55 protein-coding genes and 1 pseudogene (2 of these 56 only partly in view) are annotated in these 55,243 nt (G+C 69.4%); 21 read left to right on the forward strand and 35 right to left on the reverse strand.

Going from position 1 to position 55,243, the window contains the following annotated elements; translation table 11 throughout:
- From AWB89_RS07770 to AWB89_RS07785, 4 genes are all read right to left on the reverse strand, one after another.
- On the reverse strand, positions 1-1,049 hold the 5' portion of the coding sequence (locus AWB89_RS07770) for a lipase maturation factor family protein (protein WP_085172668.1). 400 nt of this gene lie to the left of the window's left edge; the window shows 1,049 of its 1,449 coding nt (coding positions 1-1,049); the start codon lies at positions 1,047-1,049; the stop codon falls past the left edge of the window.
- A 57-nt stretch (positions 1,050-1,106) separates the two neighbouring features.
- Entirely contained in the window at positions 1,107-5,303 is a 4,197-nt protein-coding gene (locus AWB89_RS07775) for an alpha-(1->3)-arabinofuranosyltransferase (protein ID WP_085172671.1), read from the reverse strand.
- Positions 5,304-5,358: 55 nt separating this feature from the next.
- Positions 5,359-5,532: a DUF2613 domain-containing protein gene (locus tag AWB89_RS07780; protein WP_065443914.1), complete on the reverse strand. Its 174-nt coding sequence runs from the start codon at positions 5,530-5,532 to the stop codon at positions 5,359-5,361.
- A 74-nt stretch (positions 5,533-5,606) separates the two neighbouring features.
- A complete protein-coding gene (locus tag AWB89_RS07785; RefSeq protein ID WP_085102382.1) occupies positions 5,607-5,810 on the reverse strand; it encodes a DUF2613 family protein in 204 nt (67 codons plus the stop codon).
- Between the two features lie 98 nt (positions 5,811-5,908).
- On the opposite strand from AWB89_RS07785, the gene AWB89_RS07790 reads away from it, so the two are divergent.
- The 3 genes from AWB89_RS07790 to AWB89_RS07800 all read left to right on the forward strand — a co-directional run bounded on the left by AWB89_RS07790 (position 5,909) and on the right by AWB89_RS07800 (position 9,087).
- Complete coding sequence (locus AWB89_RS07790) at positions 5,909-7,060, forward strand: glycoside hydrolase family 3 N-terminal domain-containing protein (protein WP_085102381.1); 1,152 nt, start codon at positions 5,909-5,911, stop codon at positions 7,058-7,060.
- A 66-nt stretch (positions 7,061-7,126) separates the two neighbouring features.
- Positions 7,127-7,744 carry a TetR/AcrR family transcriptional regulator gene (locus tag AWB89_RS07795; RefSeq protein WP_085102380.1) on the forward strand — a complete coding sequence of 206 codons (618 nt, stop codon included), beginning with the start codon at positions 7,127-7,129 and terminating at the stop codon, positions 7,742-7,744.
- An 83-nt stretch (positions 7,745-7,827) separates the two neighbouring features.
- On the forward strand, positions 7,828-9,087 hold the full coding sequence (locus tag AWB89_RS07800) for a chloride channel protein (protein WP_085172673.1): 1,260 nt from the start codon (positions 7,828-7,830) through the stop codon (positions 9,085-9,087).
- On the opposite strand, the gene AWB89_RS07805 is transcribed toward AWB89_RS07800, so the two are convergent.
- Both AWB89_RS07805 and AWB89_RS07810 read right to left on the reverse strand, forming a co-directional pair.
- Positions 9,084-9,929 carry a MaoC/PaaZ C-terminal domain-containing protein gene (locus AWB89_RS07805; RefSeq protein ID WP_085102377.1) on the reverse strand — a complete coding sequence of 282 codons (846 nt, stop codon included), beginning with the start codon at positions 9,927-9,929 and terminating at the stop codon, positions 9,084-9,086. The two genes, AWB89_RS07800 and AWB89_RS07805, sit on opposite strands and share 4 nt — an antisense overlap.
- The gene (locus tag AWB89_RS07810; RefSeq protein ID WP_085172675.1) at positions 9,929-11,293 is read right to left on the reverse strand and encodes a 3-oxoacyl-ACP reductase; all 1,365 of its coding nucleotides are present in this window, start codon (positions 11,291-11,293) and stop codon (positions 9,929-9,931) included. The genes AWB89_RS07805 and AWB89_RS07810 overlap by 1 nt, the downstream gene beginning before the upstream one ends.
- A gap of 161 nt (positions 11,294-11,454) precedes the next feature.
- On the opposite strand from AWB89_RS07810, the gene AWB89_RS07815 reads away from it, so the two are divergent.
- Complete coding sequence (locus tag AWB89_RS07815; RefSeq protein ID WP_085102375.1) at positions 11,455-12,765, forward strand: acetyl-CoA C-acetyltransferase; 1,311 nt, start codon at positions 11,455-11,457, stop codon at positions 12,763-12,765.
- Between the two features lie 265 nt (positions 12,766-13,030).
- On the opposite strand, the gene AWB89_RS07820 is transcribed toward AWB89_RS07815, so the two are convergent.
- Positions 13,031-14,866, reverse strand: coding sequence for an acyl-CoA dehydrogenase (locus tag AWB89_RS07820; protein WP_085102373.1), 1,836 nt, complete (start codon positions 14,864-14,866; stop codon positions 13,031-13,033).
- Positions 14,867-15,064: 198 nt separating this feature from the next.
- Here AWB89_RS07820 and AWB89_RS07825 point away from each other — a divergent pair, with 198 nt between their 5' ends.
- A complete protein-coding gene (locus tag AWB89_RS07825) occupies positions 15,065-16,096 on the forward strand; it encodes an isopenicillin N synthase family dioxygenase (RefSeq protein WP_142282481.1) in 1,032 nt (343 codons plus the stop codon).
- A 6-nt stretch (positions 16,097-16,102) separates the two neighbouring features.
- Positions 16,103-16,591: a flavin reductase family protein gene (locus tag AWB89_RS07830; RefSeq protein WP_085102371.1), complete on the forward strand. Its 489-nt coding sequence runs from the start codon at positions 16,103-16,105 to the stop codon at positions 16,589-16,591.
- 21 nt (positions 16,592-16,612) lie between these two features.
- Here the strand turns inward: AWB89_RS07830 and AWB89_RS27485 are convergent, their stop codons facing one another.
- The 5 genes from AWB89_RS27485 to AWB89_RS07850 form a co-directional block, all read right to left on the reverse strand.
- On the reverse strand, positions 16,613-16,768 hold the full coding sequence (locus tag AWB89_RS27485; RefSeq protein WP_169716583.1) for a hypothetical protein: 156 nt from the start codon (positions 16,766-16,768) through the stop codon (positions 16,613-16,615).
- 30 nt (positions 16,769-16,798) lie between these two features.
- Positions 16,799-17,545, reverse strand: coding sequence for a succinate dehydrogenase/fumarate reductase iron-sulfur subunit (locus AWB89_RS07835; RefSeq protein WP_085102369.1), 747 nt, complete (start codon positions 17,543-17,545; stop codon positions 16,799-16,801).
- Positions 17,545-19,458 (reverse strand): fumarate reductase/succinate dehydrogenase flavoprotein subunit, encoded by a 1,914-nt coding sequence (locus AWB89_RS07840; protein WP_085102367.1) that lies wholly within the window; start codon positions 19,456-19,458, stop codon positions 17,545-17,547. The genes AWB89_RS07835 and AWB89_RS07840 overlap by 1 nt, the downstream gene beginning before the upstream one ends.
- A gap of 40 nt (positions 19,459-19,498) precedes the next feature.
- The gene (locus AWB89_RS07845) at positions 19,499-20,326 is read right to left on the reverse strand and encodes a hypothetical protein (protein ID WP_085172677.1); all 828 of its coding nucleotides are present in this window, start codon (positions 20,324-20,326) and stop codon (positions 19,499-19,501) included.
- A gap of 78 nt (positions 20,327-20,404) precedes the next feature.
- Complete coding sequence (locus AWB89_RS07850; protein WP_085103078.1) at positions 20,405-20,710, reverse strand: hypothetical protein; 306 nt, start codon at positions 20,708-20,710, stop codon at positions 20,405-20,407.
- Between the two features lie 92 nt (positions 20,711-20,802).
- Here AWB89_RS07850 and AWB89_RS07855 point away from each other — a divergent pair, with 92 nt between their 5' ends.
- On the forward strand, positions 20,803-21,561 hold the full coding sequence (locus tag AWB89_RS07855) for an isocitrate lyase/PEP mutase family protein (protein WP_085172754.1): 759 nt from the start codon (positions 20,803-20,805) through the stop codon (positions 21,559-21,561).
- A 13-nt stretch (positions 21,562-21,574) separates the two neighbouring features.
- Here the strand turns inward: AWB89_RS07855 and AWB89_RS07860 are convergent, their stop codons facing one another.
- Positions 21,575-22,072 (reverse strand): winged helix-turn-helix transcriptional regulator, encoded by a 498-nt coding sequence (locus AWB89_RS07860; protein ID WP_085172679.1) that lies wholly within the window; start codon positions 22,070-22,072, stop codon positions 21,575-21,577.
- A 106-nt stretch (positions 22,073-22,178) separates the two neighbouring features.
- Between AWB89_RS07860 and AWB89_RS07865 the strand changes: the two genes are divergently transcribed.
- Positions 22,179-22,718 (forward strand): DUF302 domain-containing protein, encoded by a 540-nt coding sequence (locus AWB89_RS07865; RefSeq protein ID WP_085172681.1) that lies wholly within the window; start codon positions 22,179-22,181, stop codon positions 22,716-22,718.
- Between the two features lie 58 nt (positions 22,719-22,776).
- On the opposite strand, the gene AWB89_RS07870 is transcribed toward AWB89_RS07865, so the two are convergent.
- Entirely contained in the window at positions 22,777-23,217 is a 441-nt protein-coding gene (locus tag AWB89_RS07870) for an Hsp20/alpha crystallin family protein (protein WP_085102359.1), read from the reverse strand.
- A 224-nt stretch (positions 23,218-23,441) separates the two neighbouring features.
- Between AWB89_RS07870 and nirB the strand changes: the two genes are divergently transcribed.
- The gene (nirB, locus tag AWB89_RS07875; RefSeq protein WP_085172682.1) at positions 23,442-26,015 is read left to right on the forward strand and encodes a nitrite reductase large subunit NirB; all 2,574 of its coding nucleotides are present in this window, start codon (positions 23,442-23,444) and stop codon (positions 26,013-26,015) included.
- Complete coding sequence (gene nirD / locus AWB89_RS07880) at positions 26,012-26,359, forward strand: nitrite reductase small subunit NirD (protein ID WP_085102355.1); 348 nt, start codon at positions 26,012-26,014, stop codon at positions 26,357-26,359. Before nirB ends, nirD begins: the two co-directional genes overlap by 4 nt.
- A gap of 4 nt (positions 26,360-26,363) precedes the next feature.
- Here the strand turns inward: nirD and AWB89_RS07885 are convergent, their stop codons facing one another.
- The 8 genes from AWB89_RS07885 to AWB89_RS07920 all read right to left on the reverse strand — a co-directional run bounded on the left by AWB89_RS07885 (position 26,364) and on the right by AWB89_RS07920 (position 33,931).
- Positions 26,364-26,816, reverse strand: coding sequence for a TetR/AcrR family transcriptional regulator (locus AWB89_RS07885; RefSeq protein WP_085102353.1), 453 nt, complete (start codon positions 26,814-26,816; stop codon positions 26,364-26,366).
- A 31-nt stretch (positions 26,817-26,847) separates the two neighbouring features.
- Positions 26,848-27,624 carry a sirohydrochlorin chelatase gene (locus AWB89_RS07890; RefSeq protein WP_085172683.1) on the reverse strand — a complete coding sequence of 259 codons (777 nt, stop codon included), beginning with the start codon at positions 27,622-27,624 and terminating at the stop codon, positions 26,848-26,850.
- Positions 27,615-28,766 carry a uroporphyrinogen-III synthase gene (locus tag AWB89_RS07895; RefSeq protein ID WP_085172684.1) on the reverse strand — a complete coding sequence of 384 codons (1,152 nt, stop codon included), beginning with the start codon at positions 28,764-28,766 and terminating at the stop codon, positions 27,615-27,617. The genes AWB89_RS07890 and AWB89_RS07895 overlap by 10 nt, the downstream gene beginning before the upstream one ends.
- A gap of 77 nt (positions 28,767-28,843) precedes the next feature.
- Positions 28,844-30,241, reverse strand: coding sequence for a nitrate/nitrite transporter (locus tag AWB89_RS07900; RefSeq protein ID WP_085102347.1), 1,398 nt, complete (start codon positions 30,239-30,241; stop codon positions 28,844-28,846).
- 414 nt (positions 30,242-30,655) lie between these two features.
- Complete coding sequence (locus tag AWB89_RS07905; RefSeq protein WP_085102345.1) at positions 30,656-31,201, reverse strand: GNAT family N-acetyltransferase; 546 nt, start codon at positions 31,199-31,201, stop codon at positions 30,656-30,658.
- Between the two features lie 35 nt (positions 31,202-31,236).
- Positions 31,237-32,148, reverse strand: a complete 912-nt coding sequence (locus AWB89_RS07910) for a 5-oxoprolinase/urea amidolyase family protein (protein WP_085172685.1) — start codon at positions 32,146-32,148, stop codon at positions 31,237-31,239.
- Positions 32,149-32,158: 10 nt separating this feature from the next.
- Complete coding sequence (locus tag AWB89_RS07915; protein WP_085172686.1) at positions 32,159-32,833, reverse strand: 5-oxoprolinase subunit B family protein; 675 nt, start codon at positions 32,831-32,833, stop codon at positions 32,159-32,161.
- 102 nt (positions 32,834-32,935) lie between these two features.
- On the reverse strand, positions 32,936-33,931 hold the full coding sequence (locus tag AWB89_RS07920) for an ABC transporter substrate-binding protein (RefSeq protein WP_085172687.1): 996 nt from the start codon (positions 33,929-33,931) through the stop codon (positions 32,936-32,938).
- Positions 33,932-34,294: 363 nt separating this feature from the next.
- On the opposite strand from AWB89_RS07920, the gene AWB89_RS07925 reads away from it, so the two are divergent.
- On the forward strand, positions 34,295-35,692 hold the full coding sequence (locus tag AWB89_RS07925) for an MFS transporter (protein ID WP_085172688.1): 1,398 nt from the start codon (positions 34,295-34,297) through the stop codon (positions 35,690-35,692).
- Here the strand turns inward: AWB89_RS07925 and AWB89_RS07930 are convergent.
- The gene (locus AWB89_RS07930) at positions 35,689-36,933 is read right to left on the reverse strand and encodes a DNA polymerase domain-containing protein (protein ID WP_085172689.1); all 1,245 of its coding nucleotides are present in this window, start codon (positions 36,931-36,933) and stop codon (positions 35,689-35,691) included. The two genes, AWB89_RS07925 and AWB89_RS07930, sit on opposite strands and share 4 nt — an antisense overlap.
- A gap of 59 nt (positions 36,934-36,992) precedes the next feature.
- Between AWB89_RS07930 and fadD2 the strand changes: the two genes are divergently transcribed.
- Entirely contained in the window at positions 36,993-38,672 is a 1,680-nt protein-coding gene (gene fadD2, locus AWB89_RS07935) for a long-chain-fatty-acid--CoA ligase FadD2 (protein ID WP_085172756.1), read from the forward strand.
- Between the two features lie 33 nt (positions 38,673-38,705).
- On the opposite strand, the gene AWB89_RS07940 is transcribed toward fadD2, so the two are convergent.
- Positions 38,706-39,026, reverse strand: coding sequence for a hypothetical protein (locus AWB89_RS07940; RefSeq protein ID WP_085102334.1), 321 nt, complete (start codon positions 39,024-39,026; stop codon positions 38,706-38,708).
- Positions 39,027-39,485: 459 nt separating this feature from the next.
- Here AWB89_RS07940 and AWB89_RS27625 point away from each other — a divergent pair, with 459 nt between their 5' ends.
- Entirely contained in the window at positions 39,486-39,956 is a 471-nt protein-coding gene (locus AWB89_RS27625; RefSeq protein ID WP_158089812.1) for a hypothetical protein, read from the forward strand.
- An 88-nt stretch (positions 39,957-40,044) separates the two neighbouring features.
- Here the strand turns inward: AWB89_RS27625 and AWB89_RS07945 are convergent, their stop codons facing one another.
- Genes AWB89_RS07945 through AWB89_RS07960 form a run of 4 tightly spaced genes read right to left on the reverse strand, consistent with a single transcriptional unit; the run spans position 40,045 to position 45,016 of the window.
- Positions 40,045-42,246 carry an acyl-CoA dehydrogenase family protein gene (locus AWB89_RS07945; RefSeq protein WP_085102332.1) on the reverse strand — a complete coding sequence of 734 codons (2,202 nt, stop codon included), beginning with the start codon at positions 42,244-42,246 and terminating at the stop codon, positions 40,045-40,047.
- Between the two features lie 45 nt (positions 42,247-42,291).
- A complete protein-coding gene (locus AWB89_RS07950) occupies positions 42,292-43,248 on the reverse strand; it encodes an NAD(P)-dependent oxidoreductase (protein WP_170929209.1) in 957 nt (318 codons plus the stop codon).
- On the reverse strand, positions 43,239-44,372 hold the full coding sequence (locus AWB89_RS07955) for an alpha/beta fold hydrolase domain-containing protein (RefSeq protein ID WP_139830821.1): 1,134 nt from the start codon (positions 44,370-44,372) through the stop codon (positions 43,239-43,241). The genes AWB89_RS07950 and AWB89_RS07955 overlap by 10 nt, the downstream gene beginning before the upstream one ends.
- A complete protein-coding gene (locus AWB89_RS07960; RefSeq protein WP_085102328.1) occupies positions 44,369-45,016 on the reverse strand; it encodes a TetR/AcrR family transcriptional regulator in 648 nt (215 codons plus the stop codon). The genes AWB89_RS07955 and AWB89_RS07960 overlap by 4 nt, the downstream gene beginning before the upstream one ends.
- 87 nt (positions 45,017-45,103) lie before the next feature.
- Here AWB89_RS07960 and AWB89_RS07965 point away from each other — a divergent pair, with 87 nt between their 5' ends.
- Both AWB89_RS07965 and AWB89_RS07970 read left to right on the forward strand, forming a co-directional pair.
- On the forward strand, positions 45,104-45,685 hold the full coding sequence (locus tag AWB89_RS07965) for a VOC family protein (protein ID WP_085172690.1): 582 nt from the start codon (positions 45,104-45,106) through the stop codon (positions 45,683-45,685).
- A 7-nt stretch (positions 45,686-45,692) separates the two neighbouring features.
- Positions 45,693-46,241 carry a hypothetical protein gene (locus tag AWB89_RS07970; RefSeq protein ID WP_085102324.1) on the forward strand — a complete coding sequence of 183 codons (549 nt, stop codon included), beginning with the start codon at positions 45,693-45,695 and terminating at the stop codon, positions 46,239-46,241.
- Here the strand turns inward: AWB89_RS07970 and AWB89_RS07975 are convergent.
- A complete protein-coding gene (locus tag AWB89_RS07975) occupies positions 46,198-46,878 on the reverse strand; it encodes a TetR/AcrR family transcriptional regulator (protein ID WP_085103070.1) in 681 nt (226 codons plus the stop codon). The genes AWB89_RS07970 and AWB89_RS07975 overlap by 44 nt on opposite strands.
- A gap of 70 nt (positions 46,879-46,948) precedes the next feature.
- Between AWB89_RS07975 and AWB89_RS07980 the strand changes: the two genes are divergently transcribed.
- The 4 genes from AWB89_RS07980 (at position 46,949) to AWB89_RS07995 (ending at position 51,546) form a co-directional block, all read left to right on the forward strand.
- Positions 46,949-47,854: an oxygenase MpaB family protein gene (locus tag AWB89_RS07980; protein WP_085102322.1), complete on the forward strand. Its 906-nt coding sequence runs from the start codon at positions 46,949-46,951 to the stop codon at positions 47,852-47,854.
- A gap of 95 nt (positions 47,855-47,949) precedes the next feature.
- Positions 47,950-49,743, forward strand: a complete 1,794-nt coding sequence (locus tag AWB89_RS07985) for a PPE family protein (RefSeq protein ID WP_085102320.1) — start codon at positions 47,950-47,952, stop codon at positions 49,741-49,743.
- A gap of 76 nt (positions 49,744-49,819) precedes the next feature.
- Positions 49,820-50,815: a permease gene (locus AWB89_RS07990; RefSeq protein WP_085102318.1), complete on the forward strand. Its 996-nt coding sequence runs from the start codon at positions 49,820-49,822 to the stop codon at positions 50,813-50,815.
- A complete protein-coding gene (locus AWB89_RS07995; RefSeq protein ID WP_085172691.1) occupies positions 50,815-51,546 on the forward strand; it encodes a TIGR03943 family putative permease subunit in 732 nt (243 codons plus the stop codon). The genes AWB89_RS07990 and AWB89_RS07995 overlap by 1 nt, the downstream gene beginning before the upstream one ends.
- Before the next feature lie 405 nt (positions 51,547-51,951).
- On the opposite strand, the pseudogene rpsR reads toward AWB89_RS07995, so the two are convergent.
- The 4 genes and pseudogenes from rpsR to rpmB all read right to left on the reverse strand — a co-directional run bounded on the left by rpsR (position 51,952) and on the right by rpmB (position 52,928).
- Positions 51,952-52,223, reverse strand: a pseudogene (rpsR, locus tag AWB89_RS08005) (30S ribosomal protein S18).
- Entirely contained in the window at positions 52,220-52,525 is a 306-nt protein-coding gene (gene rpsN, locus AWB89_RS08010) for a 30S ribosomal protein S14 (protein ID WP_085102312.1), read from the reverse strand. The pseudogene rpsR and the gene rpsN overlap by 4 nt, the downstream one beginning before the upstream one ends.
- Positions 52,526-52,527: 2 nt before the next feature.
- Positions 52,528-52,692: a 50S ribosomal protein L33 gene (rpmG, locus tag AWB89_RS08015; protein WP_085102310.1), complete on the reverse strand. Its 165-nt coding sequence runs from the start codon at positions 52,690-52,692 to the stop codon at positions 52,528-52,530.
- Entirely contained in the window at positions 52,692-52,928 is a 237-nt protein-coding gene (gene rpmB, locus AWB89_RS08020; RefSeq protein WP_085103068.1) for a 50S ribosomal protein L28, read from the reverse strand. Before rpmB ends, rpmG begins: the two co-directional genes overlap by 1 nt.
- Positions 52,929-53,044: 116 nt before the next feature.
- Between rpmB and mrf the strand changes: the two genes are divergently transcribed.
- Positions 53,045-54,238, forward strand: a complete 1,194-nt coding sequence (gene mrf, locus AWB89_RS08025; RefSeq protein WP_085102308.1) for a ribosome hibernation factor-recruiting GTPase MRF — start codon at positions 53,045-53,047, stop codon at positions 54,236-54,238.
- On the forward strand, positions 54,235-54,498 hold the full coding sequence (locus AWB89_RS08030; protein ID WP_085102306.1) for a type B 50S ribosomal protein L31: 264 nt from the start codon (positions 54,235-54,237) through the stop codon (positions 54,496-54,498). The genes mrf and AWB89_RS08030 overlap by 4 nt, the downstream gene beginning before the upstream one ends.
- On the opposite strand, the gene AWB89_RS08035 is transcribed toward AWB89_RS08030, so the two are convergent.
- On the reverse strand, positions 54,474-54,902 hold the full coding sequence (locus tag AWB89_RS08035) for a Fur family transcriptional regulator (protein ID WP_308206689.1): 429 nt from the start codon (positions 54,900-54,902) through the stop codon (positions 54,474-54,476). The genes AWB89_RS08030 and AWB89_RS08035 overlap by 25 nt on opposite strands.
- A 94-nt stretch (positions 54,903-54,996) precedes the next feature.
- Positions 54,997-55,243: the final stretch of a metal ABC transporter permease gene (locus tag AWB89_RS08040; RefSeq protein WP_085102302.1), read on the reverse strand. It continues 614 nt past the right edge of the window; only the last 247 of its 861 coding nucleotides appear in the window; its start codon lies off the right edge, out of view; the stop codon is at positions 54,997-54,999.

Below are 55,243 nucleotides of genomic sequence, written 5' to 3' on the forward strand. Positions count from 1 at the left end.
CCCTCGATCACCACCTCGCGCCGGACGCGCCCGATGCTGCCGAACGCCCCGTAGGTGTTCACCAGGTGAAAGGGGTTGAAGGACATGTTCATTCGCTGACGCGAAGACAGCATGTTGCGCACCGGCCAGTACGTCAGGAACAGCACGGCGCCGGCGAACGCGATCACCAGGGCGGCGAACCACAGCGGTGGGGCCGTCCAGCCGGCGTGCGCCGGCACGGGAAACAGCCTCCCCAGCGACGGGTCGTCGATGGCGCTGAACGCCAGGAAGATCGTCACCCAATTGAGCCAGGCGAAATTGCCCGACGCCACCAGCCACAGCTGGGTGATCACGACGATCGCGGCGGCCACGCTGGCGATCGGCTGCGGCGCGAACAACCCGAACGGCACGACGAGCTGGGCGAAGTGGTTGCCCGCCACCTCGACCCGGTGCAGCGGCCTGGGCAGGTGATGGAAGAACCAGCTCAGCGGGCCCGGCATGGGCTGCGTCTCGTGGTGGTAGTACAGGCAGGTCAGGTCGCGCCAGCACGGGTCGCCGCGCATCTTGATCAGCCCGGCGCCGAACTCGACCCGGAACAGCAGCAGCCGCGCCAGCCACAGCGTCAGCACCGGCGGCGCGACCCGGTCGTTGCCGAGGAAGATCATCAGGAACCCGGCCTCCAGCAGCAACGATTCCCAGCCGAAGCCGTACCAGGTCTGGCCGACGTTGACGATCGACAGGTAGAGCACCCACAGCGCCAGCCACGCCAGCATCGCGGCCCACAGCGGCGCGAGATCGGCCGCGCCGGCGACGACGGCCGTCGCCAGCGCCGCACCCAGCCAGGACACACCCGCAAACAGCCGATCGGAGTAGCGCAGGTGGAAAAGGCTCGGCGCCCGCCAAAACGACTGCCTGGCCAAAAACCTTGGTACCGGCAGTATTCCGTGTTCGCCGATGAGCGCCCGGAACTGGAGTGCGGCGGCGACGAACGCGATCAGGTAGATGGCCGCGACGCCGCGCTGCAGGACCATCCGGCCCAGCCAGTACTCGGGTGCCGAAAACCAATCCATGCTCGTCACGTATTACCAGTCAAGCAGCAGAAAAACCGCTAGCCAACACCTCGGACGTCATTCGTCGCGCGGCCGGGCCCCGCCGCCCGGCACCGTCACGACCGAAGCGGCAAGCACGGCAAGCGAAATCAGCGCCAGCAGTTGCACGCTCGCCGAGTGGCCGGCGTAACCGTCGACCGAGCGCCAGGGATGCCGGGACAGCGCCGCCCCGGCCGCAATGAGCCCGCCGGCGCTGAGCGCGACGGTGACGTCGTCGCGCCAGCGCTGCCGGCGGCGCAGCGCGTATCGCAGGCCCAGGGCGGCGCCGACCGCGATGGCCCCGACCGCGCCCGCGACGAGCGCGCCGGCCCCCAGGCCGGCGACCGCCGCCCAGCGTCCCGACGGCCAGGGCCGCGCGGGCTCCTCGTCGGCGCGGCCCCGCCGGGTGCGCCACCACGCGAGCGCGGCCAACAGCGGCAGCAACGCCAGCCCGATCGCCAGGCCGGCCCGGTACGGCGAGTTCGACGCGAACGTCAGCGTGATGGTGCCCGGGTCGCCCGCGGGCACCACCCAGCCCTGCTGCCAGCCGTTGACGGCGACGGGCGTCAGCCGGGCGCCGGTGCTGGTGCGCGCCACCCAGCCGGGGTTGATGCTTTCGGGGATCACCAGCACCCGGGAGGTGGGCGACGCCGGGGCCCGCACCTCGCGCCGGGCCGGGCCCCACGCCCCGGTCGGGGCGCCGGCCGGCGGGGCGGTGGCCAGGTCGCCGGCCGCCGGGGTCGACAGCCGGGCCCCGTCCACGACGAACTGGGCGCCCGGGCTGATCAGCAGCTCCTGCCGGCCCGCCGGCAGCGCGATCGGGTCGGGCTCGCAGGGCAGCGCGGCCACCGGTGCGCCGTCCAGCAGCGCACCCACCGTGGTGTGGATCGAGGTGTGCACGAACCGGCCCGCGACGGCGATCACCGGGCCGCGGTCGCAGCCGACGGTGACCTCCCGCGACCGGTTGCGGGAGGCGTCGGCGGGCGCGATCGGCCTGCCGTCGGCGCCGAGGACCGCCACCTCGGCCAGCCCCGGCGGCTTGAGCTGATCGAAGCCCAGGGCGTTGCGGTCGATGATGTCTTCCCAGCCGAGCAGGCTGATGCTGACGGTGTCGGTGACCCGGGGGGCGAACGACAGGGTCTGCGGCTCACCCGCCTTGAGCTCGCGGACCTGCGGGCCGTCACCCAGGTTGACGGCCAGCAGCGTCGGGTGGGCCGGCACCGCCGACCGGCTGGGCGCCACGCGCAGCCCGGCGACCTCGGTGGGCCGCGGCAGCGTGACGGTCAGCGTCGGCGGCGACTTGTGCTGCACCACCCGCTGCGGCGCGGTCCACGCGGTGGCCGGGTCGCCGTCGGTGGCCGCGTAGGCCGAGCCGAGGATGTCCACCACGTCGGAATCACCTTGTGCGCGAGCGGTATTCGGCTCGGCCACCAGGTCGGCCAGCTTGGGCCCCTGCCGCGGCCGCACCCACACCGCGGGCGTCACCGACACCGGGGCCGGCACGGTCAGGGTGCGGCTGAAGTTGACCGGTTCCTCCGGCGCCAGCGCCATCGAGGCCGCGCAGCGCACGCCGTCGGGCGCTTGGGCGCAGCCGGGCCGGCCCGGCAGCTCCGAGCCCAGGTCCCAGCCGGCGATCGCCGAGCCCGGCGGCGGCCCCGGCACGGCCACGGTGTGCCGCAGATTGACCGGATGCGCGAAGCCGGAGGCGTCGTACTGGGTGACCGAGAGGTCGGTGATGCCGAACTGCACGCCGGGGGAGCCGTCGTCGGTGCCGGTGGCGGTGACGCGCACCCACGGCGTCTCGCCGTAGGGCAGCGCGGCCGCGAGCGGCTTGCCGGGCTCGTCGAACCGCAGGGTGGTGCTGCCGTTGGCGGTCTCGATCAGGATGCGGCGGACCTGGGCGCCGACGGCGGTCGCGCTGGGGGTGATGGTGATGGCGCCGTTGCTGATCGGGTGGTCAAAGTCCACCTGCAGCCACTGCCCGACGGCGGACTGCAGCGCGTTGGACACCCACGCGGTTGCCGAGTCGCCGTCGATCGCGGCGGCCGGGGAGGTCGCCGGTGCGACGTCGGGCATCGCGGTGGAGTCCGACGACGAGCTCGACACGGTGATCCGGCCCCCGTTCCAGGCGCCGGATACCAACTCGGCGCCCGGGACGGGGTAGTCGGGGACGCGGTTGAAGGTGTGCCGGGCGTCGCCGGGCGCCCGGATCGCCGACGAATGGTGGTCGACGCGGCCGTAGTCGGTCTCGCGGTCCACCGGGGTGTCGGTCACGGTGACCAGCGGCGCCGCCAGCCCGGCGCCGCGCGCGTCGGCCGTCATCAGCACCGGACCCAGCGGCGGTTGGCCCAGTAGCCGTCGCCGCTCGTCGAGGCGCAGCAGCACCTCCGGCCCCCCGGCGACCCGGGCCATCCGGTCGGTGTCGACGAAGTACGGCGCTCCCGGGTCGTCGGCAACCTCGACGCGGTAGATCTCCACCGCGGGGTAGCGCGGACGCAGGCCGCCGTCGGCGACGAAGCCCGCCAGCGTGCCCGGCCCCACCGGATCGCCGAACTGCGCCACCTTCTGCAGTCGCGGCGAGCCCTCGACGGCGCGGTGCACCAGGATCGGCCGCGCCGAACGCGACGTCTCGGGATCCAGGTCGTTGCGCAGCACCACATACGAAATGCCTTGCCTGGCAAGGGTATCGGCCAGCCCGGCCGAGGGCTGCCCGGCGGCGAACAGGCGCTGCACCGAATCCAGCGCCCGGATGGTCTGCGGCGGCGTCAGCGGGATGGAGTCGCGCACCCCCCACGGGCTGCTGCCGAGCACCTGCAGCGGCTCGTCGTGGCTGGTGCCCCAGACCTGGGTGGCGAACGGCGCGCCGGGCACCACCAGCACGCGCCCGGGGGCGGGGGAGCCCGTGTTGTGCTCGGTGAGCCAGTCGGCGGCCTCGTGCCAGTACGGTGGTATCGCGCGGAACGCGCCCGGCGGGGTGAGCCGGCCGGTCCACGCCAGCGAGGTGCTGACCGCCAGCGCCGTGAGGACTACCAGCGTCACCGCGACGCGCTTGTCGCGCTCGGGGTGGGCGAACGCTGCCAGCCACACCGGCCTCGGCGCGCTGCCGGGCAGCGCGACCCGGCTCAGCAGCTGCGCGATGCCCAGCACCAGCGGAATCCGGACCACCGACCCCAGCTTGTGCACGTTGCGCAGCGGCGCGCCGGCGGCATCCAGGAACGTCTGGATCTCGGCGGCCAGCGGCGAGCCCAGCCCGCCGCTGTAGCCGACGGCCATCAACACCACCCCGACCAGCAGCATCGTCACCAGCCGGCCCCGCGCCGGCATCCCGGGGCTGGCCAGCCCGGCCAGCCCCGCGGCCGCGACCAGGCAGGTGCCCAGCACGGCGGCCGACCCGGTGACCAGCGGCGCGCCGGCGGTGGCGGTGGGCGCCACGTACGGGGTCCAGCTGTCGGTGCCGCGCAGGATCTCCGTCAGCGACGACCATTGCGTCGTCACGCCGGAGGATTCGATGAAGTCCAAGAACGGCGGGCTGACGTGGCGCAGACACACCAGCGCGACGACCCACCACAGCATGGCCAGGCACAGGGCCAGCGCCCACCACGCGGTGTAGCGCCACCACCGCTTGTTCGGCCGGTGGCAGGCCCACCAGATCACCGCGGGCAGGCACCCGGTCAGCGTGGCAATCGCGTTGACCGCGCCCATCAGCGCGACGGCCACCCCGGCCTGCGCGGCCAGGGCCCGCACCGATTTATCGGTCGAAGCCCGCAGGGCCAGGATCGTCGGCAACAACACCCACGGCGCCAGCATCATCGGCAGGGTCTCCGACGAGATCGATCCGAGCGTGGTCAGCACCCGCGGCGCCAGCGCGAACGCCGCCGCGCCGAGCACCCGCGACGTCGGGCTGCCGATCCCGAGCGTCTCGGCCACCCGCAGCAGCCCCCAGAACCCGACGGTGAGCAGCAGCGCCCACCACAGCCGCTGGGTCATCCATCCCGGTATCCCCAGCAGATGGCCGACCAGAAAGAAGGTGCCGTGGGGAAACAGGTAGCCGTAGGCCTGGTTCTGCGACTGGCCGAAGGGCAGTTCGCTGTTCCACAGGTTCGTCGCGCGGGCCAGAAAACGCAGCGGGTTGGCGGTGAGGTCGAGCTTGGTGTCGGGGGAGATCTGGCCGGGCGACTGCGCGAACGTCAGCGCCAGCGAGACGGCGCCGACCAACAACAACCACCGGCGGGACAACGGCGCGGCCGGGGCATCCGGCGCGGGCGCGGCCCGCCTTGCCCCTGCCGACCGGCTAGCTACGGTTGCCGTACTCGACCCGGTTGAGCACTGACGACTGCGGATCGCCCCCGGGAAGTGGCGGCTTCGTGTCCTGCTGGACCATCAAGGTGATCCCGAAGATCGCGGCCGCGCCCAGCAACAGACCAACCACCACGCTCGCGGCGGCGGGCGCAATGATCCGGTTCAACGTGGCTCCTTTGGGGTGGCTTCCGATCTAGGGCCCAACCTAGCAGAACGGCCGCCGGCGGCCGGTCCGGCAAATCACGGCCACGGCACGCAATGGCCGTGCCAGCAGCGCGAGCCGTAGTCCACCAGGTAGGGCCCGGTCGGGCTCCGCGTGGCCGGGGCGGTTCGCGCGGGCACCCCGGTGTGGTCCTCGGCCAGCGTGACGCCGACGGTCGCCGCGGCACCGATCATCAGCCCCGCCGCGATGCTTGCCACGGCCGCCAACGAAAACCCCGCCATCGCTGGCTCCTCCCTGCCAGTCACATGGGCTCTGGCCAACCTACCGCTGATGCCCCCTGGGGCCCGGGACGAAACGCCAAGCGTGACAACATGGCCCGATGGCATTCCCCCGGATCCTGGCCGTGCTCGTCGTCGCAGCAGCGCTGGTTGCCGGCTGCGGCCACCACGGCGCGCGGCCCCCGGGCGCCGCGACCGGCAAGCCGACGGCGGCGCCGCCCGCGCCGCCGGTGTGCGCGGACCCGACGGCCGTCCCGGCCGCGTTGTCGACCCGCGACAAGCTGGCGCAGCTGCTGATGGTGGGCGTGAAGGACGCCGACGACGCCCGGGCCGTGGTCAACGGCTACCACGTCGGCGGCATCTTCATCGGCGGCTGGACGGACCTGTCGATCTTCAAGGGCCCGCTGGCCGACATCGCGCACAACGCGGGACCGCTGCCGCTGGCGGTCGGCGTCGACGAGGAGGGCGGACGGGTGTCGCGGCTGAAGTCGCTGATCGGGACGGCCCCGTCGGCCCGGGTGCTCGCCCGGACGCAAACGCCGCAGCAGGTCCACGACCTGGCGGCCGACCGCGGCAAGAAGATGCGCGACCTGGGCATCACCATCGACTTCGCCCCCGACGCCGACGTCAGCGACGAGCCCGACGACGCCGTGATCGGGGACCGCTCGTTCAGCGCCGACCCGGCAACCGTCACCGCCTACGCCGGGGCCTACGCGCAGGGCCTGCGCGACGCGGGCCTGCTGCCGGTGCTCAAGCATTTCCCCGGCCACGGGCACGGCTCCGGCGACTCGCACACCGGCGGCGTGGTCACCCCACCGCTGAGCGACCTGCAAAACGTCGACCTGGTGCCCTACCGCACGCTGGTGACGGCGACACCGGTCGCGGTCATGGTCGGTCACCTGCAGGTTCCCGGGCTGACCGGCAACGACCCGGCCAGCCTGAGCCGCGCCGCCGTCCAGCTGCTGCGCACCGGCACCGGCTACCAGGCGCCGCCCTTCAACGGGCCGGTGTTCAGCGACGACGTGTCCAGCATGGCTGCGATCTCCGATCGCTACGGCGTGCCGGAGGCGGTGCTGCGCACCCTGCAGGCCGGCACCGACGTCGCGCTGTGGGTCACCACCGACGAGGTGCCCGCGGTCCTCGACCGCCTGCAGAAGGCCGTCGATTCGGGCGAGCTGGCGATGCCGGCGGTCAACGACTCGCTGGTGCGGGTGGCAACCATGAAGGGCGCCAATCGAACATGTGGCCACTAACGCGACGCATCCTCGTTACCCTGTAGCCAGACAGGCAGGGCCTGCAGAGCGTGAAAGGGCAGCGTGATGGCGGGTGGTACCAAGCGGTTACCCCGTGCTGTCCGCGAACAGCAGATGCTCGACGCCGCCGTGCAGATGTTCTCCGTCAACGGCTACCACGAGACCTCGATGGACGCCATCGCCGCCGCGGCGGAGATCTCCAAGCCGATGCTGTATCTGTACTACGGCTCCAAGGAGGACCTGTTCGGCGCCTGCCTGGATCGCGAGCTGGGGCGGTTCGTCGATGCGGTGCGCGCCGACATCAACTTCGCCCAGAGCCCGAAGGACTTGCTGGGCAACGCGATCGGGTCGTTCATGCGCTACATCGACTCGAACCGCGCGTCCTGGATCGTGATGTACACCCAGGCCATCAGCTCGCAGGCGTTTGCGCACACCGTGCGCGAGGGGCGCGAGCAGATCATCGACCTGGTCGCCGAGCTGATGCGGGCCGGCAGCCGCACCCCTCGGTCGGACGCCGAGTACCAGATGATGGCGGTGGCGCTGGTGGGCGCGGGCGAGGCGATGGCCAACCGGCTGTCCACCGGGGACATCGGCGTCGACGAGGCGGCCGAGCTGATGATCGACCTGTTCTGGCACGGCCTGCGGGGCACGCCGGAGGACCGGGAAGCCGCCGCGGCCGGCTAGCGGCGCTGCCGCGGACGCGGCAGCAACGTCCCAGCCGGGCGCTGCGGGTCGCCACCATCGAACCGGACCCCTACATTCGTGGGGTGGCCTCCTCGGCGTCCCGCCGCAACCTCGATTTCTTCTGCGCGGTGGTGATCGTCGGACTGCTGGCCGGGCTCGCCGGGCTGGCGACGACGGCGGTGCTGCGCTTCGTCGAGCACGCCACGTACCACTACAGCTTCGGCACGTTGCTGGCCGGGGTCGCGGGCACCAGCCCGGTCCGCCGCGTGGTGGGGCCCATGGCCGGTGCCGCGCTGGCGGGGTTCGGCTGGTGGATCCTGCGCCGCCGCGCCGAGGTGCCGCCGCTCGCGCGGACCGTCGCCAACCGGGAGCGGATCCCGCGGGTGGCGTGGAGCGTCGACGCCGTGTTGCAGGTGCTGCTGGTCGGGTCCGGGGCGTCGCTGGGCCGGGAGGGCGCACCGCGCCAATTCGCCGCCGCCCTGGGCGATTTCGGCACCGCGTGGTTGAAGCGGCTGTCCGCGCACGACCGGCAGGTGTTGTTGGCGTGCGCGGCCGGGGCCGGGCTCGGCGCGGTGTACGCCGTTCCGCTGGCCGGCGCGCTGTTCGCGGTGCGGATCATGCTCAACACCTGGCATCCGCGTGCGCTGGGCGCGGCGTGTCTGACCTCGAGCCTGGCCGTCGCGATCTGTTCGGCCGCGACGCACGACCAGCCGACCCTGAACTGGCCCAGCGCCGAATCGTCGTACGTGCTGACCGCCCACGGGCTGATGCTGGCGCCGCTGACCCTCGTGGTGGGCCTGGCGTTCAACCGCCTCATGGCAGCGGCCCGCCCGGCGCGGGTGATGCGGACGTGGGTGCTGATCCCGGCGCTGGCCGGGGCGGGCCTGGTGATGGGCGTGTGCTCGCATTGGTGGCCGGAGCTGCCCGGCAACGGCCGCAGCATCCTGACCGTCAGCCTGGCCAGCCGCATGACGCTGTCGGCGGCCCTCATCATCCTGGTGCTGAAGCCGCTGCTGACGGCGCTGTTCCTGCGGGCCGGCGGGGCGGGCGGGATGCTCACGCCGTCGTTGGCCACCGGGGCGGCCGCGGGGTCGGCGCTGGTGCTGGCGATCAACTGGGCCGCCGGGACGCACCTGCACACGCCGGCGGTGTCGCTGGCCGGGGCCGCCGGGGTGCTCGCGGTCACGCAGGGCTCACCGATCTGGGCCGCGATCTTCGTCTGGGAGCTCGCCCACCCGCCGCTCTGGCTGTTCCTGCTGTTCCTGCTGACCGCCTGCGCCGCATACGGATTGAAGGTGTTGGCGCTCGGTCGCCGGCCCGCCGCGCCGGCGCGCAAGGGCTAGAGGGCCCGGACGGTTCCGGTCAGATAGGGGTATCCCTTGGCGACGTTGCGCAGCGAGAGGTCCCAGCCCCCGTCGTCACCCTGGTCGATGTACAACCCCGCGGTGCCGGGCAGCACCAGCGGCTTACCGAACCGCACCGAATACTGCACCTGGTCGGGGAGCCGGGCCTCGATGTTAGCCAATACCGCTGCGGCGCTGAACATCCCGTGCGCGATGACCGTCGGGAATCCGAACAGCTTGGCGGCGATCGGGTTGGTGTGGATCGGGTTGTGGTCGCCGCCGACCACCGCGTAGCGGCGGATCTGCCCGGGGCTGACCCGCAGCACGGTGCTGGGCGGCGGCAGCTTCGGCTGCTTCTGCGGCGGCGGCTTGGGCTCGTCGGACAGGCTGGTGCGCTGCTGATGAAGGAAGGTGGTCACCTGGTGCCACGCGTCCTCGTTGCCGACGCTGACGTCCGTCACCAGGTCCACCAGCAGGCCCTTGCGGTGCTCGCGCAGGTTCTCGGCGTGCACGCGCACGCCGACCGTATCGGTCACCGCGATCGGCCGGTACTGCGTGATGTGGTTCTCGGTGTGCACGGATCCCATTGCCGCGAAAGGAAAGTCGAAGCCGGTCACCAGCGACATCATCGTGGGAAAGGTCAACGCGAACGGGTAGGTCAGCGGCACGTGATTGCCGTAGCGCAGACCCGTCACCCCCGCGTACTCGGCCACGTTCGTGTGGTCGATGGGCAACTCGTCGACGGTGACCGTGCGGGTCGGCAGCTGGTCCGAGCGGGGCACCAACGGCAGGGCCCCGGCCGCCGCGCGCAGCATGTTTCTCAGGCCGCTTGGCTGGCTCATCATGCCCCCAGCATCGCCTGGCCGCAGACGCGAATGACGTTGCCGGTCACCGCGTTCGAGGCCGGGCTGGCGAAGTAGGCGATCGCCTCGGCGACGTCGACGGGCTGCCCGCCCTGCAGCAGCGAGTTCATCCGGCGGCCCACCTCGCGCGTGGCCAGCGGGATGGCGGCCGTCATCTGGGTTTCGATGAATCCCGGCGCGACGGCGTTGATCGTGATGCCCTTCTCATACAGCTCCGGCGCCAGCGCCTGGGTGAGGCCGATCATGCCGGCCTTGGTGGTGGCGTAGTTGGTCTGCCCGCGGTTGCCCGCGATGCCGGCCATCGACGACAGGCCGATCACCCGGCCCCCTTCCCCGATGCTGCCGTTGCCGATCAGGCCTTCGGTAAGCCGTTGCGGGGCAAGGAGATTGACGGCCAGAACCGAATCCCAGCGGGCGTCGTCCATGTTGACCAGCAGCTTGTCGCGGGTGATGCCGGCGTTGTTGACCAGGACGTCGGCGTGCCCGGCGTAGTGGTCGCGCAGGTGCTCGGCGATCTTGTCGACGGCGTCGTCGGCGGTGACGTCCAGCCACAGCGCGGTGCCCCCGACCCGGCTGGCGGTTTCGGCCAGCGTCTCGGCGGCCGACTCCACGTCGATCGCGACCACGCGGGCCCCGTCGCGGGCGAACACCTCGGCGATGCAGGCCCCGATGCCGCGGGCGGCGCCGGTGACGATCGCGACCTTGCCGTCCAGCGGCCGGTCCCAGTCGGCCGGCGGCGTGGAATCGGCCTCCCCGACGTAGAAGACCTGGCCGTCGACGTACGCCGACTTGCCCGACAGGATGAACCGCATCGTCGATTCCAGGCCGGTGGCCGCCGGTTTGGCGGCCGGCGAGAGGTACACCAGCTGCACGGTGGCGCCGTTGCGCAGCTCCTTGCCCAGCGAGCGGGTGAAGCCCTCCAGCGCGCGCTGCGCGATCCGCTCGTCGGTGCTGGCCGCGGCGTCGGGCGTGGTGCCGACCACGACCACGCGGGCGCTGTGGCCCAGATTGCGCAGCACCGGGGTGAAGAACTCGTGCAGGGCCTTCAGCCCCGCCGGGGTGGTGATCCCGGTGGCGTCGAACACCAGGCCGGCGAACTGGTCGGCCCAGCGGCCGCCGAGGTTGGCGCCCACCACGTCGTAGTCCTTGGCCAGCGCCGCGCGCAGCGGCTCGACCACCCTGCCGTCGCCGCCGATCAGCAGGGATCCGGCCAGCGGCGGGTCGCCCGGCCGGTAGCGGCGCAGGTTCTCGGGCTGCGGGACGCCAAGTTGCTTTGCCAGAAACGATCCGGGCCCGGAGTTGACGACCTGCGAGAACAGATCGGACGAGCGCTTGGGAGCCACTGAGCTGCCTTCCATTTCGTTCGGGTTCGTTCGGGTGGTGGGGTGCCCGTTATCGGCCAACCGTATCGGGGACGAACTTACTTCAGAGTAAGAACAGTGGGTAGTATGGCCTGTGACGGCCGGTTCAAGACTGGTGTACCCGGAGATGCACGGAGAGAAAAGTGGCCCCTGAGAGCAAGAGCAGGCGACCCGTCGCGGTATTGGGCGGCAATCGCATTCCATTCGCGCGGTCCGACGGCGCCTACGCGGAGGCGTCCAACCAGGACATGTTCACCGCGGCCCTGGACGGGCTGGTGGACAGGTTCGGTCTGGCCGGCGAGCGGCTGGGCGCGGTCGTCGGCGGCGCGGTGCTCAAGCACAGCCGCGACTTCAACCTGACCCGCGAATGCGTGCTCGGCTCCGCGCTGTCGTCGTACACGCCGGCGTTCGACATCCAGCAGGCGTGCGGGACCGGCCTGCAGGCCGCGATCGCCGCGGCCGACGGGGTGGCGTCCGGCCGCTACGAGGTCGCCGCCGCCGGCGGGGTGGACACCACCTCCGACCCGCCGATCGGCCTGGGCGACAACCTGCGTCGCCAGCTGCTCAAGCTGCGCCGGTCCAAGTCCAACCTGGAGCGGCTCCGGCTGGTCGGCACGCTGCCGGCCACCCTCGGGCTCGAGATCCCCGCCAACAGCGAGCCGCGCACCGGGCTGTCGATGGGCGAGCACGCCGCCATCACCACCAAGCAGATGGGCATCAAGCGCGTCGACCAGGACGAGCTGGCCGTGGCCAGCCACCGCAACATGTCCGCCGCCTACGACCGCGGCTTCTTCGACGACCTGGTCACGCCGTTCTTGGGGCTGTACCGGGATGACAACCTGCGGCCCAACGCGGGCACCGAGAAGCTGGCGACGCTGCGCCCGGTCTTCGGCGTGAAGAACGGCGACGCGACGATGACGGCCGGCAACTCGACCCCGCTGACCGACGGCGCCTCGGTGGCGTTGCTGGCCAGCGAGGACTGGGCGGCCGCCCACTCGCTGGAGCCGCTGGCCTTCCTGGTGGACGCGGAGACCGCCGCGGTCGACTACGTCAACGGCCGCGACGGGCTGCTGATGGCCCCCACCTACGCGGTGCCCCGGCTGCTGGCCCGCAACGGGCTGAGCCTGCAGGACTTCGACTTCTACGAGATCCACGAGGCGTTCGCGTCGGTGGTGCTGGCGCACCTGCAGGCGTGGGAATCCGAGGAGTACTGCAAGGAGCGGCTGGGCCTCGACGCCGCGCTCGGCTCGATCGACCGGTCCAAGCTCAACGTGAATGGGTCGTCGCTGGCGGCCGGCCACCCCTTCGCCGCCACCGGCGGGCGGATCCTCGCGCAGGCCGCCAAGCAGCTGGCCGAGAAGAAGGCCGGGCAGAAGGGCGGCGGGACCGTCCGGGCGCTGATTTCGATCTGCGCCGCCGGCGGCCAGGGCGTGGCCGCGATCCTCGAGGCCTGACCGGCCGCCGATGATTTCGGTCACACCGGGTTACTAATGCCCGGGGCGGGGTACCCCCTCGTCCGGATAGCCCCGTGTTGTGGTCTGACCCCCCGACCCCGACGGCAATACGGGGCATCCCTTTAGGTTGCCGCCCGTCAGCGCGGATGGGCGTGTGAAACGGGCCGCCGCTGGAGTGAGGGGATCCAGCGGCGGTCCTTTTCGCATGCCCGCCCAATACAAAAACCCCGCTTCCAGGTGGAAGCGGGGTTTTCGTTGAGGACCGTCAGAACGCGGCCTCGTCGAGCTCCATGATGTCGTTGTCCAGCGTCTCGATGACCTCGCGGGTCGCGGCCAGCAGCGGGAGGAAGTTCTTCGCGAAGAACGACGCCACCGCGACCTTGCCCTCGTAGAAGGACCGCTCGGCACCGCTGGCGCCGGCGTCCAGCGCCGCAACGGCCACCGCCGCCTGACGCTGCAGCAACCAGCCGATGACCAGGTCGCCGACGCTCATCAGGAAGCGCACGGAACCCAGGCCCACCTTGTACAGGCTGGTGACATCCTCCTGCGCAGCCATCAGGTAGCCGGTCAGGGTCGCCGCCATGGCCTGGACGTCGGCCAGCGCCTTACCCAGCTGCTCACGCTCCGTCTTCAGCCGCCCGTTGCCGGACTCGCTGTCGACGAACTTCTGGATCTGGTCCGACACGTGGGCCAGCGCCACACCCTTGTCGCGGACGATCTTGCGGAAGAAGAAGTCCTGCGCCTGGATGGCCGTGGTGCCCTCGTAGAGCGAGTCGATCTTCGAGTCACGGATGTACTGCTCGATCGGGTAGTCCTGCAGGAAGCCGGACCCGCCGAGCGTCTGGAGGCTCTCGGTCAGCTTGGCGTAGGCCTGCTCGGAGCCCACACCCTTGACCACCGGCAGCATCAGGTCGTTGACCTTGACCGCCAGCTCGGCGTCCACCCCGTGCAGCGCCTCGGCCACCGCCGCGTCCTGGTAGGTCGCGGTGTACAGGTACAGCGCGCGCAGACCCTCGGCGTAGGCCTTCTGGGTCATCAGCGACCGGCGCACGTCGGGGTGATGCGTGATGGTCACCCGCGGGGCGGTCTTGTCGGTCATCTGGGTCATGTCGGCGCCCTGCACGCGCTCCTTGGCGTATTCCAGCGCATTCAGGTAGCCGGTCGACAGGGTGGCGATGGCCTTGGTGCCGACCATCATGCGCGCCATCTCGATGACGTCGAACATCTGCGCGATGCCGTTGTGCACCTCGCCGACCAGCCAGCCCTTGGCAGGCACGCCGTGCTGGCCGAAGGACAGTTCGCAGGTGGCGGAGACCTTGAGGCCCATCTTGTGCTCGACGTTCGTCACGAAGACGCCGTTGCGCTCGCCCGGCTCGCCGGTCTCGAAGTCGAACAGGAACTTGGGCACGATGAACAGCGACAGCCCCTTGGTGCCTGGCCCGGCGCCCTCGGGGCGGGCCAGCACCAGGTGAACGATGTTCTCGAACAGGTCGTCGGAGTCGGCGGACGTGATGAACCGCTTCACGCCGTCGATGTGCCAGGAGCCGTCCTCCTGCTGGACGGCCTTGGTGCGGCCCGCGCCCACGTCCGAACCGGCGTCCGGCTCGGTGAGCACCATGGTCGCGCCCCAGCCGCGCTCGGCGCAGAGCACCGCCCACTTCTTCTGCTCCTCGGTGCCGAGGTGGTAGATGACGTTGGCGAAGCCGGCACCGCCGCCATACATCCACACGGCGGGGTTGGCGCCCAAGATGTGTTCGTGCAGCGCCCATACCAGCGCCTTGGGCATCGGCATGCCGCCCAGCGCCTCGTCGATGCCGGCCTTGTCCCAGCCGGCCTCCTGGACCGCGCGCACCGACTTCTTGAAGTTCTCCGGCAGCGTCACCGAGTGGGTCTCGGGGTCGAAGACCGGCGGGTTGCGGTCACCCTCGACGAACGACTCCGCGACCGGCCCCTCGGCCAGCCGGCTGATCTCGGTCAGCATCTCCTGGGCTGTGTCGACATCCAGGTCGCTGTACTCGCCCTGGCCTAAAGCCTTGTCAACGCCGAAAACTTCGAACAGGTTGAACACCTGGTCACGGACGTTGCTCTTGTAGTGGCTCACTACGTTCCTCCTCGTTGAGAATGCCACTTGTGGTTGGGTACTAGGTCTAAGTTACCCACCAGTAACTGCCCTAAAATATATCCGTTATTTGCGTCAGCGCAAGCGAGTGTGAGCTACATTGCAGCAGCTAACTAACCAACCGGTTGGGCAGCCCGGTACTAGCCCATTGACCTGCGGGGACGCTCGCCGGGGACGGACGTGAGTCGCGTCACTGCGTTGCCCGTGGTGGACCTGCGGGCCGCCCCGGCGCCGCTGCGGGAGAGCCTCCGGGAGGCCGCTCACGAGGTCGGATTCTGCTACCTGATCGGCCACGGCGTACCCGAGGCGCTGGCCGGCAGGGTGCTCGCCGCGGCCCGGCGGCTGTTCGCGCTGCCCGACGCCGACAAGGACGCCATCGCGATGGTGCGCAGCCCGCACTTCCGCGGCTACACGCGGCTGGGCGGCGAGCTGACCCAGGGCCGGGTGGACTGGCGCGAGCAGATCGACCTCGGGCCCGAACGGCCCGCGATCGGCGGGCCCGGCAAGCCGGACTACCTGTGGCTGCAGGGCCCGAATCAGTGGCCGCCGGCCCTGCCCGAGTTGCCCGGGATCATCGCCGAGTGGGACGCCGCGCTGTCCGCGGTGGCGCGAACCCTGCTCGGGCATTGGGCGGCGTCGCTGGGCAGCGCTCCCGACGTCTTCGACGCCGCCTTCGCCGACGCGCCCGCCACGCTGATCAAGGTCATCCGCTACCCCGCCCGCGCGGCCAGCTCGCAGGGGGTGGGCGCCCACCGCGACGCCGGCGCGCTGACGCTCTTGTTGGCCGAGCCGGGCAGCCGCGGGCTGCAGGTGCGGCGGCGGAGGGGCGGCTCCGACGGCTGGATCGACGTGCCGCCCGTGCCCGGGGCCTTCATCGTCAACATCGGCGAGCTGCTCGAGGTGGCGACCGGCGGCTACCTGAGGGCCACCGAACACCGGGTGAACCTGGACGGTCCAGCGGCGGAGCGGATTTCGGTGCCGTACTTCTTCAACCCGCGGCTGGACGCGCAGCTGCCGGTGCTGTCGCTGTCGCAGGAATTCGCGGCGCTGGCCGCCGCACGGCACGACCCGGCCGACCCGATCTTCTCGGTGTACGGCCGCAATGCCTGGAAGAGCAGGCTGCGGGCGCATCCGGATGTGGCGGCCGCGCACGGATACTCGGCAGGTAGGGTCGACAGCGAGAATTCCGTTCTCGGCTCAAAGGAGCGATGAAGTCCGGTGAATTCGAACAGCAATCTCACGCCGTCGTCGCTGCGTGAAGCCTTCGGCCACTTCCCGACCGGGGTGGTGGCCATCGCTGCCCAGGTCGACGGCGTGCGGGAAGGCTTGGCGGCCAGCACCTTCGTCCCGGTCTCGCTGGAACCGCCGCTGGTGTCGTTCTGCGTGCAGAACACCTCGACCACGTGGCCGAAGCTCAAAGGCGTGCCGACCCTGGGCATCAGCGTGCTGGGCGAGGCCCATGACGTGGCCGTGCGGACGCTGGCCGCCAAGACCGGTGACAGGTTCGCCGGCCTGGAAACGGTCTCCAGTGAAACGGGCGCCGTCTTCATCAAGGGCACGGCGCTATGGCTGGAGAGCGCGATCGAGCAACTCATCCCGGCCGGGGATCACACCATCGTGGTGCTGCGGGTCAGCCAGGTCACGGTGGACGCCGAAGTGGCGCCGATCGTCTTTCACCGCAGCGAATTGCGCCGGCTCGGCGTCTAGCCGGCTCGACGCGGACGCGCCCTAGGGGCGGTGGCCGAGTTCTTCCCGATAGCTGTCGATGCGCCGCTCGATCTCGGCCGCGTCATCCTGCCGGCCCTCTTTGCGCGCGAGTTCGGCGCGGACCGACAGCTCGCGGATCGCGGTGCGGATCTCGTTGACGCTGGTGGTTCCTCGCATGGGGTGCGGGTACCCGATGCGGACGGGGCCTTAACGGCGGAACAGCTTGTTACCCAGCCACACGACGGGGTCGTATTTCCGATCCGCGACCCGCTCTTTCATCGGGATCAGCGCGTTGTCGGTGATCTTGATGTTTTCCGGGCACACCTCGGTGCAGCACTTGGTGATGTTGCAGTAGCCGAGGCCGTGGGATTCCTGCGCCTGGTTGCGCCGGTCCAGCGTGTCCAGCGGGTGCATCTCCAGCTCGGCGATGCGCATCAAGAAGCGCGGGCCGGCGAACGCCTTCTTGTTCTCCTCGTGGTCGCGGACCACGTGGCAGACGTTCTGGCACAGGAAGCACTCGATGCACTTGCGGAACTCCTGCGAGCGCTGCACGTCCGCCTGGGCCATCCGGTATTCCCCGGGCTGCAGATCCTTCGGCGGCGCGAAAGACGGGATCTCCCGGGCCTTTTCGTAGTTGAACGAGACGTCGGTGACCAGGTCGCGGATCACCGGGAACGTCCGCAGCGGCGTGACGGTCACCACCTCGTCCTCGGCGAACGTCGACATCCGGGTCATGCACAGCAACCGGGGGTAGCCGTTGATCTCCGCCGAGCACGATCCGCATTTACCGGCCTTGCAGTTCCATCGGACCGCGAGGTCGGGGGTCTGGGTCTGCTGCAGGCGATGGATGATGTCGAGCACCACCTCGCCCTCGTTGACCTCGACCGTGAAGTCCTGCAGCGCGCCGCTGGCGTCGTCGCCGCGCCACACCCGCATGGTGGCGTTGTAGCTCATTAGCCTCTCCGTCCTGGGTGGTCGGCCAGCTCTTCGTCGGTGTAGTACTTCTCCAGCTCGGAGATCTCGAAGAGCTCCAGCAGATCGGACCGCATCGGCGTCTGGTCCTCGCGCGTGATGGTGACGTCGGGGATGACGTCGTCACCGCCCGCCGCGCGGCACACCAGCAGCACCTTGCGCCACGACGAATCCATCGACGGGTGGTCGTCGCGGGTGTGGCCACCGCGGCTTTCGGTGCGTTCCAGCGCGGCCTTGGCCACGCACTCGCTGACCAGCAGCATGTTGCGCAGGTCGATGGCCAGGTTCCAGCCGGGGTTGTACTGGCGGCCGCCCTCCACATGGATGTTCTTGAACCGCTCGCGCAGCTTGTCGAGCCGGCCGAGGGCCTCGGAGATCTCCTCCGACTTGCGGATGATGCCCACCAGATCGTTCATCGACTGTTGCAGCTCCAGCTGCAGGGTGTAGGGGTTCTCGCCGGCGCCGTCGGCGGGTCCCTCGAAGGGGGCCAGCGCCCGCCGGGCCGCCGCGTCGACGGCGTCCTGGGCGACGGCCGGGCGGCTGCTCAGCGCGCGCACGTAGTCGGCGGCGCCCAGGCCGGCCCGCCGGCCGAACACCAGCAGGTCGGACAGCGAGTTGCCGCCCAACCGGTTCGAGCCGTGCATGCCGCCGGAGCACTCACCCGCCGCGAACAGCCCGGGCACCGTGGCCGCGCCGGTGTCGGCGTCGACCTCGACGCCGCCCATCACGTAGTGGCAGGTCGGCCCGACTTCCATTGGCTCCTTGGTGATGTCGACGCCCGCCAGCTCCTTGAACTGGTGGTACATCGACGGCAGGCGCCGCTTGATCTCCTCGGGCGTCAGCCGGGACGCGATGTCGAGGTACACCCCGCCGTGCGGGGTGCCCCGGCCGGCCTTGACCTCGGAGTTGATCGCGCGCGCGACCTCGTCGCGCGGCAGCAGGTCCGGGGTGCGGCGGGCCGAGTCGTTGTCCTTGAGCCACTGGTCGGCCTCTTGCGCGGTCTCGGCGTACTGGCCTTTGAACACCGGCGGGATGTAGTCGAACATGAACCGCTTGTCATCGGAGTTCTTCAGCACGCCGCCGTCGCCGCGGACGCCCTCGGTGACGAGGATCCCCTTCACGCTGGGCGGCCACACCATGCCCGTCGGGTGGAACTGGACGAACTCCATGTTGATCAGCGACGCGCCCGCCCGCAGGGCCAGCGCGTGCCCGTCGCCGGTGTACTCCCAGGAGTTCGACGTCACCTTGAACGACTTGCCGATGCCGCCGGTCGCCAGCACCACCGCGGGGGCCTCGAACAGGACGAAGTTGCCGCTTTCGCGCCAGTAACCGAAGGCCCCGGCGATCGCGTCACCGTCCTTGAGCAGTTCGGTGATCGTGCATTCGGCGAAGACCCTGATCCGCGCCTCGTAGTCGCCGAGCTCGGCGAAGTCCTCCTGCTGCAGCGAGACGATCTTCTGCTGCATGGTGCGGATCAGCTCCAGGCCGGTGCGGTCACCGACGTGCGCCAGCCGGGGGTAGGTGTGCCCGCCGAAGTTGCGCTGGCTGATCTTGCCGTCCTTGAGGCGGTCGAACAGCGCGCCATAGGTCTCCAGCTCCCAGACCCGGTCGGGGGCCTCCTTGGCGTGCAGCTCGGCCATCCGCCAGTTGTTGAGGAACTTCCCGCCGCGCATGGTGTCGCCGAAGTGGGTCTTCCAGTTGTCTTTCGGGTTGGTGTTCCCCATCGACGCGGCGCAGCCGCCCTCGGCCATGACCGTGTGGGCCTTGCCGAAGAGGGACTTGCACACCACCGCGACCTTGAGGCCGCGTTCCCGCGCCTCGATGACCGCGCGGAGCCCCGCGCCGCCGGCACCGATGACGACTACGTCGTAGGAGTGCCGTTCGACCTCAACCATGAAACCCTCGCTAAGTTCCGATTCTATTTCAAATGGCTTGTCAGCCAACAAATCTCAGGTCAGGAATGGTGCCGCTGGCCACCAGCGCGATGTAGAAATCGGTGATCATCAGCGTGCCCAGCGTGATCCAGGCGTACAGCTTGTGCCGGGTGTTGATGCGGCTGACCTGCGTCCAAATCCAGTAGCGCACAGGATGCTTGGAGAAGTGCTTGAGCCGCCCACCGGTGACGTGCCGGCAGGAGTGGCAGGACAGCGTGTAGATCCACAGCATGACGACGTTGCCGACCAGGATCAGGTTGCCCAGCCCGAAACCGAATCCGCCCGGCCCGCTGTCGGAGTGGAACGCGACGATCGCGTCGTAGCTGTTGATCACCGAGATGATGCAGGCGATGTAGAAGAAGTACCGGTGGCTGTTCTGAATGATCAGCGGGAAGCGGGTCTCGCCGGTGTAGTGCGCGCGGGGCTCTGCCACCGCGCAGGCGGTGGGCGACTGCCACACCGTGCGGTAGTAGGCGCCGCGGTAGTAATAGCAGGTGAGCCGGAACAGCAGCAGGAACGGCAGCGAGAGCGCCGCATACGGCAACCACCAGACGTCCGGCAGGAATTGCGGCCAGATGTCGCCGGCCTCCCCGCAGGCCTTGCTGAGGCACGGCGAGTAGAACGGCGTCAGGTAGTGGTACTTCGGAACGAAGAAGTAATTCTGCTGGAACGCACGCGCCGTCGCGTAGATGACGAATGCGGCGAAACCCAGGTCGATCCGCAGCGGCGACATCCACCACCGGTCGGTGCGTAGGGTCCGTTGCGGGATGTTGGCGCGCGTCGGTGAAAAGACACCTGACGCAGGACGGTTCGCCGTGGGTGCGCTCATCTAGTGTTCCTCTTCGAACGGGCTGTTGGTCGAAGGGTACACAGAGAGCACCCCCTGATTTGCGGGGGGCTTGGGTTGTCAGGACCTGTTGTGACCCCCGACACCCTCGTCGTCGACATCGCGCCAAAAATCGCTGTCGTATTGGGTGTCGGGAATGGCGATTTTCTCGCCGGAGTGCTGCACCGTTGCGCGGGCCAGATCCAATTCGGAGATATCGGAATCGAGCAACTCGACGTCGGAAAGGATCCGGTCGGCGTCGATGACGATGCGGCGCATCGCCGGGCTGTCGCCGTACCGCGCCCGCAGCGAGTGCACGCACCGTCGCAAGCCGCCGATGAGGTCGTGCAGTTCGGCGAGTTCAGCAGTGCCAGTTGGGCTCGTCAACGGTTCTCCTCGGATCTCCCCGCGCTTGACGGTGTCACGGATCACAGTACGCCCTCGATACTAGCCACCGCGGCGGCCTAATGTCGGAGACCATGACAGGCCCAACGATCGCCGCGCGGGCGACGGCGCTGCTCGAGCTGCACCAGCCGGGCAACCCGGTGATCCTGCCGACGGTGTGGGACGCGTGGTCCGCCCGTGTCGCCACCGACGCCAGATTCGCCGCCCTGACCGTCGGCAGCCATCCGCTGGCGGATTCCGTCGGCAAGCCCGACGGCGAGGGCATGTCGTTCGAGGACGTGCTCGCGCGCGTCGCGCAAATCACGGCGGCCGTCGAGGTGCCGGTGTCGGTCGACATCGAATCCGGGTACGGGCAGGCGCCGGCGCGGCTGATCGAGGGCCTGCTGGGCGCGGGCGCGGTGGGCCTGAACGTCGAGGACACTGTGCATGCCGAGGGCAAGCGGCTGCGGTCGGCCGGCGAGCACGCCGAACTGGTCGCGGCGCTGCGGTCGGCCGCCGACGCGGCCGGGGTGCACGTCGTGATCAACGCCCGCACCGATCTTTTCCTGCGCAAGGACGGCGACGATGCCGACCGGGTCGAACGGGCGATAGCGCGGTTGACCGAGGCGGCTCAGGCGGGCGCGGACGTCCTGTACCCGGTGGGCCGACACGACCCGGACACGTTGCGGCGCTTGGCCACCGAGTTGCCGCTGCCGATCAACGCGATCGCGCTGCCCGACCGAGACGACCCGGCATCGTTCGGCCCCCTGGGCGTCGGCCGGATCAGCTTCGGCCCCTATTTGCAGGCCGCGCTCGCCGGACGCGCCAAGGAGCTGCTGGCCCGCTGGGCCTGACCGGGACCGGCCTTCAGATCGGTTCCAGCATCCGGTGCGGCCGCCGAAGCGCGCGGCTGACCGGATCGTCGCGGCTCGGATTGCGCGGTTTCGGCGGCGGGTGCGCGACGAGGTCGGCGACGTCGGGAACCTGCGCGCATCGGTGGCACACGCGGTCCGCACCGATGACGCCCCCGCAGTCGGCATGGCGGTAGGTCCTCCTGTTGGGCTTGTCGACGTAGTTCTCGTTGCCCCAGGTGATCATCGACCAGATCAGCGGCCATAGCTGCCTGCCCTTGGCGGTCACCCGGTAGTCACCCGAATCCTTGGTCAGCACGCGTTGTTCGACCAGGAAGCCCAGCCTTTCGGACAGCACCGCTTTCGGGATCCCGAGATGGCGCTGCAGGTCGCTGAAGCGCCGCGCCCCGTAGAAGGCGTCGCGCAGGATCAGCAGTGTCCACCGTTCGCCGACGATCTCCAGGGACCGCGCGATGGGGCAGCTCTCGGCGGGATATTCGCGGGGAAGGGCCACGGCGTCGATGCTACGCCTTGTGGGTTCGTTCACCGAACCATATACTCGACGGGAAGGAGTTCATTCACCGAACCAATGTGCGGCCTGCGAAGCGAAGAGGAAGACGATGACGACCAGCGTTCAACCGGCCGAATGCACCGTGGTGCCGCACTCGATGAATCGCATCGACGTGGCCACCGGCGTGGAATTCGACGAATTCCGAACCGCTTTCGAGAAGGCCGCGCCGCCGTTCGACCGGAACTCGGTGCAAGAGATCGTCGCGCGCGGGGGCAGCTGGGACGACGTCCTCGCGGCCGCGGCGCGCAACGCCCCGCACGGCCTGATGGTCTACGCCACCATCGACGCCCTGCCCCTGCTAGGCCTCGCGGGCCACACGACGAAGGCGGTGGAGTACCTGCTCGGCAACCACACGATCGCCGAGACCATGTTTCGGCACGACGCGAGGGCGCTGTTGTATGCGCCCCTGCGCGTGCTCGTCTACGCCGACGCCGACGGCAATGCCGTGTTCTCGATGGACCAGCCCAGCGCGGCGTTCGGCAGCCTGGGCATCGCCGCGGTGACCGCGGTGGGCGAGCAGCTCGACCGCAAGGTGGCAAACCTGTTGCGGGTCATCGGAATCGACGCCGCCGCCGCCTTCGGGTGCTAGACGCGCCGAATCCGGCGGAGTCAGATGCCCCGCCGGATTCGTCGCGGTTGACCGCGAATTACTTGGTGATCGCGATGCGCTGCGGCTGGGCCCCGGCGTACGCCCCGGCGACCCGGACCGTCAGCACGCCGGCGTCGTAGGACGCCGCGATGGCCTCGCTGGTGACGTGCGCGGGCAGCTGGAACGTCCGGCGGAACGAGCCGTAACGAATCTCCCGCAGCGTCCGGCCGTTCTGCTCTTCCGCGTGCTCGTCGCGGTGTTCGCCGTGGATCACCAGGCGGCCGTTCTCCACCTCGACGTTGACGTCCTTGTCTACGTCCACGCCGGGCAGTTCGAGGCGCACGACGGCGTCATCGCCATCCCTGACGACCTCGGCGGCCGGGGTGAATCCGCTGGTGACCGGCTTGAACCAGTCGGTCGCTGCCGCGGGGCCGAAAAAGTCGCGCAGCCACCGGTCGGTGTCCCAGGCCGGTCGCGACCACAATGCGAGGTTGCTCATGGGGTTCTCCTTTTGCTTCCTTGTGCTTCCTTGTGAGTTTGCTGTGACCGGCGCGCTGCCGGACGGCTATTTCTAGAAACTTGAGTCTGCCCCGCTTAAGTTCCACTCGGGCGTTCGCCGGCAGCGAACACCTTCACAGCGGCCGTTGTGAGGTGTGAGGGCGCCGTCATGTGGGTGTCACATTCCGCGATTTTTCCTTAATTTGGGGCCCCTACCCTCATGGCATGGCCCAATCCGAAACCGCGCGTGAGCACTGTGCCGCGCGTCACGTCATTGTGGTCGGGCACGGCATGGTTGGCCACCGCATGGTCGAGGCGCTCCGTGCCCGCGACACCGAGGGGTATTGGCGTATCACGGTTTTGGCGGAGGAGGCCGACGCGGCGTACGACCGCGTCGGCCTGACCTCCTACACCGAAAGCTGGGACCGGTCGCTGCTGGCGCTGCCCGGCAACGACTACGCCGGCGACGATCGGGTCCGGCTGCTGCTGAACGCGCGCGTCACCGAAATCGACCGGGCGACAAAGTCGGTGGTGACCGCCGACGGTCAACGGCACAGCTACGACGCCCTGGTGCTGGCCACCGGGTCGTATGCGTTCGTCCCGCCCGTTCCCGGCCATGACCTGCCGCTGTGCCACGTCTACCGCACGCTCGACGACCTCGACGCCATCCGGTCCGACGCCCAGCGCACCCTGCGGGCCGGCCGCGCTTCGGGGGTGGTCATCGGCGGCGGCCTGCTGGGGCTGGAAGCCGCTAATGCGCTGCGCCAGTTCGGTTTGCAGACGCACGTCGTCGAGATGATGCCGCGGCTGATGGCCCAGCAGATCGACGAGGCCGGCGGTGCGCTGCTGGCCAGGATGATCACCGAGCTCGGCATCGAGGTGCACGTCGGCACGGGCACCGAGTCCATCGAATCCGTCGACCACGCCGACGGCTCGACGTCGGTGCGGGTGCGCCTGACCGACGGCGACGTCATCGACGCCGGCGTGGTGATCTTCGCGGCCGGGGTCCGGCCGCGCGACGAGCTGGCGGCCGCCGCCGGGCTGACGCGGGCCGAGCGGGGCGGCGTGCTCACCGACTTGTCCTGCCAGACCAGCGATCCCGACATCTACGCGATCGGGGAGGTCGCCGCGATCGAGGGGCGCTGCTATGGCCTGGTCGGGCCGGGCTATACCTCCGCCGAGGTGGTGGCCGACCGGCTGCTGGACGGCGCCGCGGAATTCCCAGAAGCGGACCTGTCGACGAAGCTCAAACTGCTGGGCGTCGACGTCGCCAGCTTCGGTGACGCCATGGGCTCGACCGAGAACTGCCTCGAGGTCGCCATCAACGACGCGGTGAACCGGACGTACGCCAAACTGGTGCTGTCCGACGACGCCAAAACCCTGCTCGGCGGGGTGCTGGTGGGCGACGCCTCGTCATACGGGGTGCTGCGGCCCATGGTCGGCAGCGAGTTGCCGGGCGATCCGCTCGCGCTGATCGCGCCGGTCTCGTCGGACGGCGGGGCGGCCTTGGGCGTTGGGGCGCTGCCGGATTCGGCGCAGATCTGCTCCTGCAACAACGTCACCAAGGGCGACCTGAAGGGCGCGATCGCCAGCGGCTGCGCCGACGTTCCCGCGCTGAAGTCGTGCACCGCGGCGGGCACGTCGTGCGGGTCGTGCGTGCCGTTGCTCAAGCAGCTCCTGGAAGCCGAGGGCGTGGAGCAGTCCAAGGCGCTGTGCGAGCACTTCAGCCAGTCGCGGGCCGAGCTCTTCGAGATCATCTCCGCCACCGAGATCCGCACGTTCTCCGGGCTGCTGGAGCGCTTCGGCAGCGGACGGGGTTGCGATATCTGCAAACCCGTGGTCGCCTCCATTTTGGCGTCCACCGGTTCCGACCACATCCTCGACGGCGAGCAGGCCTCGCTGCAGGACTCCAACGACCACTTCCTGGCCAACATCCAAAAGAACGGCAGCTACTCGGTGGTCCCGCGGGTGCCCGGCGGTGACATCAAGCCGGAGCACCTCATCCTGATCGGCCAGATCGCGCAGGACTTCGGGCTTTACACCAAGATCACCGGCGGTCAGCGGATCGACCTGTTCGGCGCGCGCGTCGACCAGTTGCCGCAGATTTGGCAGCGGCTCGTCGACGGCGGCATGGAATCCGGCCACGCCTACGGCAAGGCGCTGCGCACGGTGAAGAGTTGCGTGGGCAGCGACTGGTGCCGCTACGGCCAACAGGATTCGGTGCAGCTGGCCATCGACCTGGAGCTGCGCTACCGCGGCCTGCGCGCCCCGCACAAGATCAAGCTCGGCGTCTCGGGTTGCGCGCGGGAGTGCGCCGAGGCGCGCAGCAAGGACGTCGGCGTGATCGCCACGGAGAAGGGGTGGAACCTCTACGTCGGCGGCAACGGCGGCATGACGCCCAGGCACGCTCAGCTGCTGGCCAGCGACCTGGACACCGAGACGCTGGTCCGCTACGTCGACCGGTTCCTGATGTACTACATCCGGACCGCCGACCGGTTGCAGCGCACCGCGCCGTGGGTCGAGTCGCTGGACGGCGGCCTGGATCACGTCCGCGAGGTCGTGTGTGCCGACTCCCTGGGCCTGGCCGGCGAATTCGAGGCCGCAATGGAGCGGCATGTGCAGAACTACAAGTGCGAATGGAAGGGCGTGCTGGAGGACCCGGACAAGTTGTCGCGGTTCGTCTCCTTCGTCAACGCCCCGGACGCCGTCGACTCGACGGTGACCTTCACCGAGCGTTCCGGACGCAAAGTACCCGTGCCCATCGGCATGCCGAGGGTCCGTGTGGGAGAGGAATCATGACAGTTCTCAACGACATTCAGGTATGGACCACCGCCTGCGCCTACGACCGGCTGATCCCGGGTCGCGGCGTCGGGGTGCTCCTCGACGACGGCACGCAGGCGGCGCTGTTCCGGCTCGACGACGGGTCGGTGCACGCGGTCAGCAACATCGACCCCTTTTCCGGGGCGGCGGTGCTCTCGCGCGGTATCGTGGGGGACCGCGGCGGCCGTGTCACCGTCCAATCCCCGTTGCTCAAGCAGGCTTTCGCGCTCGAGGACGGTTCCTGCCTGGACGACCCGCGGGTCTCGGTGCCGGTGTATCAGGTGCGGGTGACGCCCGAGGGCGAGGTCCAGATCGCCGCCTGAGCGCTCAGCGGGTGATGTCGCCGACCAGGTAGCGCTGCATCGTCGGGCCGATGGCGTCGACCAGCGTGTCGACCGGCATCGAGTGCAGCGGCTCGGAGCGGATGCCGTAGCGCATGATGCCGAGGCCGACCAGCTGGGAGGCGCACAACGACGCCCGCACGGCCACCTTGTCGGCGCCCAGCATCTTCAGGATCGGGCCGAAAACCGGGCCGATGAACATGGCCTCGACGATTTCGGCGGTCTTGGCCATGCCGGTGGAGGCGACCGCACTGGCCGCGAAGGGGCCGCCGCCGGCCGCGTCCCAGGTGGTGATCAGCATGTGCAAGGTTCGCCGGCCCACCTGGTTCACCCCGCCGGTGACGATCCGATCGATGAACTCCGGTGTGCCGAAGGGCAACCGCAGCATCTTCGCCACCGGGTCAAGGAGCCCGCGCGAGGGCTCTTCGCGGCGAGGCATGAAGCCAGAATCGCCGGTATGTGAGCAAAGATCAAGCGTCGCGCGCCGCGGCGCGCCTCTTCGGGTGGGGCCCTTGGGCCATCAGGAGGCTGGGCCGGCGCGACGCGTGCCGCGCCGCGACGGGGACGAGTCCGGGCGCGGCCCGGCGGAACCGGTTCGCGACGAGCCGGGCCAACCCGGGGTGGGTGCCCAGCGGTTGGCTCACCACGTCGGCGCCGCTGGCCAGCAGGCGTTGTTGAAACAGGCCGTCGGCCAGGAGGTAGGAGGCGACCACCACGCGCCGTGCGCCGCCGCGCCGGGCGGCGGCCACCGCGTCGTCCACCGACGGACCCCCGCTGGCCGCGAATCCCAGCCGCACCCGCGCCCCGACGATCGCCGACAACGTCGTCGCGGTGACGTGCAGGTCCGCGCGCGCCCGCGGATCCGTGGTGCCCGCCGCCGCGAGGACCACCGAATCACCCAGCCGCCAGCCGGATTTCACCAGCTGGTCGGCGAGTATCCGCGCGATCTCGCCGCTCGGCCCCAGGGCGGGGGCGAGCGTGACGTGCGGGTGGCCGCTGGCCGCGAGATGGGCGGGCAGGTCGGTGCGCACGTGATAGCCCCGCGACAAGAACGCCGGCACCACGACCGCCGGGCGGCCGCCGGCCGCCGCCCGCGACAGCACCTCGCTGGGGCTGGGACCCAACACGTCGACGAACGCGACCTGCACCCGGCGGTCGAGCATTGCGCTCACCCGCGCCGCGAGGTCGCCGATCATCGCGACACCGCCCGGGCGGCGGGTGCCGTGTGCGGCGAGGATCAGGTCCACGGGTCGCCCATGGGATCGTCGACGGCGAGCCGGTAGCCGCGCTTGACCACGGTGGCGACCATGTTCTTGTCGCCCAACGCAGTTCGCAGCCGGAGCACGGCCGTGTCGACCGCATGCGGATCGTTGCTGTTGCCCGGCAGCACCCGCAACAGTTCGGTGCGCGCGACGACGTCGCCCGGCCGTTGCGCCAGCGCGCGCAGCACCGACATCCCCGACGGCGACAGCAGTTTGATCGCGCCGTCCACCAGCACGCAGGTGCCGCGGATGTCGAGCGTGTGCCCGGCCACCTTGACGGTGCACGAGCCGAGCAGCGGTAACTCCTCGGCGATGTGCCGGGCCAACGCCCCTAACCTCATTCGCTCGGGCGCCGATGTCGGTACGCCTTTGCGGATCAGCGGTTTGGACGTCACCGGGCCGACGCACATGGCGTGCACGTCGCTGCGCAATGCCCCCAGCACCTGGTCCTCGATGCTGAGCTCGCGGCTGCGTTCCAGCACCGCGGCGGCGGCGGGCGCCGAGGTGAACGTGACCGCATCGAATTGCCGGCGCGCGATCCCGGTGACCAGCTGGTCGAAATCGCCGCCCAATGGTGTTGGCTTCCAGCGGTAGACCCGGATGGGGATCACTTCGGCCCCCGCGAAGCGCAGCCCGCCGAGGAACTCCGGGAACGGGTCCCAGGCGTCGGCGGCGCCGTGCAGCTGGATGGCGACCCGCAGCCCGGACACTCCCGACTCGAGCAGATACTCGAGCACCTCGTGTGAGGATTCGGACTCAGGGGACCACTCCTCGTGCAGGCCGGCGGCGCGCACCGCCCCGGTCCCCTTCGGCCCGCGGGACACGATCCGCGCCGACGACAGCGACGCGACGAGCTGGTTGGCCAGGCCCCACCCCTCGGCGGCGGCGAGCCAGCCGCGAAATCCGATGCCGGTGTGCACCACCAGGATGTCGGGCGGGTCGGCGATCAAAGCCTCTGTGTGACGGTGCAATTCGTCATCGTCGGGCAGCGCGATCATGTTGATCGCCGGGGCGCTGCAAACCTCCGCGCCCTGCCGGCTCAAGAGCGCGCACAGCTCCTCGGCGCGGCGGGCGGACGTGACCGCAACCCGGTAGCCGGTGAGCGGCGCGGATTTTGGTTGGGCCATATGACCTGTGTATGCCTGTGACATTTCCGATGCGTTACCGCGCAATTGCTGACGGATTGCCCCTGTTGCGACCACCATCACACGCGGACGGCCTCGGCTTCCAGGACCGCTCCCGTCCTGCTCGCGGCGGGGGCCGGCCGGCGCACGTACAGCATCCAGGTCATGACCGCGGCGACGAAGTAGGAGGCCAAAAAGATCCAATACGCCGACGTCTCGGTGCCGCTGCTGAGGTAGGACTGGCGCAGCGCCATGTTGATTCCGACGCCGCCCAGCGCGCCGACCGCGGAGCAGATGCCGATCAGCGCGCCCGATTTCGCGCGCGCCCACCGGCGGCGTTCGGCCTCGGTGAGGTCCAGCCCGCGCCCGCGCGCCTCGTAGATCGAGGGGATCATCTTGAACACCGACCCGTTGCCCATCCCGGACAGGACGAACAGCACCATGAAGCCGACGACCGAGCCGACCATGCTGACCGGACGGCCGGCGGCGTGGTGGTCGTCCAGGGTGCTGAGGGTGACCAGCAGCCCGGCGCCCAGGATCATGCCGCACAGGACGCCCAGGGTGACGCGGCTTCCGCCGCGGCGGTCGGCCAGCCTGCCGCCATAGATCCGCGCCAGCGACCCCAATAGTGGCCCCAGGAAGGCGATCTGGGCGGCGTGCAGCGCGGCGTGCCTGGCGGTTTCCCCGTTGTCCACGAAGTTGACCTGCATCACCTGGCCGAAGGCGAAGGAAAAACCGATCCAGGAGCCGAAGGTGCAGATGTAGAGCAGGGAGATCACCAGGGTGTCGCGCTCGAACAGGATCGAGCGCATCGTGGCCACCTCGGTGCCGTGATGCACGTTGTCCATGAACAGCACGGCCGCGATGCCGGCGAGGGCCAGCAACACCAGGTAGACCGCGCACACCCAGTACGGCGCCTGGTGCCCCGCGGTGGCGAGCACCAGCAGTCCGACCAGCTGGATGACCGCGACCCCGAGGTTGCCCACGCCCGCGTTGATCGCCAGCGCCGCACCCTTGAGGCGCTGCGGGTAGAAGGCGTTGACGTTGGCCAGCGAGGCCGCGTAGTTGCCGCCGCCCAGGCCGGTCAGCGCGGCACAAATGACGTAGGGCCACAGCGGGAGCCCGGGGTTGGCCAGCAACCCGATGGTGCCGGCGGTCGGGATCAGCAGCACGAACGCCGAGAACGCCGTCCAGTTGCGGCCGCCGAAGGCGGCGATTCCCAGCGTGTACGGTATGCGCGCGCAGCCACCGGCCAGGGTGGCGACGGCGCCCAGCAGCAACTTGTCGCCGGCCGAGAAGCCGTAGACCGACGCGGGCATGAACAGGGCCATGACGGGCCACAGTGTCCAGATGGAAAAGGCGACATGGTCGCCGGCTACGGTGCAGAGCAGGTTGCGGCGCGCGATCCTCTTGTTGCCGGCATCCCAAGCCGCCGTGTCTTCCGGATTCCAATCCGTGATGCGGTGGCTGCGGCCCATGCGGTGTGCACCTTTCTGTCAAACTCTTCGAGCGGGTTCGTCCCGGGCGGCGACGACGATGTCGCCGGGATATCGCGCGCTCGTACCGGCGAAATCGCCTGGGCGCGTTGATGACTGACTGCTGCCAACCGCGGGCGCGCCAATTGGCTCGCGCAAGGCCGCGCGAACGAAGAGACTTGCCCCGCCGTATGTTTCGATGCTCACATTAAAGACGGAACTGCGTCAACTCGATCCGGCCGATATCGCCTGTAAGTTGAATCCCAGTTATCTGGTAAATAGCTGAGCAACAATTCGGCAACGGTAATGGCCGCGGCCTCAAGTGATTTGGCGCGGCCGCTGGATTTAGTGTGAGCTGGAATACATTTCGTTTAAAACGTAATTCCCCGTTGTGACGTGACGGCGAAATTCGCCTTGTTACCAGACGTCGCCCGCGCGCCAGTCACACGCCAGAGGCGCCGAGGTGTCCAGTCTGATGCCGACGGGCAGCACGTACACGCCGCCGTCGTCGTCGGGTGTGCGGACCGGGCCGGTCGGGGCCAGCACCGACGTCGGCCCGCGCCAGGGCAGCCACCCGCGCGCCGCGTATACCCGGCGGGCGGCGTCGGACGAGCTGGCCGCACCCACTTGGTAGGCGCCGCGGATCACCTGCTCCACGCCGTCGAACAGGGCGTGCACCAGGCCCTGCCCCCGGCAGTCCTCCCGCACCGCGACCCCTTCGACGTAACCGCACCGCAGCGCGTCGTCGCCGTAGAACAATCGCCGCTGGATCACCGCGGCGTGCGCGATGATCGCGCCGTGCTGCCAGATCAGGGCATGCATGCCGCCCAGCGTGTGCTCCCAGTCGTCGTCGGTGAAATCTCCGGCGAACGCGGTGGTCACCATCTGGCAGACGCGCTGCCGGGTCTCGCCGTCCAGGTCGGCGGTGTGGACCAGGCGTGCGGTGTGGACCTGGGCTTGCACACTCCTTGTCTACCAGCCCCGTCCAGCGGCCCGCGCTAGGAGAACGGCCACCCCGCGTCGCTCGAGGCGGGCCGACCCGCCGCGCGGGGCCTGGCCCAGTGCAGCCGCACATACTGGCCGGGCCGCACCTGGGCGACCTTGTCGATGTCCTCGTCGGTGACCACGCCCACCACCGGGTAGCCGCCGGTCACCGGGTGGTCCGGTCCCAGGATCACCGGTAAACCGTTGGGCGGCACCTGGATCGCGCCGCGGGTGGTTCCCTCGCTCGGCAGCTGGCGGTCGGGGTACCGGTGCTGCAGCGGCCGGCCCTCCAGCCGCATCCCGACCCGGTCGCTGCGGTCGGATGCCATCCAGATGGTGTGCACGAGCGCGTCGGGATCCACCAGCCAGTCGTCGCGCGGCCCCGGCACCGCCCGCAGCTCCACCAGATGCCCGGCGATGCCGGCCACCGGGGCCTGATCCAGTTCGGGGTAGTCGTCCGTGTGCGCGCCGACCGCCAGCCGGTCGCCGGCCCGCAGCGGCGGCGGGCCGATCGCCGACATCACGTCGTAGCTGCGCGATCCCAGGACCGGCTCGGCGCAGATGCCGCCGCGCACCGCCAGGTACGTCCGCAGGCCGGCGCGCGGGGTGCCCAGGGTGATCACCTGTCCGTCGCGGACATGGTGAATGCTGTTGGTGCCGAACTCGATTCCGTCCACGGTGGGGTCCGTGTCGGCGCCCGTCACCGCGATGTCGACGTCGCCCCCGCAGACCCGGGCGCACAGGCCGCCGAACGTCACCTCGACCGTCGCGCGGTCGTCGGGGTTGGCGACCAGCCGGTTGGCCAGCCGGTGGGCGCTGCGGTCGGCGGCCCCCGAACGGCTGACGCCGAGGTGGGCCAGCCCCGGACGGCCGAGGTCCTCGACGACGGCGAACGGGCCGGTGCGCAGGATTTCCAGGGTCACCATGGCTGCCTCCTCAGACCGCCCGGAACTGAACCCGCATGCCCTGCGTCAGCAACGCGGGGCTGGGACGCTCGAGATCCCACAGGACGGCGCCGGTGCGTCCGATGAGTTGCCAGCCGCCGGGCGACTGCCGCGGATAGATCGCGCTGAATTCTCCGGCGAGGGCGACGGAGCCGGCCGGCACCGAGGTCCGGGGCTCCGCGCGGCGCGGCACCCGCAGCCGCGCGTCGCCGTCGACCAAGTAGGCGAAACCCGGTGCGAATCCACTGAATCCGACCCGCCAGGGGGTGGACGTGTGGGCATCGATCACCTGCGCCACGGTCAGCCCGGTGACCTCGGCGACCTCGCGCAGGTCCGGGCCGTCGTAGACGACGTCGATCACCACGTCGGGGTCGCGGCCCCGCGCGGCGTCCGCGGAGGCGGTGACCCGCATCCTGCGAAGCCGCTGCCGGGTCACCCCCTGCGTGCGCGGGTCGTCGAGTTTGACCAGCACGGTGCGGGCGGCGGGGACGATGTCGAGCACGCCGGGCAGTGCCGCCGCGCGCAAGGCGTCCACCCACGCCAATACCTCAGCGGTGCTGCCACATTGGAGCATCAGCGCTTTGTCGCCGTAGTCGTAGACGGTGTTGCCGACCAGCTCGGTCGACAGCTCCGTGGGGACACCGCCGCTCATGTCCGTCACGCTCATTACTCGACGGTAACTCCGGGATCGGGGCAGGCGGGAGGGGATGCGGACGGATTTTCGAGCACTGCCAGAGGTGCCTTAGCGAACGCTCAAACAGGCCGGGCTCTAACCCAGGATTTTGGCGAGCTGCGGCGGCAGTTGCTCGGCGACGACCGGGTAGCTGAGCGGCGACGCGAACGCGATCGCACCGGCCTGCTCCTTGGTGGTGAAGATGTGGCGGTTCTGGGCGGTCGCCAGCGTGCCCGCCACCTCCGGGTCGGCCTGGAGCGCCTTTTGATCGTCGGGGCTTTCGGTCGTCCAGATCACCACGTCGGCCGAATCGAGCACCGATTTGATCTGATCGCGCGGGATGACGGCGCGGTGATCGCTGCCGAAGGGCTTGATGCCGTCGGAGATGACGAGGCCCATCTGGTTGAGGAAGTCGGTGCGCCAGCCCGCCAGGGTCGCGACCACCGTGCCCTGAAAGAACGTGCCCTGCATCAGCAACGCCTTCTTGCCCTTCCACTGCGGATTCTTCTGGGCGACATCGGTGAACTGCTTGTCGACGGCGTCGATCAGTGACTTCATCTGGTCGGGCTGAAACACCGCCTGGCCGACGGTGGTGGCCTGTTCCTTCCACGGCTCGAAGAAGGCGTCGCCGTCGGATTGTGCGACGGTCGGGGCGATCGCCGACAGCTTCTGATAGGTGTCGGCGTCCAGCCCGGCGTTGACGGCCACGATCAGGTCGGGTTTGAGCCCGCCGATCTGGTCGACCGGGATCCCGTTGTCCAGGTTCAACACCACCGGTTGGGCCGCGCCGAGCTTGGGCTGGGCCCATGGCCACACCGCGAACGGCTGGTCGCCGAACCAGTTGGTCACCGCGACGGGCACCACGCCGAGCGCCAGCAGGTCGTCCTGCTCGGTGTAGCCGGCACTGACGACGCGCTTGGGTGGTTCCTTGAGGACGGTCTGGCCGAACAGGTGGTTGATCGTCACCGACCCGCTGGGCGCGCCGCCCGGGGCCTGTTTGCGCGGCGAGCACGCGGCCTGCGCGCCGGCGATCGCGGCCACCCCCACGGCCCCCGCGAGCTGCAAGAATCCCCGTCGATTCCAACCGCTCATCGCGTGAGATTAGCGCGTTGCAGGCCCCGGCCCGCTGAGCGGCATGCCGGCGTCGGCAAAGTCCCGGGCCCGATGCGCCGGCACGGCCGCCTGCGGCGCGCCGTCGGCGGCGGCTATCATCGGGCCCACCATCGCGCCGACGAACACACGGGCCGCGAAACCGCCTGCGGGACGGGCGATTCCGTCGCCGAGGGCCTAACGGTGTCTGTGGCGGTCGCGGCGTCGCCGTGGGCGGCCTCCCGCCCGCGGGCCTCAAAAAGTTCTGACAGTCCGCCATCGGCCGTTGCGAGATCCACGTATCTCCGACGTAACTGCGCACACCACGACCGGTAACAGTCCGTCCCTAGCGTCGGGTCCGTGACCATGACCACTCCCGAGACCGGCACTGGACTCCTCGCCCCCGCCCCGGCGCGCGGGCATCACCACGGACGGCACTGGATCGACGACTGGCGGCCCGAAGACCCCGCGTTCTGGCAGACGACCGGCAAGCCGATCGCCCGGCGCAACCTGATCTTCTCCATCTTCGCCGAGCACATCGGGTTCAGCGTGTGGATGCTATGGAGCATCGTGGTCGTCCAGATGATGGCCGGCCCGCACGGGCATCCCGGCCCGTCCGGCTGGGCGCTTTCCGCCAGCCAGGCGTTGTGCCTGGTCGCCGTGCCCAGCGGCGTCGGCGCCTTCCTGAGGCTGCCGTACACCTTTGCCGTCCCGATCTTCGGCGGACGCAACTGGACGATCGTGTCGGCGTCGCTGTTGCTGATCCCGTGCCTGCTGCTGGCCTGGGCGGTGAGCCATCCCCACACCCCGTTCGCGGCGCTGGTCGCGATCGCCGCGACCGCCGGCTTCGGTGGCGGCAACTTCGCCTCCTCGATGGCCAACATCTCGTTCTTCTACCCGGAGAAGGACAAGGGCTGGGCGCTGGGCCTCAACGCGGCCGGCGGCAACCTCGGTGTGGCCGTCGTGCAGAAGATCATCCCGCCGATCGTGATCGCCGGCGGCGGTGTGGCGCTGGCGCGCGCCGGGCTGTTCTACGTGCCGCTGGCCGTCGTGGCCGCGGTCTGCGCGTTTCTGTTCATGGACAACCTGTCGGAGGCGAAGGCCGACGTGAAGCCGGTGCTGCAGTCGCTGCGGCATGCCGACACCTGGATCATGTCGCTGCTGTACATCGGCACGTTCGGGTCCTTCATCGGCTACTCGGCGGCCTTCCCGACCCTGCTCAAGACGGTGTTCGGGCGCGGGGACATCGCGCTGACCTGGGCGTTCCTGGGCGCCGGCATCGGTTCCGTCATCCGGCCCCTGGGCGGCAAGCTGGCCGACCGGATCGGCGGGGCGCGCATCACCGCGATGAGCTTCGTGATGCTCGCCGTCGGCGCCGCGGCCGCGCTGTGGTCGGTCAACGCCAAGAACCTGCCGGTGTTCTTCGCCAGCTTCATGTTCCTGTTCGTCGCCACCGGCATCGGCAACGGTTCGACCTACCGGATGATCTCGCGGATCTTCGTGATCAAGGGCGAGCTCGCCGGCGGCGACCCGGACACGATGGTGCACATGCGCCGCCAGGCCGCGGGGGCGCTGGGCGTCATCTCGTCGATCGGCGCCTTCGGCGGGTTCGTGGTGCCGCTGGCCTACGCCTGGTCCAAGTCGCAGTTCGGCAGCATCGAGCCCGCGCTGCGCTTCTACATCGCGTTCTTCGTCGCGCTGCTGGCCGTCACCTGGTTGGCGTACCTGCGGCCCAAGACCCGGATGGGCCGGCTGGGCGTCTAGCCGTTCTGCTGGTAGCGGGCCCAGGGGCTGTAGTCCGCGATCAGGTCCTCCTGCGGCGGGCGCTGGTCCTCCGGCACGTGCTGCAGGTTGATCCGGATCCGATACCAGATGGAACTGGGGCCGCGCATCCCGTCGACCAGCACGTCGGCCGGCTGCAGGAAAGCGGCCGCGGCGGGGTAGCGGCCCCGCCAGGTGTCCAGCGCGGCCATCGCCTCGTCCCTGGTCTTGGTGCGGGCGATCTCGATGAGCGGCTTCGACGAGACGCGCCCGCCCTCGGTGCGGGTGCCGGAACCCTTCGGCGCTCGCTCCGGCGGTCCCATCTCCTCGGCAAGCATCAGCAGCCGGTCGAGGTCGCCGACGGCGTCGTCCATGCCCTCCCACGGGTCGCCGATCGAGGCGAACCGGTCGGGCACCGTTTCGATGGTGAACGCCTCGGGCCGGCAGTCTGCGACCTCGTCCCAGCGCAGCGGCGTCGAGACCCGTGCGTCCGGGGTCGCCCGCACCGAGTAGGCCGACGCGACGGTGCGGTCCTTGGCGTTCTGGTTGAAGTCGACGAAGACGCCCTCGCGCTCCTCCTTCCACCAGCGGCTGGTCGCGGCCTCGGGCGCCCGCCGCTCGACCTCGCGGGCGACGGTCTGGGCCGCCAGTCGCACCTGGCGGAACCCCCACCGCGGGGCGATCCGGGCGTAGATGTGAAACCCGCGAGACCCCGACGTCTTCGGCCACGCGACCAGGCCGTAGTCCTCCAGCACCTCGCGCGCCACCATCGCGACCTCGACGATGCGCGGCCACGCGACCCCGGGCATCGGGTCCAGGTCGACGCGCAGTTCGTCGGGGTGATCGAGGTCGCCCGCGAGCACCGGGTGCGGGTTGAGGTCGACGCAGCCGAGGTTGATCACCCACGCCAGCCCGGCGGCGTCGTGGATGACCGCCTCGGCGGCCGACGTGCCGCGCGCATAGCGCAGTTCGGCAACGTCGACATAGTCCGGCCGGTTTGCTGGCGCCCGCTTCTGGAAGACGGCCTCCTGCCCGATGCCCTTGACGAAGCGCTTGAGGATCATCGGCCGCCCGGCGACGCCGCGCAGCGCCCCGTCGGCGACGGACAGGTAATAGCGGATTAGGTCCAGCTTGGTGTACGGGCCCGCGTCACCGTGGCGTTCGAAGACCACTTTGTCGGGATGGGTGACCGTGACCCGGTGCCCGGCCACCTCCAGTGACGCCGGACCGGTCATGTTCATCATCGTAAGTCGGGGGGTATTAACTAGTGGCACTGAGACGGACGTCACATAGGGTGGAACGCATGCCAAACCTCATCGGCCTGCCGGGGCAGGCTGTCGCCAAAGTTCAGCAGTACCTCGACCGCGGCGCGGCCGAATTGCACTACGTGCGCAAGATCTTCGAAGCGGGTGCGTTCCGGATCGAGCCGCCGCAGAACTACGCCGCGATGGCCGCCGACATCTACAAGTGGGGCGAGTTCGGCATGCTGCCGTCGCTCAACGCGAGGCGCCATCCCGACAAGGCGGCCTGCATCGATGAGGAGGGCAAATTCACCTACCGCGAGCTCGACGAGGCCGCGCACGCGGTGGCCAACGGGCTGCTGGAGAAGGGGGTCAAGGGCGGCGACGGCGTCGCCATCCTCGCCCGCAACACCCGCTGGTTTTTGATCGCCTACTTCGGCGCCGCCCGGGTCGGCGCCCGCATCATCCTGCTCAACAGCGAGTTCTCCGGGCCCCAGATCTGTGAGGTGTCGGAGCGCGAGGGCGCCAAGGTGATCATCTACGACGACGAGTACACCAAGGCCGTCAGCAAAGCGCAGCCGGAGCTGGGCAAGCTGCGGGCGCTGGGGTCCAACCCCGATGCGGACGAGCCGTCGGGCAGCGAGGACGAGACGCTGGCCGACCTGATCGAGCGCAGCGACTCCTCGCCCGCCCCGAAGGCAAGCAAGCACTCGTCGATCATCATCCTGACCAGCGGCACCACCGGCACGCCCAAGGGCGCGAACCGCAGCACCCCACCCACGCTGGCGCCGATCGGGGGCATCCTGTCGCACGTGCCGTTCAAGGCCGGCGAGGTGACCTCGCTGCCCGCGCCCATGTTCCACGCCCTGGGCTTCCTGCACGGCACCATCGCGATGTTCTTGGGCTCGACGCTGGTGCTGCGCCGGAAGTTCAAGCCGCCGCTGGTGCTGGAGGACATCGAGAAGCACAAGGTGACCGCGATGGTCGTCGTCCCGGTGATGCTGTCCCGCATCCTCGACGCGGTCGAGAAGATGGACAAGAAACCGGACCTGTCCTCGCTGAAGATCGTCTTCGTGTCCGGCTCGGCCCTCGGGTCGGAACTGGCCGAACGGGCGCTCAAGGACCTGGGCCCGGTGATCTACAACATGTACGGCTCGACGGAAATCGCCTTCGCCACCATCGCCGAGCCCAAGCACCTGGAATTCAATGCCTCGACCGTCGGCCCGGTCGTCAAGGGCGTCAAGGTCAAGATCTTCGACGACAACGGAAAGGAGTTGCCGCAGGGCGAGGTCGGGCGGATCTTCGTCGGCAACGCCTTCCCGTTCGAGGGGTACACCGGCGGCGGCAAGAAGCAGATCATCGACGGGCTGTTGTCGTCGGGCGACGTCGGCTACTTCGACGAGAACGGCCTCCTCTACATCAGCGGGCGGGACGACGAGATGATCGTCTCCGGCGGCGAGAACGTCTTCCCGGCCGAGGTCGAGGACCTCATCACCGGGCATCCGGACGTCGTCGAGGCCACCGCGATCGGCGTCGAGGACAAGGAGTGGGGCCACCGGTTGCGCGCGTTCGTCGTCAAGAAGGAGGACGCCGACCTCGACGAGGACACCGTCAAGCACTACGTCCGCGACCACCTGGCGCGCTACAAGGTGCCGCGGGAAGTGGTCTTCCTGGACGAGCTGCCGCGCAACCCGACCGGGAAGATCCTCAAGCGCGAGCTGCGCGAGATGGAGGTCGACTGACCTAAGCCGGTCGGCGGCCGGCGGCGCCCCGCGTCACCTGCGGGCCTGGATGGCACGGGTGATCTGCGAGGACAGCTTCGGATCGACCAGCAGCTGATCGACGAGCGCGCTGAGGACCTCCTGCCCGGTCACCCGGGCGACGCCGATCCGGTCGGCGGCGTCGCGCTGCCAGACGTCGAGCGCCCGGTGGGTGGCCAGCGGTAGGTCGACGGTCCGACGTGTCCGCCGATCCCGTGATGCGCGGGCGGGTGCCTCGCCGAGCGCGCTGAGGCGCTGCGTCGGCCCCGTCTGCCCGGGCAAGGGCGGCTTGGCGGTGTACCGGGAGAACCGGTTGGGACCTGAGTTGATCGTCATCGCGCGACTTTCTGGGAGGGGTTGCACGTCAGTAGATCCGCTCTTCAGTATGCGCATCCCGGACGCTCGCCGCGCGCCGGCTGCGCCGCGCCGGGCCGCGGCGCGCGGAAGCCGCGTAGCGCAAAAGCCCCGGATAAGTGCCCCATCCGAGTTTGCCATGGCGATGCCGAGCGAAACGACTCGCAGAAGCACCATTACGTATTTGATCGAATTAGTATTTACGAAGTTACTTAGTCGCGTATCTCAGTAGATGGCACGTTAGCTGCGCAGATCCCGAGCTATATGGGCCTGAAATCAGTACTAGCGGAAGACGGGGCCGCCACGGCGCATTTTACGCAGCCGAAAGCCACGGCGCGCAGCGCCATTTTTACGAGCGTTGCTGGTTTTGTGTAGATTCTCGAAATATGGGTATTGTTCCGGTGACGATCCCCTCCACACGTTCGCAAGGAGTCGCAAAAAATGTTGATCTCATTGCATTCGCTACGTAGGGCCGCGGTCGCCGCGGCCGCGGCCGGCTTGCTGCTGGGAGCGCTGCTGTTTGCGGGTAGCCCCGCCGCGCACGCCGCTCCGCCGACGGCACCCGGCAACAGCTTCGACCTGTCCGGTCCGCACGGGGCCCCGGACATTCCGCTGCGACCCGGCGGGGGCGGCGGTGGCGGCCACGGCGGTGGCGGTGGCGGTGGCCACGGCGGCTGGGGCGGACCCGGCGGTCACTGGGGCGGACCCGGCGGCGGCCACTGGGGCGGACCCGGCGGCCACTGGAGCGGCTGGGGCGGCCGCGGCGGCTGGGGCGGACCCGGCGGTCACTGGGGCCACGGCGGCTGGGGCGGCTGGGGCGGTCACCCCGGTTGGGGCCACCCCGGTTGGGGCAACGGTGGTTGGGGTCCCCCCGGGCTGGGCTACCGGCCGTGGTGGGACTGGTGGTGGTGAGCTAGCGCCGCCCGCTTAGCGGCCAAAGACCGGGCCATGCCGACCCGACAGACGTGCGACGGGTCGGCATGTCCCTTTTTTGGGGCCATTACGGGTCGCGGGGCAGACCCAGCAGCCGTTCGGCGATGATGTTGAGCTGCACCTCCGAGGTGCCCCCGTAGATGGTGGTGGCCCGGCTGGCCAGCAGGTACTCGCCCCACTTGCCGGGCAGCTCGGCGGTGTCGCCGATCGCGGCGTCGGTGCCGAAGGACGACACCGCGAACTCCGCGTAGCCCTGGCCGGTCCGCATCGACAACAGCTTGGAGATCGCCGCCGACGGCATGGCGTCGCCGCCGGCCAGCGTCAACAGCGTCGAGCGCAGGTTCAGCACCTTGGCGGCGTGCCCCTCGGCGATCAGCTGCCCGGCCCGGTGCTGCGCGACCTGATCGAACTGCCCGTCGCGGACGAACTCGACGAACTCGGGAAGCGTCGCAAGGAAATTCGCGTCGCTGCCGCCGATCGAGACGCGCTCCGCCGTCAGCGTGTTGCGGCTGACCTCCCAGCCCCGGTTGACCTCGCCCAGCACGCACTCGTCGGGCACGAAAACGTCGTCGATGTAGACGGTGTTGAAGAACTCCTGGCCCGTCAGCTCGCGCAGCGGCTTGACGGTGACGCCCTCGCTCTTCATGTCCAGCAGGAAGTACGTGATGCCATTGTGTTTGGGCGCCGACGGGTCCGTGCGGGCCAGCAGCGCGCCCCACTGCGAGAACTGCGCCGCGGTGGTCCAGATCTTCTGCCCGGTGATGCGCCAGCCGCCCTCGGCCCGGGTCGCCTTGGTGGTCAGGCCGGCCAGGTCCGACCCGGCGCCCGGCTCCGAGAACAGTTGGCACCAGATCATCTCGCCGCGGAACGTCGGCGGCAGGAACCGTTGCTTTTGCTCCTCGGTCCCGAACGCGACGATCGACGGGATGATCCACGCCGCGATGCCGACCTGCGGTCGCTTCACCCGCCCCGAGCTGAACTCCTGGGCGATGATGATCTGCTCCACCGGGCTGGCCGCCCGGCCCCATGGCCTGGGCAGGTAGGGCAGGACCCAGCCGCCCTCGGCGATCGCGACCCTGCGGGCGTCGCGCTCCATCGCCTTGAGCGCGTCGACCTCCGCGCGGATCTCGCCCCTGAGCTTCTCGGTGTCGGGATCCAGGTCGATGTTGACCGCGCGCATGCCCGTGGTGGTCGCGGTGTCCACCACCTTCTGCGGGTATTCCGAACCGCGGCCGAAGGAGGCGGCCAGCATCAGCGCCCGGCGGTAGTAGACGTTGGTGTCGTGTTCCCAGGTGAACCCGATGCCGCCGTGCACCTGAATGCAGTCCTGCGCGCAGCGCTGGGCGGCCGCCGGGGCCAGGGTCGCCGCCACGGCCGCGGCGAACTCGACCCCGGAAGCGGCGATGTCCCAATCGCTTTGGGCGGCCTCGTCGATCGCGCGGGCCGCGTCCCAGACGGCCGCGGTGGCCCGCTCGGTGTCGGCGATCATCTCCGCGCACTTGTGCTTGATGGCCTGGAACTGGCCGATCGGCCGGCCGAACTGCTCGCGGATCTTCGCGTATTGCGACGCCGTGTCGGTCGCCCAGCGCGCCACGCCGATGGCCTCGGCCGACAGCAGCGTCGTCATCAGCGCGTGCGCGGTCGCCATGGTCAGGTTTCCCAACACGGCGTCGTCGCCGACCTCGACGGCGTTGGCCCGGACGTGCGCGATGGGCCGCAGCGGGTCAATGCTTTTCACCGGCACGATCTCGAGCTGGTCGGCGCGCAGCACCACCCATTCCTCGCCGCTGTCGATTGCGACGGGGAGGACCAGCAGCGACGCCTGAGCGGCGGCCGGGACCGCGCGGACCTCGCCGCGGATCACCAGCGCGTCACCCTGACGGGTGGCCGTCAGCGCGCAGCAGTCCAGCGCGTAGGCGCCGATCGCCGCGCCGGATGCCAGCTCGGAGAGGACCTTGGCGTCCGGGTCGTGCGCGGAGATCAGCGCGCTCGCGATGGCCGACGGCACGAACGGGCCGGGCATCGCCCCGTAGCCGAATTCGGCCAGGACGATGGCCAATTCGAGGGTGCCGAAGCCCTGTCCGCCGACCGATTCCGCCAAATGCACGCCCTGCAGGCCCTGTTCGGCCGCGGCCCGCCAGTAGGGCGGGGGGTTCTCGATCGGTGTCTCCAAGGCCTGGTGCAGCACCTCGGACGGCGCGACGCGCGCCACCAGGGACCGCACCGAGTCGGCCAGGTCTTGGTGCTCAGGAGTTATTGCGATCGGCATTGGTCGCCTTCCGATGGCTCGCGTTTGGGCCCAGCGCCTTCCAAGCTAACAACCAGTCGGTTGGTTGACTACATGGGCCAGCGGCCGACCGTCGCGCAGTCGGCGGCAGTTGGCCACCGCCTCGGTCAGATACCGGCGCATGGTGTCCGCGGTGTACCAGGTGACGTGCGGCGTCAGCACCACGTTGTCCAGCCCGAGCAGCGGGTTGTCCGGCGCCACCGGCTCGGCCTCGAAGACGTCCAGCCCGGCCGCGGCGAGCCGGCCCGCGCGCAGCGCGTCGACGAGGGCCGCCTCGTCGACGACGGCGCCACGGGACGTGTTGACCAGCACCGCATTCGGTTTCATCCGGGCCAGCGCGTCGCGGCCGAGCAGATGCTGGGTCTGCGCGGTCAGGGGCAGGTGCAGCGAGACGATGTCGCTGGCGGCCAGCAATTCGGGCAGCGGCCGCCAGCCGGGCCGGCCGTCGTCGCCGGTGCTGGTGTGCAGCACCGTGGCCCCCATCGCCCCGACGATCTCACTCACCCGCTTGGCGATGTTGCCGTAGCCCACCAGGCCGACGGTGCAGCCGCCGATGTCGCGCACCGTCTCGCCCAGCCCGGGGTCCGACGGCCAGCCCCGCCCCTGGCGGATCGCGCGGTCCAGGGCCGGTAGCCGGCGCAGCGCGGCCAGCATCAGCAGCACCGTGCCCTCGGCCACCGACGGGGCGTTGGCGCCCGGCATGTTGGCGACCGCGATGCCGCGTTCGGTGGCGGTCTGCACGTCGATCGTGTTCACCCCGGCCCCCAGCTTGTGCACCAGGCGCAGCCGGCCCCCGAGCCGCAAATCGTCGCCCGACAGCGGCCGGAGCACATGCCAGATGACCTCCGCCTCCGGCAGCTCCCGGTAAAAGCCCGCGTCGTCGTCCTCGGCGCACCATCGGATGTCGAGCCAATCCGATTCTGGCGCAACGAAGTCGAGAACTTTATCCCCTGGAACGAAGTGGGCGAGAACCCTCAGCGCCACCGCTTGGTGATCCACCTGGCGATGGTATCGGCCTGCTCGCTGCGTGCGCCCGGGGTGGTGAAGTAGTGGTCGGTGTCGATCGAGACCTGCGCCTTGTCCGTGCTGGCGAGCGCGTCGTAGATGCGCCGGGCGTCGGACGGGAACACCCCCGTGTCGGCCTCCGCGCTGATCACCAGCGCCGGGCAGGCGATGCGGGACAGGTGCGGCTCCGCTCGGGTCTGCGCCACCCGCAGGCTCCACATGCCCAGCCAGTTGCGCAGGGTGCAGGCCGCAGCGATGCCGTGCGCCGACCGGTTCGCCTTGGCCGGTACGCCCGCGTAGCACAGGTTCGGCTGGCGCTTGGTGGGTTCGATGCTGGGGTCGACCATGCGGGGATCGGCCCACGTGCGCATCACGGTGAACGGCCGGTCCGAAAACCCCGCGGCGCGAACCCGTTTGAGCTCCGTCTCGGCCCAGTCGGTGATGGCGTGGTTGCGCGCGGTCTGTGCGTCCCGGTAGCGGGCGATGAACTCCGCCGAGTACGGGGGGCCGTTGTCCTCGTTGAACAGGTCGAGGTCGGCGGCGGTGGCGACGGGGTCGTTCTCGTCGACGACGGCGGCGTCCATCCAGGCCGTCAGCACGTCGGGGCGCCCGGGGTGGGCGGCGGTGGCCACGTAGCCGTCGGCGGGAATCAACTCGGTCAGCCCGGCCGCGGGGCGCATGCCCTCCAGCGGGGTTACGTTGGGTTCGACCGCCTGTGACTGATAGGCGGCCATCAACGATCCGCCGCCCGAATTGCCCAGCAGCACAACGCTGTCGATGCCCTGGGCCTCCCGCAGCCAACGCACCCCCACCCCGATGTCGACCAGCGCATGGTCGAGCAGGAAGCTGCTTTCGAAGCCGCGGAACCTGGTGTTCCAGCCCAGGAAGCCGACGCCGCGGGTGGCCATGTAGTCCGCGAGGTAATGCTCGGAGAAGTCGATCTGGTAGTGCGCGGCGAGGATCGCCACCTTCGGCTTGCGTCCCACCGCACGGTGGTAGAGCCCCTGGCAGGGATGCCCGCCGGCGCCGGCGCGCCCGGCGGTGGGCGACGGTAGCCCGACGAACTCGCGGAGCACCCCGGCGGCGGCGTTACGACGGGTCAATTCGGCTCACCTCCGTCGGTGTAGATGGCGCGGTAGTAGATGTTGCCCAGCGTGCGGATGCAGGCCGCGTCGTCGGGTTCGCCCGGGCCGGCGAGCTGCATGTAACAGAATTGGTAGAACATGGCCAGGATCGCCTCGGCGATCAGCTGCGGATCGTCGTCGGGGCAGTGGCCCCGAGCCTGGGCGCGCCGCACCGATTCGCTGATGAAAGCGATTGGCGTCGCGCAGATTTCGGCCCAGTACCGCGCGAAGTCGTCGTTGATCATGGCCAGCTGGTAGATGCTGACGACCTCGGCGAGCCGGTTGCGGTAGGTGTGCCACTGCGCGGCGGCGGCCTCGTGTGCGCGCTCCCGATCGGACAGGCCGTGTGCGGTCACGGCCCGCGCCCGCTCGCTGATCTCCTCGCGGAACCGCAGGGCCCATTCGCGGACCATCGCCTCTTTGGAGTCGTAGTAGTTGTAGAACGAGGCCGAGGAGCGGCCCGCTTCGTCGGCGATGTCGGCGATCGTCGTCGCCAGAATGCCCTTGCGCGCGATGACGGTCCGGGCGGCCGCGTCGATCGCGGCCTGCGTGCGCCTGCCGCGCCGCGTCGGAAACGCCCGGGCGGGGTCGGCTGAGCCGCGAGGTTCCGCTGTGGTCGACACCCGGGCGCACCTCCCTAGAGCAGAACTGAACCTGATGTTAGATTCAGATTCGCATCTTGGCCATGACCCGCGGACGGGAGCCGCACGATGATCAAGCCGCACAACGCCAACACGGAATTCGAGCTCGGCGGCATCAACCATGTCGCGCTGGTGTGTTCGGACATGGCGCGCACTGTGGACTTCTACTCCAACATCCTCGGGATGCCGTTGATCAAGTCGCTCGACCTGCCCGACAGCGCGGGGCAGCACTTCTTCTTCGACGCCGGCAACGGCGATTGCGTGGCGTTCTTCTGGTTCGCCGACGCCCCCGACCGCGTGCCCGGCCTCTCGTCGCCGGGTGCGATCCCCGGCATCGGGGACATCACAAGCGCGGTGAGCACCATGAACCATCTGGCATTCCACGTGCCGGCCGAGAAGTTCGACGACTACCGGCAGCGGCTCAAGGACAAAGGTGTGCGGGTCGGGCCGGTGCTCAACCATGACGAGAGCGAGCGCCAGGTTTCCGCGACGGTCCATCCCGGCGTGTACGTGCGCTCGTTCTACTTCCAGGATCCCGACGGCATCACGCTGGAATTCGCCTGCTGGGTCAGGGAATTCGGCGCGAACGACACCAAGGCCGTCCCCAAGACCGCCGCCGACCGCACGCCGCCCGTGGAGGCCGTACGCTGAAGCGGAGATGACCGACGGCATTCTGTCCGACGCCCAGATCGCGGCGTTGACGCCCGAACAGCGGCGCGAGCTGATCAGCCGCCTGGAGAAACCGCTGAGCGACGTGATCGACCCGGCGCTGCTGGGCCGGATACGCCGCATCCGGTTGGGCCTGATGACGGGCGGCTCGATCGCGATGGTCCCCTGGCTCGGGTATCTGGCGATGACGTTGCCGCAGAACTACGTCGCCCACAATTGGACCCTCACGTGGATCGGCTTCGACGTCCTGCTGGTCGGGTTCATGATGGCCACCGCGGTGCTCGGCTACCTGCGCCGCCAGCTGCTGGTCCCGGCCGCGTTCACCACCGGGGTGTTGCTGATCTGCGACGCCTGGTTCGACCTGATGACCGCGGGGCCCAAGGACGTCTGGCTGTCGGTGACCACGGCGTTGCTGATCGAGGTGCCGGTGGCGGTCTTCATGATCTTCAGTGCGCAGCGGCTGCTGCGACTCACGCTGACGCGGTTGTGGTTGATCAATCCTGGGATGCGGCTGTGGCACCTGCCGCTGTTTCCTTGACGCGGTACAGCTCCGGGTTGGTGAGTTCCTCGAGCAGCGCCGCCAGGTGATCGACGAGCTGGTCGGGCGCGAGCTGGACGTCGCCGGCCAGCCAGGCGCTGATGGTCTGCCCGACGCCGCCGACCGCGAAGTGCGCCGCCGCCGTGACGCGCTCGTTCGCCGGCGCCCGCAGCGCCTCGACGGCGTGCCGGCCGGACAGCATGGCGAACAGGGCGCTGGATTCGGCGCGCTTGCGCACGATGACCGAGTTGGCCAGCTGGGTGCTGAACAGCAACCGCCCGATCCGGGGGTCATCGGCGATGGTGCGCACGATGTTGGCCATCCCGGCGCGGGTCTTCTCCTGCGGCGGCACCGCGGCCACCGCGGCCTGGGTGGTGGCCGCCAGCTCGGCGACCACCCAGTCGAACACCCGCCCGACGAACTGGTCCTTGTCGGTGAAGCTCTCGTAGAAGTAGCGCGCCGCCAGGCCGGCTTGGCCGCAGATGCCGCGAACGGTCAGGTCGGAGATGTCCCGTTGTTCGGCGCCCAGCAGCTCCAGGCCCGCGGTCAGCAGCCGACGCCGGCGGCCGGCGAGCCGCTCGGCCGCCTCGACGCCGCGGTAGGGCCGCGCGCTGGAACCCTCACCCATAGCCACCATCTTGACACCGGCCCGCGGACACGACAACATCAGGAAACAGACGTTCGCACATTTAGCGGGGAGTTCAACGATGGCGATTCAGCAGACGGTCCACGAGTCGATTCCCCATGTGGAGCGCCCGATATCCGATCCGCCGCGTCCGCATTCGATCCGGCGCCGGCGGGCGGCCGCCGATTACGGCATGATGGGCGTCGCGCTGCTGGCGGGTCCGGCCAACGTGATCATGGAGTTGTCGCGGCCCGGCGTCGGCCACGGCGTCGTGGAAAGTCGGGTCGAGAGCGGCCGAATCGACCGCCACCCGATCAAGCGCGCGCGCACCACCTTCACCTACATCGCGGTGGCGAATGCGGGAACCGAGGCCCAGAAGGCGGCGTATCGCCGCGCCGTCAACCGCTCGCACGCGCAGGTCTACTCAACTTCCGATAGTCCGGTGTCGTACAACGCGTTCGACCCCGAACTGCAGTTGTGGGTGGCGGCCTGCATCTACAAGGGCGGCATCGACATCTATCGCACCTTCGTGGGTGAGATGGACGACGAGGAAGCCGATCGCTTTTACCGCGACGGCATGACGCTGGGCACCACCTTGCAGGTGCCGCCGGAGATGTGGCCACCGGACCGGGCGGCCTTCGACCGGTATTGGCAGGAGTCGCTGGAGAAAGTTCATATCGACGACACCGTCCGCGAGTTCCTCTACCCGATCGCCGTGTCCAGGATTCGCGGATTCTCGTTGCCGCGTTGGCTGCAGCGGCGGTCGGAGGATTTCAACCTGCTGATCACCACTGGGTTCTTGCCGCAACGGTTTCGCGACGAGATGCGGTTGCCGTGGGACGCCGCCAAGCAACGCCGCTTCGATCGCTTGATGAGGGTCGTGGGGGCGGTGAACAACCTGTTGCCGCGGCGCGTCCGAGAGTTCCCGTTCAACTGGATGCTCTGGGACCTGGACCGCCGGATCAGGACGGGACGTCCGCTGGTGTAGCTGCGGCACCGGCGCCCACCGCGGCGGCTTGATAACGACAATCATTTTCATTAGGCTTCTTGGCTGGTAACACTTCCAGCCCGAGGAATGCCGCTATGACCGCGCCGATTTGGATGGCCTCCCCGCCGGAGGTGCACTCGGCGCTGCTGAGCAGCGGCCCGGGGCCCGGATCGGTGCTGGCGGCCGCGGCCGCCTGGAACTCCTTGAGTTCTGAATATGCTTCGGCTGCAGACGAACTCACCGCCTTGTTGGCGTCGGTGCAGGCCGGTGCCTGGGAGGGGCCCAGCGCAGGGTCGTACGTGGTCGCGCATGCGCCATATCTGGTGTGGCTTATGCAGGCCAGCGCGAATAGCGCGGCGACGGCCGCTCAGCACGAGACGGCGGCCACCGCGTACACCGCGGCGCTGGCTGCGATGCCGACGCTGCCCGAATTGGCCGCCAACCACGTCATCCATGGGGCGTTGGTGGCGACCAATTTCTTTGGGATCAACACGATTCCGATCGCGCTCAACGAGGCTGACTACGTGCGGATGTGGATCCAGGCCGCCACGACGATGGCCACCTATCAAGGGGTCTCCGGCGCGGCTGTGGCGGCCAGCCCGCAAACCACCCCGGCCCCCCAAATCTTGAAATCCGATGCGCAAGCCCCGGCCCAGTCGTCGGCGACCGCCAACCCGTTGCAGGGGCTGCAGCAGCAGATCGAGCAGTTGGTGCAAAATCTGCTGGGGCTTCCGCAGCAGATCTCGCAGAACCTCGAAGCGATATCGCAGTCCGACAACCCGCTGGGCCTCCCGCAGTGGCTCGTGGATTTTCTCCAAAACGACTTGGGTATCGGAAACCTCCAACTCGCACACGACCCGCTGGTCGACAACCCGCTGAATCAACTCATCGCGCAGATCCTGCAGAACTTCGGAGTGACGTGGAATCCCGCCGGGGGCACCGTCAACGGACTCGAATACGACGATTATGCGGACCCGAGCCAAGCGATCTTCTATGTAGTCCGATCCCTGGAAGTCCTCGAGGACCTTGAACAGTTCGGCGTGTATCTTACGCAAAATCCGGTGCTGGCCGTTCAGTACCTGATTAGCCTCGAGCTGTTCGACTGGCCGCTTCACATAGCGGAAATTGCCTCATTCGGGGTCACGCAGCCGGCCGCGGTGGTCCTCGCGGCGCCAGCCCTCGCCCCCTTGGGCGCGCTCGGCGGGTTGGGCGGACTGGCCGGCCTGGCCGCCGTGCCCCCACCCCCTGTCGCACCGGCGCCGGCACCCGTGCCCGCCGCGTCACCCCTGTTGCCGGTCGCGATGGGCCCGACTTTCGCCGCGCCGGCCACCGCCCCGGTGTCGGCGTCTGCGCCCGCGCCCACTCCTTCCAGCCCCCCGGCCCCTCCGAGTCCGGCCCCGACGCCGCCCGCGGCCGCGGGTTCGCCGGGGTTCTTCCCGCCCTATGCTGTGGGGCCTCCCGGCATCGGCTTCGGCTCCGGAATGGGCGCCAGTGCAAGCTCGAGCGCGAAACGGAAAGCGCCGGAGCCGGATGCGGCCGCAGTGGCTGCCGCGGCGTCTGCTCGCGCGGCGGCACGGGCGCGTCGGCGCCAACGGCAGCGGCAGGCTGGGTACGGCGACGAGTACATGGACATGAATGTCGACGTCGACCCGGACTGGGTTGGAGCGCCCGCCGCCGAGAGTGAAGCCTCCGATCGGGGCGCCGGAACGCTGGGGTTCGCCGGCACGGCGCGCAAACAAGCGGTCGCCGAGGCGGCGGGTTTGACCACCCTGGCCGATGACGAGTTCGGCGGGGGCCCAAGGGCGCCAATGTTGCCGGGCACGTGGGGTCCGGACAGTGCGCCCCAGCGCGCCGAAGGGGTCCACGACCGCGAACCACGCGACGGTTAGCGTTGCGTCCTCTGGAATCCGGCCGACATTGTCCGCAGGTCCCGACGTGCCGCCGGCGCGCTGACATACTGAGGCGATGGCCACGCTGAGGGCGCGGCCCCGGTTGCGCGTTGGGTCGATGGAAGTGCTGGTGGGCATTTTGCTCGTCGGCGCTTTCGCGGCGACGAGGCTGCGGAACGTAGTCGCCCTCAATCCGGCGTTATCGACCGCCGGGACGGTGTTCTGCGGGGTGTTTGTGCAGGCGGTTCCGTTCCTGGCGCTCGGCGTCGTGGTTAGCGGATTGATCGCCGTGTTCGTGTCGCCGGAACGGTTGGCGCGCTGGCTGCCGCGTCGTCCCGCCATCGCGGTGTTGGCCGCCGGAGCCGGCGGTGCCGCGCTGCCCGGCTGCGAATGCGGTTCGGTCCCGGTGGCACGGCGGTTGTTCGGCGAAGGCGGGGCCACCGGGGCCGCGGCTTTGACGTTCATGCTTGCCGCGCCGGCGATCAACCCGGTAGTGCTCGTGGCCACCGCGGTTGCGTTTCCCGGTGCGCCCAAGATGGTCGTCGCGCGGATGGGGGCGTCGCTGCTGACCGCGGTGATCATGGGCTGGATATGGTCACGTTGGGGCCGCGCCGAGTGGGTCACGCGCCGTTCGCCCGCTTTGCGAACCGGGACCGAGTCGCGGTGGGAAGTGTTCACCGAGGCGGCAAGGCACGACTTCCTTCAGGCCGCGTCGTATCTGGTACTGGGCGCCGCCGCGGCGGCGGCGCTTCACGTGGTGGTGCCGCGTTGGGTGTTCACGCATCTGGCCGCGAACCTGGTCCTGGGTGTCGTGGTGATGGCCGCCCTGGCGGTAGTGCTGGCGTTGTGCTCGGAGGCCGACGCGTTCGTGGCCGCCAGCATGATCATGGTGCCGCTGCTGCCCCGGCTGGTGTTTCTGGTTGTGGGCCCGGCGGTCGACGTAAAGCTGTTCGCGATGCAGGCGGGGATGTTCGGCCGGGCTTTTGCGGCCCGCTTCGCCCCCTGCACGTTCCTTGTCGCGATCGGATGCGCCTGTGGCGTGGGGCTTTTGGTTCTGGGCGGCGGCAGGTAATGACCCGCGAAACCGAGAACACCGTGCTGCTGGTGGTGGGCATCAGCATCGTCATGATCACCATCACGGGTGAGTTCACCCGCTACGTCAAGCCGGGACTGCTGCCATGGCTGGTCGCCTCGGCGGTGCTCCTCATCGGCCTGGCGCTCTTGGCGATGCTTCGCGACATCCGCCGCGGTGGTCCGCCGATCAGCGACCAGGGTGACGATCACGGCCACGAGCACTCCCATCGGCGCGGCATCGTGTGGCTGCTCGTCGTTCCGATCGTGGCCCTGTGTTTCGTGACGCCACCGGCGCTTCGGCCCTCGGCCGCCGCGCCGTCCGTGGCATCGGTGTCCAATGATGTTCTGAATCGCGCATTCCCACCGCTGCCCCCTGGCAGGGCGCCCGAGCTGTCGCTGCCCGAGGTGCTTATGCGCGAGGCTCAGGACACCAGCGGCTCGCTGAAAGATCGGCCGATCACAGTGACCGGCTTCGTGCTGAACGAGGCGCAGGGCGTCGACCTTGGTCGCGTCGTCATCATCTGTTGCGCGGCCGACGCCCAACTGGCGCGAATCCATCTGGGCGGCCCGGCCGCCGCTCAGGCTGCGCGATTGCCCGACAACACGTGGCTTCGGGTCGAGGGAGAAGTCCCACCGCGGCAACCGAATTCAGCCAAGATTCCGACGTTGCAGGCGACCGTGGTCACTCGCATCGATGCCCCGGCCAACCCGTATGACTACCCGCATTGACGAGTTGTCGGGACCTCAATTGCTCCGACCGGTGTTGCCCATCCAGAGTTGATGCCTGTTGAGATGCGTTGGAACGGGCGTGTTTTCCCATTGGCCGAGCTCCAGCCAATCGCGCAGGGCCGCCGTCTGACTGTTGTCGCTGATGGGGCCGATCCAATGGGGTGGCCCGCAGGCTGCCCGGTCGTTAGTGCAGGGCTGGACAAGAGCCATGACGCCGCGCCCGGACGGGCGGGAAGCGCAGGTGAGTGGTCCGAGCATGCAGGCGGCGGAGACAAGCATGGCGCGGGGGCAGCGTCGGATGGTGGGACGTAGCTGGTCGACGACGGACAAGTCATCGGGGCCCGTGCACGCGGTGCATACGACGACGGTGAACGGGCGGTCGGTGCCGCGGCGTGGCGTGGTCAATCACTGCCCCCGGCTCGTGCCCGGGTAGGGCAGCAGCGCCATCTCGCGCGCATTCTTGATCGCGGCGCGACCTGCCTTTGTTGTTGGACGGTAAGACCGGTGACCTGGCGGGAGCGGATCTTGCCGCGTTCGGAGATGAACACGCGCAATACCGCGGTGTCCTTGTAGTCGACCGCGCTGAGCCCAAGGCTGGCAAGGAGATTCTTCTTGGCGGAGGAGCCGCCGCTAGCCTTTGCGAGGCGACGAGCTCGCTGAGGTTTCTTGCCCGTCACCAGCTTGCCTTGCGCACCCCGGGCAGCTGACCGTCATGGGCCAACTGGCGGACCCTGACCCGCGACAGACCGAATTTGCGCAGGTGTCCGCGGGGGCGCCCGTCGACGGAGTCGCGATTGCGCAACCGGACCGCGCTGGCGTCGCGGGGCTGACGGGCCAACTCGCGCTGCGCGGACGCCCGTTGGTCACCGGTGCTCGATGGTGAGCGAATGACCTCTTTCAGTTCGGCGCGGCGTTGCGCGTAGCGCGCCACGACCGCCCGCCGGTGCTCGTTCCTGACGATCTTGGATTTCTTGGCCATTCCTAGCGCTCTTCTCGGAAATCGACATGGCGGCGGACTACCGGGTCGTACTTGCGCAGCACCAAACGGTCCGGATCATTGCGCCGGTTCTTGCGTGTCACGTACGTGTAGCCGGTCCCAGCCGTCGAGCGCAGCTTGACCAGCGGACGGATCTCGTTGCGGGCCATCAGGTCCGCTGCCCTTCGCGACGCAGCCTCGCCACCACCGCCTCGATGCCGTCACGGTCGATGACCTTGATGCCCTTCGCGCTGACCCGCAGCCGAATCCGGCGGCCCTCCGATGGCAGGTAATAGGTCTTGAGCTGAACGTTGGGTGACCATCGTCGGCGGGTTCGCCGGTGCGAATGCGATACCGCGTTACCGAAACCCGGTCCACGGCCGGTCACCTGGCAGTGAGCAGACATTGTTCCCTCCGCGGGCATGATCGCAGCCTTATTGAAAATCATTTTCGACAAGCCCTGCCGGAGACGGTACCGTACAGACAGCGTTAATGAAAATGATTATCGATAAAGGGGGACTGATGCGGACTCCCGTCATCCTGGTCGCCGGGCAGACCGACACCGACCCGATCGTGGGGACACTCCTTCGCAGGCCCGGAACGCTGGTCGTTGAGCACCGTTTCGACGGTGATGTCGTGCGCCGGACGATGGTGGCTCTTCAGCACGGCGTGTTGACAACGGCGGAGTCGGCGCTCGAACTTGCGCACGGCTGCGCGTCGTGCACCATCCGCAATGACCTGCTGGTGCTCTTGCGGCAGCTGCACCGCCGCGAGGACGTCGACCGCATCGTGGTTCATCTGGCGCCCTGGCTGGAACCCGAACCGATCTGCATCGCCATCGACCATGTCCGAATCCGGGTAGCGCCCGGGTATGTCGACGGCCCCGCGGCCGTCGATGTCTCGATCGCCGCGGTGGTGACCTGTGTCGACTCGTCGCTGTGGCTGAGCCAGGCGCTCGGTGACACCGAACTCACCGACGGGCGCACCGAGGCGCAGGTCGTCGTAGGCCAGGCAGAGTTCGCCGATGTCGTGGTGCTCAACCGCCCAGACCCACACGTGGCCAGCGTGCTGCGCCGGCTGTCACCACGAGCGCGGATCCGGGTGGGGGCCGACGGAATCGAGCGTGCCCTCGTCAATCTGGTGCCAGGCGCCCGGCGGGGGCGAAGCGACGATCCCCACGGTCCGCTGCTGGCCGGACAGCCACCCCTGGACTCGCGCGGGCCCATCGGCCTGATCGAGTTCTATGCCCGGCGCCCGTTCCATCCCCAGCGTCTGCACGATTGCCTGGATCTGTTGCTCGACGGCGTGATTCGAACCCGGGGTCGGCTCTGGCTGGCCAGCCGCCCCGAGCACGCGATGTGGCTGGAGTCCGCCGGCGCCGGGTTGCGGGTGACCTCGGCCGGCAAGTGGCTGGCCGCCCAGACGGCGGCCGAGCTGGCCGGCGTCGACGCGGAACGGCGCGCCTTGGCCGACCTGAGGTGGGACGACCGGCATGCCGATCGACACACGGCGATGACCGTGCTGGTGTGCGGCGCGCATGCCGCCGACATCCTGGAGGGTCTCACTGGCGCGTTGCTGACCGACGACGAGTGCCGCTTCCCGCAGGACTGGATTCATTACGACGATCCATTCGGCGACTGGCACGAAGACCCTTGTGCGGCGCTGGAAGCCGCTGACGTGTCTGCCCACCACGTCAGGGACGAGGACCGCCGATGAAACCCGGCATTCACCCCGATTACCATCCCGTGGTCTTCCAAGACGCCACCACCGGCGCGATGTTTTTGACCCGATCGACGCTCACCAGCCGGCGCACCGTCGAATGGCGGACGGCGGACGGCGTGCGCACCTACCCGCTTGTCGTCGTCGACGTCACCTCGGATTCACACCCGTTTTGGACGGGCGGTCGCCGCGTCGTCGACACTGCGGGGCAAGTCGAGAAATTCCACCGCCGCTACGGCCGGAGGCCATCCGGGTAGCGGTCAGGACCGATTTGATGCGGAACCCTTGTGGTCCCTTGGGTTTCGATCGAAGGGGCGGTTTGGCAGCGCGGACAGATGCCATAGAGATCGACGTAGTGGGTGACGTCGGTGTAACGGTGTTGACGGCTGAGGCGTCGGGTGTCCTCTTCGATGTCGACCGGGGTGAAGCCCTCGGCCCTGCCGCACTGCCGGCAGACCAGATAGTGACGATGGTCTTGGCCGGTCCGCAGGCGGTATAGGACCTCACCGTCCTCGGCCCGCTGGGTCTCGGCGATCCGATCGGTGGCCATCGTGCGCAGGATGCGGTAGACGCTGGTCAAGCCGATCCGCAGCTGCCGATGATGGCGGATGTCCAGATAGATCTGTTGGGCGCTGCGGAAGTTCTCGTGTTCGCGCAGCACCTCCAAGACGGCGCGCTGCTTTGCCGTGGAGCGCCGCCGTGGCGGCTCGGCAGGCGCAGGCACAGGAACGCTCCTTTCGGCGTTTGCGACGTTGTCAAAACCCGGACGTGGTGGAAGTAGGGCCCGTCGATGCGGTCAATGTGGTTGGGGCACGCCTGAGTTCGTCAATGGCCTGTGCTGCGACGCGTCGGGTGCGATCGCTTACCCACACCGTCGCCCAGATTGCACAGGCGATGGTGACCACCGGGAAGCTCGGTGGCAGGTTGAACATGGCCGACGCGCCCAGCCCGAGCCACACCGCGCTCAGGCTGATCGCCGTCGAGGCGGCCATGGCCCGCGCC

The organism is Mycobacterium paraense (genome assembly GCF_002101815.1).
GTDB lineage: Bacteria > Actinomycetota > Actinomycetes > Mycobacteriales > Mycobacteriaceae > Mycobacterium > Mycobacterium paraense.

Excerpts from the sequence above, each read along its gene's own strand:
- AWB89_RS07785 (WP_085102382.1), bottom strand. The coding sequence starts at position 5,810 with ATGGCGGGGTTTTCGTTGGCGGCCGTGGCAAGCATCGCGGCGGGGCTG.
- AWB89_RS07790 (WP_085102381.1), top strand. The coding sequence starts at position 5,909 with ATGGCATTCCCCCGGATCCTGGCCGTGCTCGTCGTCGCAGCAGCGCTG.
- AWB89_RS07795 (WP_085102380.1), top strand. The coding sequence starts at position 7,127 with ATGGCGGGTGGTACCAAGCGGTTACCCCGTGCTGTCCGCGAACAGCAG.
- AWB89_RS07805 (WP_085102377.1), bottom strand. The coding sequence starts at position 9,929 with ATGAGCCAGCCAAGCGGCCTGAGAAACATGCTGCGCGCGGCGGCCGGG.
- AWB89_RS27485 (WP_169716583.1), bottom strand. The coding sequence starts at position 16,768 with ATGCGAGGAACCACCAGCGTCAACGAGATCCGCACCGCGATCCGCGAG.
- AWB89_RS07835 (WP_085102369.1), bottom strand. The coding sequence starts at position 17,545 with ATGAGCTACAACGCCACCATGCGGGTGTGGCGCGGCGACGACGCCAGC.
- AWB89_RS07840 (WP_085102367.1), bottom strand. The coding sequence starts at position 19,458 with ATGGTTGAGGTCGAACGGCACTCCTACGACGTAGTCGTCATCGGTGCC.
- AWB89_RS07845 (WP_085172677.1), bottom strand. The coding sequence starts at position 20,326 with ATGAGCGCACCCACGGCGAACCGTCCTGCGTCAGGTGTCTTTTCACCG.
- AWB89_RS07855 (WP_085172754.1), top strand. The coding sequence starts at position 20,803 with ATGACAGGCCCAACGATCGCCGCGCGGGCGACGGCGCTGCTCGAGCTG.
- AWB89_RS07865 (WP_085172681.1), top strand. The coding sequence starts at position 22,179 with ATGACGACCAGCGTTCAACCGGCCGAATGCACCGTGGTGCCGCACTCG.
- AWB89_RS07870 (WP_085102359.1), bottom strand. The coding sequence starts at position 23,217 with ATGAGCAACCTCGCATTGTGGTCGCGACCGGCCTGGGACACCGACCGG.
- nirB (WP_085172682.1), top strand. The coding sequence starts at position 23,442 with ATGGCCCAATCCGAAACCGCGCGTGAGCACTGTGCCGCGCGTCACGTC.
- nirD (WP_085102355.1), top strand. The coding sequence starts at position 26,012 with ATGACAGTTCTCAACGACATTCAGGTATGGACCACCGCCTGCGCCTAC.
- AWB89_RS07885 (WP_085102353.1), bottom strand. The coding sequence starts at position 26,816 with ATGCCTCGCCGCGAAGAGCCCTCGCGCGGGCTCCTTGACCCGGTGGCG.
- AWB89_RS07895 (WP_085172684.1), bottom strand. The coding sequence starts at position 28,766 with ATGGCCCAACCAAAATCCGCGCCGCTCACCGGCTACCGGGTTGCGGTC.
- AWB89_RS07900 (WP_085102347.1), bottom strand. The coding sequence starts at position 30,241 with ATGGGCCGCAGCCACCGCATCACGGATTGGAATCCGGAAGACACGGCG.
- AWB89_RS07910 (WP_085172685.1), bottom strand. The coding sequence starts at position 32,148 with ATGGTGACCCTGGAAATCCTGCGCACCGGCCCGTTCGCCGTCGTCGAG.
- AWB89_RS07915 (WP_085172686.1), bottom strand. The coding sequence starts at position 32,833 with ATGAGCGTGACGGACATGAGCGGCGGTGTCCCCACGGAGCTGTCGACC.
- AWB89_RS07920 (WP_085172687.1), bottom strand. The coding sequence starts at position 33,931 with ATGAGCGGTTGGAATCGACGGGGATTCTTGCAGCTCGCGGGGGCCGTG.
- AWB89_RS07925 (WP_085172688.1), top strand. The coding sequence starts at position 34,295 with ATGACCACTCCCGAGACCGGCACTGGACTCCTCGCCCCCGCCCCGGCG.
- AWB89_RS07930 (WP_085172689.1), bottom strand. The coding sequence starts at position 36,933 with ATGATGAACATGACCGGTCCGGCGTCACTGGAGGTGGCCGGGCACCGG.
- fadD2 (WP_085172756.1), top strand. The coding sequence starts at position 36,993 with ATGCCAAACCTCATCGGCCTGCCGGGGCAGGCTGTCGCCAAAGTTCAG.
- AWB89_RS07940 (WP_085102334.1), bottom strand. The coding sequence starts at position 39,026 with ATGACGATCAACTCAGGTCCCAACCGGTTCTCCCGGTACACCGCCAAG.
- AWB89_RS27625 (WP_158089812.1), top strand. The coding sequence starts at position 39,486 with ATGTTGATCTCATTGCATTCGCTACGTAGGGCCGCGGTCGCCGCGGCC.
- AWB89_RS07945 (WP_085102332.1), bottom strand. The coding sequence starts at position 42,246 with ATGCCGATCGCAATAACTCCTGAGCACCAAGACCTGGCCGACTCGGTG.
- AWB89_RS07965 (WP_085172690.1), top strand. The coding sequence starts at position 45,104 with ATGATCAAGCCGCACAACGCCAACACGGAATTCGAGCTCGGCGGCATC.
- AWB89_RS07970 (WP_085102324.1), top strand. The coding sequence starts at position 45,693 with ATGACCGACGGCATTCTGTCCGACGCCCAGATCGCGGCGTTGACGCCC.
- AWB89_RS07975 (WP_085103070.1), bottom strand. The coding sequence starts at position 46,878 with ATGGTGGCTATGGGTGAGGGTTCCAGCGCGCGGCCCTACCGCGGCGTC.
- AWB89_RS07980 (WP_085102322.1), top strand. The coding sequence starts at position 46,949 with ATGGCGATTCAGCAGACGGTCCACGAGTCGATTCCCCATGTGGAGCGC.
- AWB89_RS07985 (WP_085102320.1), top strand. The coding sequence starts at position 47,950 with ATGACCGCGCCGATTTGGATGGCCTCCCCGCCGGAGGTGCACTCGGCG.
- AWB89_RS07990 (WP_085102318.1), top strand. The coding sequence starts at position 49,820 with ATGGCCACGCTGAGGGCGCGGCCCCGGTTGCGCGTTGGGTCGATGGAA.
- AWB89_RS07995 (WP_085172691.1), top strand. The coding sequence starts at position 50,815 with ATGACCCGCGAAACCGAGAACACCGTGCTGCTGGTGGTGGGCATCAGC.
- rpsN (WP_085102312.1), bottom strand. The coding sequence starts at position 52,525 with ATGGCCAAGAAATCCAAGATCGTCAGGAACGAGCACCGGCGGGCGGTC.
- rpmG (WP_085102310.1), bottom strand. The coding sequence starts at position 52,692 with ATGGCCCGCAACGAGATCCGTCCGCTGGTCAAGCTGCGCTCGACGGCT.
- rpmB (WP_085103068.1), bottom strand. The coding sequence starts at position 52,928 with ATGTCTGCTCACTGCCAGGTGACCGGCCGTGGACCGGGTTTCGGTAAC.
- mrf (WP_085102308.1), top strand. The coding sequence starts at position 53,045 with ATGCGGACTCCCGTCATCCTGGTCGCCGGGCAGACCGACACCGACCCG.
- AWB89_RS08030 (WP_085102306.1), top strand. The coding sequence starts at position 54,235 with ATGAAACCCGGCATTCACCCCGATTACCATCCCGTGGTCTTCCAAGAC.